This is a genomic window from Nitrosovibrio sp. Nv6, from assembly GCF_900110495.1.
Classification (GTDB): domain Bacteria; phylum Pseudomonadota; class Gammaproteobacteria; order Burkholderiales; family Nitrosomonadaceae; genus Nitrosospira.
Genome location: NZ_FODX01000008.1, coordinates 1 through 56,596 on the forward strand (window position 1 = coordinate 1; position 56,596 = coordinate 56,596).

60 protein-coding genes, 2 tRNA genes and 1 pseudogene (1 of these 63 cut by a window edge) are annotated in these 56,596 nt (G+C 53.9%); 42 read left to right on the forward strand and 21 right to left on the reverse strand.

The window, feature by feature from the left end; translation table 11 throughout:
* Positions 1-201: 201 nt before the first annotated feature.
* A complete protein-coding gene (locus BMX66_RS13635; RefSeq protein ID WP_090883305.1) occupies positions 202-729 on the forward strand; it encodes a hypothetical protein in 528 nt (175 codons plus the stop codon).
* Between the two features lie 83 nt (positions 730-812).
* On the opposite strand, the gene BMX66_RS13640 is transcribed toward BMX66_RS13635, so the two are convergent.
* Positions 813-2,135, reverse strand: coding sequence for an MFS transporter (locus BMX66_RS13640; RefSeq protein WP_369826994.1), 1,323 nt, complete (start codon positions 2,133-2,135; stop codon positions 813-815).
* A gap of 378 nt (positions 2,136-2,513) precedes the next feature.
* Positions 2,514-2,795: a hypothetical protein gene (locus BMX66_RS13645; RefSeq protein WP_090883135.1), complete on the reverse strand. Its 282-nt coding sequence runs from the start codon at positions 2,793-2,795 to the stop codon at positions 2,514-2,516.
* A gap of 569 nt (positions 2,796-3,364) precedes the next feature.
* On the opposite strand from BMX66_RS13645, the pseudogene BMX66_RS13650 reads away from it, so the two are divergent.
* A pseudogene (locus BMX66_RS13650) lies at positions 3,365-4,091 on the forward strand (transposase); the annotation flags it as partial.
* Positions 4,092-4,305: 214 nt separating this feature from the next.
* Here the strand turns inward: BMX66_RS13650 and BMX66_RS13655 are convergent.
* Positions 4,306-4,381: transfer RNA gene (locus BMX66_RS13655), tRNA-Thr, on the reverse strand.
* 348 nt (positions 4,382-4,729) lie between these two features.
* On the opposite strand from BMX66_RS13655, the gene aroQ reads away from it, so the two are divergent.
* The 13 genes from aroQ to BMX66_RS13725 all read left to right on the forward strand — a co-directional run bounded on the left by aroQ (position 4,730) and on the right by BMX66_RS13725 (position 15,078).
* On the forward strand, positions 4,730-5,200 hold the full coding sequence (gene aroQ / locus BMX66_RS13660; protein ID WP_255398965.1) for a type II 3-dehydroquinate dehydratase: 471 nt from the start codon (positions 4,730-4,732) through the stop codon (positions 5,198-5,200).
* 190 nt (positions 5,201-5,390) lie between these two features.
* Positions 5,391-5,855, forward strand: a complete 465-nt coding sequence (gene accB, locus BMX66_RS13670; RefSeq protein WP_090883141.1) for an acetyl-CoA carboxylase biotin carboxyl carrier protein — start codon at positions 5,391-5,393, stop codon at positions 5,853-5,855.
* 113 nt (positions 5,856-5,968) lie between these two features.
* Entirely contained in the window at positions 5,969-7,318 is a 1,350-nt protein-coding gene (accC, locus tag BMX66_RS13675) for an acetyl-CoA carboxylase biotin carboxylase subunit (protein WP_090883143.1), read from the forward strand.
* Between the two features lie 183 nt (positions 7,319-7,501).
* Entirely contained in the window at positions 7,502-8,416 is a 915-nt protein-coding gene (prmA, locus tag BMX66_RS13680; protein WP_090883145.1) for a 50S ribosomal protein L11 methyltransferase, read from the forward strand.
* Positions 8,417-8,444: 28 nt separating this feature from the next.
* A complete protein-coding gene (locus tag BMX66_RS15725; RefSeq protein ID WP_158593428.1) occupies positions 8,445-9,473 on the forward strand; it encodes a zinc-ribbon and DUF3426 domain-containing protein in 1,029 nt (342 codons plus the stop codon).
* A 226-nt stretch (positions 9,474-9,699) separates the two neighbouring features.
* Entirely contained in the window at positions 9,700-10,512 is an 813-nt protein-coding gene (locus BMX66_RS13690; RefSeq protein WP_090883147.1) for an ABC transporter ATP-binding protein, read from the forward strand.
* A complete protein-coding gene (mlaE, locus tag BMX66_RS13695) occupies positions 10,505-11,302 on the forward strand; it encodes a lipid asymmetry maintenance ABC transporter permease subunit MlaE (protein ID WP_090883149.1) in 798 nt (265 codons plus the stop codon). Before BMX66_RS13690 ends, mlaE begins: the two co-directional genes overlap by 8 nt.
* A complete protein-coding gene (mlaD, locus tag BMX66_RS13700; protein WP_090883151.1) occupies positions 11,302-11,787 on the forward strand; it encodes an outer membrane lipid asymmetry maintenance protein MlaD in 486 nt (161 codons plus the stop codon). Before mlaE ends, mlaD begins: the two co-directional genes overlap by 1 nt.
* 158 nt (positions 11,788-11,945) lie before the next feature.
* Positions 11,946-12,581 carry an MlaC/ttg2D family ABC transporter substrate-binding protein gene (locus BMX66_RS13705; protein WP_090883153.1) on the forward strand — a complete coding sequence of 212 codons (636 nt, stop codon included), beginning with the start codon at positions 11,946-11,948 and terminating at the stop codon, positions 12,579-12,581.
* A gap of 25 nt (positions 12,582-12,606) precedes the next feature.
* Positions 12,607-12,912, forward strand: a complete 306-nt coding sequence (locus BMX66_RS13710; RefSeq protein ID WP_090883307.1) for an STAS domain-containing protein — start codon at positions 12,607-12,609, stop codon at positions 12,910-12,912.
* A gap of 178 nt (positions 12,913-13,090) precedes the next feature.
* Positions 13,091-14,020, forward strand: a complete 930-nt coding sequence (locus BMX66_RS13715; RefSeq protein ID WP_090883309.1) for an ABC transporter ATP-binding protein — start codon at positions 13,091-13,093, stop codon at positions 14,018-14,020.
* Entirely contained in the window at positions 14,017-14,772 is a 756-nt protein-coding gene (locus BMX66_RS13720) for an ABC transporter permease (RefSeq protein ID WP_090883155.1), read from the forward strand. The genes BMX66_RS13715 and BMX66_RS13720 overlap by 4 nt, the downstream gene beginning before the upstream one ends.
* Positions 14,773-14,829: 57 nt before the next feature.
* A complete protein-coding gene (locus tag BMX66_RS13725) occupies positions 14,830-15,078 on the forward strand; it encodes a BolA family protein (RefSeq protein ID WP_090883157.1) in 249 nt (82 codons plus the stop codon).
* A gap of 103 nt (positions 15,079-15,181) precedes the next feature.
* Here the strand turns inward: BMX66_RS13725 and rpoH are convergent, their stop codons facing one another.
* From rpoH to ftsY, 4 genes are all read right to left on the reverse strand, one after another.
* Positions 15,182-16,027: an RNA polymerase sigma factor RpoH gene (rpoH, locus tag BMX66_RS13730; RefSeq protein ID WP_090883159.1), complete on the reverse strand. Its 846-nt coding sequence runs from the start codon at positions 16,025-16,027 to the stop codon at positions 15,182-15,184.
* Positions 16,028-16,121: 94 nt separating this feature from the next.
* The gene (ftsX, locus tag BMX66_RS13735) at positions 16,122-17,030 is read right to left on the reverse strand and encodes a permease-like cell division protein FtsX (RefSeq protein ID WP_090883161.1); all 909 of its coding nucleotides are present in this window, start codon (positions 17,028-17,030) and stop codon (positions 16,122-16,124) included.
* Entirely contained in the window at positions 17,027-17,680 is a 654-nt protein-coding gene (gene ftsE / locus BMX66_RS13740; RefSeq protein WP_090883163.1) for a cell division ATP-binding protein FtsE, read from the reverse strand. Before ftsE ends, ftsX begins: the two co-directional genes overlap by 4 nt.
* Positions 17,681-17,733: 53 nt before the next feature.
* The gene (gene ftsY / locus BMX66_RS13745) at positions 17,734-18,729 is read right to left on the reverse strand and encodes a signal recognition particle-docking protein FtsY (RefSeq protein WP_090883166.1); all 996 of its coding nucleotides are present in this window, start codon (positions 18,727-18,729) and stop codon (positions 17,734-17,736) included.
* Positions 18,730-18,958: 229 nt separating this feature from the next.
* On the opposite strand from ftsY, the gene BMX66_RS13750 reads away from it, so the two are divergent.
* The 5 genes from BMX66_RS13750 to BMX66_RS13770 all read left to right on the forward strand — a co-directional run bounded on the left by BMX66_RS13750 (position 18,959) and on the right by BMX66_RS13770 (position 23,041).
* Complete coding sequence (locus tag BMX66_RS13750; protein ID WP_090883168.1) at positions 18,959-20,362, forward strand: M16 family metallopeptidase; 1,404 nt, start codon at positions 18,959-18,961, stop codon at positions 20,360-20,362.
* A 20-nt stretch (positions 20,363-20,382) separates the two neighbouring features.
* On the forward strand, positions 20,383-21,693 hold the full coding sequence (locus tag BMX66_RS13755) for a M16 family metallopeptidase (protein WP_090883311.1): 1,311 nt from the start codon (positions 20,383-20,385) through the stop codon (positions 21,691-21,693).
* Positions 21,694-21,763: 70 nt separating this feature from the next.
* Positions 21,764-22,306: a 16S rRNA (guanine(966)-N(2))-methyltransferase RsmD gene (rsmD, locus tag BMX66_RS13760; RefSeq protein WP_090883170.1), complete on the forward strand. Its 543-nt coding sequence runs from the start codon at positions 21,764-21,766 to the stop codon at positions 22,304-22,306.
* Positions 22,299-22,778, forward strand: a complete 480-nt coding sequence (gene coaD / locus BMX66_RS13765; protein ID WP_090883171.1) for a pantetheine-phosphate adenylyltransferase — start codon at positions 22,299-22,301, stop codon at positions 22,776-22,778. Before rsmD ends, coaD begins: the two co-directional genes overlap by 8 nt.
* A gap of 14 nt (positions 22,779-22,792) precedes the next feature.
* Positions 22,793-23,041 carry a YfhL family 4Fe-4S dicluster ferredoxin gene (locus BMX66_RS13770; protein WP_090883173.1) on the forward strand — a complete coding sequence of 83 codons (249 nt, stop codon included), beginning with the start codon at positions 22,793-22,795 and terminating at the stop codon, positions 23,039-23,041.
* A 23-nt stretch (positions 23,042-23,064) separates the two neighbouring features.
* Here the strand turns inward: BMX66_RS13770 and BMX66_RS13775 are convergent, their stop codons facing one another.
* From BMX66_RS13775 to BMX66_RS13785, 3 genes are all read right to left on the reverse strand, one after another.
* Positions 23,065-23,802 (reverse strand): YggS family pyridoxal phosphate-dependent enzyme, encoded by a 738-nt coding sequence (locus BMX66_RS13775; protein WP_090883175.1) that lies wholly within the window; start codon positions 23,800-23,802, stop codon positions 23,065-23,067.
* Between the two features lie 216 nt (positions 23,803-24,018).
* Positions 24,019-27,522, reverse strand: coding sequence for a DNA polymerase III subunit alpha (gene dnaE, locus BMX66_RS13780; RefSeq protein ID WP_090883177.1), 3,504 nt, complete (start codon positions 27,520-27,522; stop codon positions 24,019-24,021).
* Between the two features lie 245 nt (positions 27,523-27,767).
* Entirely contained in the window at positions 27,768-28,811 is a 1,044-nt protein-coding gene (locus BMX66_RS13785; RefSeq protein ID WP_090883179.1) for a YheT family hydrolase, read from the reverse strand.
* 583 nt (positions 28,812-29,394) lie between these two features.
* Between BMX66_RS13785 and BMX66_RS13790 the strand changes: the two genes are divergently transcribed.
* Both BMX66_RS13790 and BMX66_RS13795 read left to right on the forward strand, forming a co-directional pair.
* Complete coding sequence (locus tag BMX66_RS13790) at positions 29,395-29,727, forward strand: hypothetical protein (RefSeq protein WP_255398966.1); 333 nt, start codon at positions 29,395-29,397, stop codon at positions 29,725-29,727.
* 148 nt (positions 29,728-29,875) lie between these two features.
* Positions 29,876-30,817: a formylglycine-generating enzyme family protein gene (locus BMX66_RS13795; RefSeq protein WP_255398967.1), complete on the forward strand. Its 942-nt coding sequence runs from the start codon at positions 29,876-29,878 to the stop codon at positions 30,815-30,817.
* Positions 30,818-31,005: 188 nt separating this feature from the next.
* On the opposite strand, the gene BMX66_RS13800 is transcribed toward BMX66_RS13795, so the two are convergent.
* Positions 31,006-31,081: transfer RNA gene (locus BMX66_RS13800), tRNA-Lys, on the reverse strand.
* Between the two features lie 148 nt (positions 31,082-31,229).
* Here BMX66_RS13800 and thiO point away from each other — a divergent pair.
* The 16 genes from thiO (at position 31,230) to BMX66_RS13880 (ending at position 43,985) form a co-directional block, all read left to right on the forward strand.
* Positions 31,230-32,357, forward strand: coding sequence for a glycine oxidase ThiO (gene thiO / locus BMX66_RS13805; RefSeq protein ID WP_090883313.1), 1,128 nt, complete (start codon positions 31,230-31,232; stop codon positions 32,355-32,357).
* A gap of 129 nt (positions 32,358-32,486) precedes the next feature.
* The gene (locus BMX66_RS13810) at positions 32,487-33,209 is read left to right on the forward strand and encodes a YebC/PmpR family DNA-binding transcriptional regulator (protein ID WP_090883186.1); all 723 of its coding nucleotides are present in this window, start codon (positions 32,487-32,489) and stop codon (positions 33,207-33,209) included.
* Positions 33,210-33,240: 31 nt separating this feature from the next.
* Entirely contained in the window at positions 33,241-33,759 is a 519-nt protein-coding gene (gene ruvC / locus BMX66_RS13815) for a crossover junction endodeoxyribonuclease RuvC (RefSeq protein WP_090883188.1), read from the forward strand.
* A complete protein-coding gene (gene ruvA / locus BMX66_RS13820) occupies positions 33,756-34,352 on the forward strand; it encodes a Holliday junction branch migration protein RuvA (RefSeq protein ID WP_090883190.1) in 597 nt (198 codons plus the stop codon). The genes ruvC and ruvA overlap by 4 nt, the downstream gene beginning before the upstream one ends.
* A 109-nt stretch (positions 34,353-34,461) precedes the next feature.
* Positions 34,462-35,505, forward strand: a complete 1,044-nt coding sequence (gene ruvB, locus BMX66_RS13825; protein ID WP_090883192.1) for a Holliday junction branch migration DNA helicase RuvB — start codon at positions 34,462-34,464, stop codon at positions 35,503-35,505.
* Between the two features lie 165 nt (positions 35,506-35,670).
* Positions 35,671-36,117 (forward strand): tol-pal system-associated acyl-CoA thioesterase, encoded by a 447-nt coding sequence (gene ybgC / locus BMX66_RS13830; protein WP_090883194.1) that lies wholly within the window; start codon positions 35,671-35,673, stop codon positions 36,115-36,117.
* On the forward strand, positions 36,114-36,800 hold the full coding sequence (gene tolQ, locus BMX66_RS13835; protein ID WP_090883196.1) for a protein TolQ: 687 nt from the start codon (positions 36,114-36,116) through the stop codon (positions 36,798-36,800). The genes ybgC and tolQ overlap by 4 nt, the downstream gene beginning before the upstream one ends.
* A gap of 24 nt (positions 36,801-36,824) precedes the next feature.
* Positions 36,825-37,244, forward strand: a complete 420-nt coding sequence (gene tolR, locus BMX66_RS13840) for a protein TolR (protein ID WP_235001260.1) — start codon at positions 36,825-36,827, stop codon at positions 37,242-37,244.
* Entirely contained in the window at positions 37,244-38,140 is an 897-nt protein-coding gene (locus BMX66_RS13845) for an energy transducer TonB (protein ID WP_369826995.1), read from the forward strand. Before tolR ends, BMX66_RS13845 begins: the two co-directional genes overlap by 1 nt.
* Positions 38,141-38,193: 53 nt before the next feature.
* Positions 38,194-39,489, forward strand: coding sequence for a Tol-Pal system beta propeller repeat protein TolB (gene tolB / locus BMX66_RS13850; RefSeq protein WP_090883319.1), 1,296 nt, complete (start codon positions 38,194-38,196; stop codon positions 39,487-39,489).
* Positions 39,490-39,529: 40 nt separating this feature from the next.
* Positions 39,530-40,045, forward strand: a complete 516-nt coding sequence (pal, locus tag BMX66_RS13855; RefSeq protein ID WP_090883198.1) for a peptidoglycan-associated lipoprotein Pal — start codon at positions 39,530-39,532, stop codon at positions 40,043-40,045.
* Positions 40,000-40,998: a tol-pal system protein YbgF gene (ybgF, locus tag BMX66_RS13860; protein WP_255398968.1), complete on the forward strand. Its 999-nt coding sequence runs from the start codon at positions 40,000-40,002 to the stop codon at positions 40,996-40,998. Before pal ends, ybgF begins: the two co-directional genes overlap by 46 nt.
* 52 nt (positions 40,999-41,050) lie before the next feature.
* Entirely contained in the window at positions 41,051-41,743 is a 693-nt protein-coding gene (queE, locus tag BMX66_RS13865) for a 7-carboxy-7-deazaguanine synthase QueE (RefSeq protein ID WP_177168798.1), read from the forward strand.
* 42 nt (positions 41,744-41,785) lie between these two features.
* Complete coding sequence (gene queC, locus BMX66_RS13870) at positions 41,786-42,460, forward strand: 7-cyano-7-deazaguanine synthase QueC (protein ID WP_090883204.1); 675 nt, start codon at positions 41,786-41,788, stop codon at positions 42,458-42,460.
* A gap of 87 nt (positions 42,461-42,547) precedes the next feature.
* Positions 42,548-43,246, forward strand: coding sequence for a leucyl/phenylalanyl-tRNA--protein transferase (gene aat / locus BMX66_RS13875; RefSeq protein WP_090883206.1), 699 nt, complete (start codon positions 42,548-42,550; stop codon positions 43,244-43,246).
* Positions 43,230-43,985, forward strand: a complete 756-nt coding sequence (locus tag BMX66_RS13880) for an arginyltransferase (protein ID WP_090883208.1) — start codon at positions 43,230-43,232, stop codon at positions 43,983-43,985. Before aat ends, BMX66_RS13880 begins: the two co-directional genes overlap by 17 nt.
* A gap of 47 nt (positions 43,986-44,032) precedes the next feature.
* On the opposite strand, the gene BMX66_RS13885 is transcribed toward BMX66_RS13880, so the two are convergent.
* A complete protein-coding gene (locus tag BMX66_RS13885; RefSeq protein ID WP_090883210.1) occupies positions 44,033-44,980 on the reverse strand; it encodes a tetratricopeptide repeat protein in 948 nt (315 codons plus the stop codon).
* A gap of 247 nt (positions 44,981-45,227) precedes the next feature.
* Here BMX66_RS13885 and BMX66_RS13890 point away from each other — a divergent pair, with 247 nt between their 5' ends.
* Genes BMX66_RS13890 through BMX66_RS13905 form a run of 4 tightly spaced genes read left to right on the forward strand, consistent with a single transcriptional unit; the run spans position 45,228 to position 48,111 of the window.
* Positions 45,228-46,268 (forward strand): quinone-dependent dihydroorotate dehydrogenase, encoded by a 1,041-nt coding sequence (locus tag BMX66_RS13890; RefSeq protein ID WP_090883212.1) that lies wholly within the window; start codon positions 45,228-45,230, stop codon positions 46,266-46,268.
* 1 nt (position 46,269) lies between these two features.
* The gene (rsxB, locus tag BMX66_RS13895; RefSeq protein WP_090883214.1) at positions 46,270-47,007 is read left to right on the forward strand and encodes an electron transport complex subunit RsxB; all 738 of its coding nucleotides are present in this window, start codon (positions 46,270-46,272) and stop codon (positions 47,005-47,007) included.
* On the forward strand, positions 47,004-47,636 hold the full coding sequence (gene nth / locus BMX66_RS13900; RefSeq protein WP_090883216.1) for an endonuclease III: 633 nt from the start codon (positions 47,004-47,006) through the stop codon (positions 47,634-47,636). The genes rsxB and nth overlap by 4 nt, the downstream gene beginning before the upstream one ends.
* Positions 47,637-47,682: 46 nt before the next feature.
* A complete protein-coding gene (locus tag BMX66_RS13905) occupies positions 47,683-48,111 on the forward strand; it encodes a DUF1841 family protein (RefSeq protein WP_090883218.1) in 429 nt (142 codons plus the stop codon).
* A gap of 302 nt (positions 48,112-48,413) precedes the next feature.
* On the opposite strand, the gene BMX66_RS13910 is transcribed toward BMX66_RS13905, so the two are convergent.
* From BMX66_RS13910 to ppc, 9 genes are all read right to left on the reverse strand, one after another.
* Positions 48,414-48,740, reverse strand: coding sequence for a c-type cytochrome (locus tag BMX66_RS13910; protein WP_090883220.1), 327 nt, complete (start codon positions 48,738-48,740; stop codon positions 48,414-48,416).
* 25 nt (positions 48,741-48,765) lie between these two features.
* Positions 48,766-49,059, reverse strand: a complete 294-nt coding sequence (locus tag BMX66_RS13915) for a c-type cytochrome (protein WP_255398969.1) — start codon at positions 49,057-49,059, stop codon at positions 48,766-48,768.
* Positions 49,060-49,193: 134 nt separating this feature from the next.
* Positions 49,194-51,113: an ATP-binding cassette domain-containing protein gene (locus BMX66_RS13920; protein WP_090883225.1), complete on the reverse strand. Its 1,920-nt coding sequence runs from the start codon at positions 51,111-51,113 to the stop codon at positions 49,194-49,196.
* Between the two features lie 130 nt (positions 51,114-51,243).
* Positions 51,244-51,756, reverse strand: a complete 513-nt coding sequence (locus BMX66_RS13925; protein WP_090883227.1) for an inorganic diphosphatase — start codon at positions 51,754-51,756, stop codon at positions 51,244-51,246.
* A gap of 47 nt (positions 51,757-51,803) precedes the next feature.
* The gene (locus BMX66_RS13930; RefSeq protein ID WP_090883228.1) at positions 51,804-52,640 is read right to left on the reverse strand and encodes an HlyC/CorC family transporter; all 837 of its coding nucleotides are present in this window, start codon (positions 52,638-52,640) and stop codon (positions 51,804-51,806) included.
* A 75-nt stretch (positions 52,641-52,715) separates the two neighbouring features.
* Positions 52,716-53,270 (reverse strand): rRNA maturation RNase YbeY, encoded by a 555-nt coding sequence (gene ybeY / locus BMX66_RS13935; RefSeq protein ID WP_090883230.1) that lies wholly within the window; start codon positions 53,268-53,270, stop codon positions 52,716-52,718.
* Complete coding sequence (locus BMX66_RS13940) at positions 53,254-54,231, reverse strand: PhoH family protein (protein WP_090883232.1); 978 nt, start codon at positions 54,229-54,231, stop codon at positions 53,254-53,256. The genes ybeY and BMX66_RS13940 overlap by 17 nt, the downstream gene beginning before the upstream one ends.
* A gap of 654 nt (positions 54,232-54,885) precedes the next feature.
* Positions 54,886-56,232 (reverse strand): tRNA (N6-isopentenyl adenosine(37)-C2)-methylthiotransferase MiaB, encoded by a 1,347-nt coding sequence (miaB, locus tag BMX66_RS13950; RefSeq protein WP_090883236.1) that lies wholly within the window; start codon positions 56,230-56,232, stop codon positions 54,886-54,888.
* Positions 56,233-56,347: 115 nt separating this feature from the next.
* Positions 56,348-56,596, reverse strand: the 3' portion of a protein-coding gene (gene ppc, locus BMX66_RS13955; RefSeq protein WP_090883321.1) for a phosphoenolpyruvate carboxylase. The gene runs 2,565 nt beyond the window's last position; only the last 249 of its 2,814 coding nucleotides appear in the window; its start codon lies off the right edge, out of view — the gene reads right to left on this strand; the stop codon is at positions 56,348-56,350.

Genomic DNA, 56,596 nt, shown 5'->3' on the forward strand with positions numbered 1-56,596 from the left:
CAGGCTGGGCCAATACCGGGATGCTGATGCAGCAGATCGCACAACTCAACCGGGAAGAGGAAATCCTCCCGCCACCTGGCGATCATGTGCATTGAACCCCGATAACAAGGTAGCAAGAAGCAGGAGTGGCAAACCGATATGGGCTGCGGTTCAGTGCTCAATCACAATAAGTTTCAATTAGTTCTTACAGGAGAGATGGAAATGATTAAATCGATGGCCATGGTCTTTGTTAGCGCTTCGCTGGTCGCCTCAATGCCCGCTTCGGCGCATACCGAAGAATATTTCGACTCTCATGCCGCACCGCATGGAGGGCAGATGCGCATGGCCGGACCTTATCATCTGGAGCTTGTTGCAAAAGAAAAGGAACTCGAGCTCTATGTGACGGACCACGGGGATACCAAGATCAACACTGAAGGTGGCGTCGGTAAGGCAACCATACAAGCCGGCAAGGCCAAGCCCAAAACCACGATCAAACTCGAGCCCACTGGCGACAATATGTTCAAAGGGGCTGGAGATTTCACGCTCACCCCCGATACGGTAATCGTCGTATTCATCAAATTGCCCGAACAGGAAGCGCAGTCCACCCGTTTTACTCCGCTCAAGCCCAAGGCAAAGGATGGAAAAAAATCAGGGGAAGACCACAGCGGACACGACCACCACATGCATCAAGATGACAAAAAGCCGGCAGAAGACCACAGTGGGCATGATAGCCATCACATGCATCACTGAAGTAAGCTGAAAGCATAGTAGAAGCAGCCCCGAAATAGAGCGTGCCCACGAAGACAAGGCAAACCCGGGAGCAATACTCGGGTCTAGCCTTTCCCGATTGCGCTAGTTTCTCCGGCACGCAGCGCGGCTTGCCGGCCTCTTGGGACATCTATACCCATCAATATCATCAAGCCGATAATAAAATAACTGCCGGTGATCAGCATGGCAAGCCGGTGGTCGCCTCGTGAAATCCAGCTTACGAGGCCGTACGTCACCGGACCTAATATCGATGATAAATTAACCGCCAGTCCCCATAGCCCGAAGAATTCCGCGCGCCTGGCGTCAGGGCTGAAATAACCTATCAGCGCCCGGCCGGCTGATTGAGAAGCCCCGAGACACAGGCCCGCGAGGTTGGCAGCCAGCCAGAACATCGCCCGGTCTTCGGCCATCCAGGCCAGCAACACCATCACAATCCAGCCCACGAGGGTTAGCGCTATTGTTGGAATATGGCCGATCCTGTCCTGTACGCTTCCGAACCCGAACGCACCCACTGATGCGGTAACATTGACCACCAGAACCAGAAACATGGTGTCCCCGGTGTCAAATCCCATTACCTGTTGCGCGTATATTGCCGCCAACGTAATGACTGTCTGAATACCAGCCTGGTAAAACACGATGCAGGAGAGAAACCGTACCAGGTCACGATAATCGCGTACGTGATTGACCGTATCGCCGATCCGCGCAAACGCCTCGCGCACTACCGTCCGTCCGGAAAGATGCGGCTGCGGCAGCGCCCGCTCCTTCAGAAAAAGAAAGGTAGGGATACTCGATAGCGCAAACATACAAGCGGTTATCAGCATCGTTATGGGTACAAACTCTTCAGCCGGCTTCCCCTGTCCCTGTGCCCATGTCACGTATCCTAGCGATAACCCCAGGCTGATCAGCCCGCCTATATAGCCGAAGCTCCAGCCCCAGCCGGAGACTTTCCCTAGCGCTCTTTCCTGCGCCAGTTCCGGTAAAAACGCGGAAATCAGGTTCCCGCCGCACGTGAAAAAGAAATTGGAAAGAACGATTAGCACGACCGCCAGCCATAAGTCACCCGAACCGACAAAGTAAAGCAATGCGGTAAATAACACGCAGCCCACCGTACTCAGGAATAACAGACGCTTTTTCGCAGCGTACGCATCAGCATAAGCCCCAAGCACGGGCGCTGTCAGAATAATAAGCGCATAGGAAACCGCCAGTGCCGCCGTCCATGCAAATGTCCCCCATGCCTCATTCCTGGTTACCACCGCAACGAAATACGCATTAAAAATCGCAGTGATTACAACTGTGGTATAGCCGGAATTGGCGAAATCGTACATCGCCCAGGACCAAACTTCCCGCCGGCTTACGCCCGAAGCAAGGTATTGAGGCTTATCTTCCATACGCATTGAGATAGAGAGTGAAGCGGAGTACTTATGGGAATACGCGCCCAACATCGTCTTTAAAAGAGTGAGTGCACACTTTAACCGATGACAGCCAAAGGTTGTATTTCAGTCGAATAGAAAGCGATCAGCAGGGCAAAAAGATGCATTGTGCAGTACGCCAGCATTCCTGCCCGCCTTATGGAGATAGGATTATTACCTACCTGCTGCATCCAATACGTCACTCGCAAAAGGAACTTTGATGCGTAGATTACCAGTCAACAGTTTCACACATTTTCATCCTATATATTGGATTTTATGCGCATGGAAATGATGTGATTGCGGCATGAAAGGTATCCGGCAGCGCCGCTATACAAGAAGAACCGGCGAAGAAATAAATCAATGCCTTGTCTGATTCAAGGCGTCACCGCTAACGTTTACCAGCACCCCTATCAGGTTAAGCATGCCTTCCATCAGCAAATTTAAATGCTCCTCGCTTCGCTCGAACGAACGTAATAACGCCAGGGTTTGATCCACAGGTATCTCGCCTTGCTTTATCTGATGGTGTGCGAGGTTCAATGCGAGCAAACGTGCACACTCGGCCAATTGATCTTTTGTTACCTTATTTATCAGAATATCCGTAAGTTCGTACGCCTGATCGAAAGTTAACCGATCCGTCATGATAATCGCCTGTTATGAAATTTTTTAGTTATTGATCTCGCAACCCATTGGATAACCCCAGTCACACGTACTTTCCTGCGCGTAAACCTTGGAGCAGTACCTATTATGATCGAGTTAAGCGACACGCAAAGCCAGCCCAGCAGGTGAAATTATCCTGTTAGCATGTTAATCGCTTTGTGACGTTTTACCATTGGACTTAAGTGCATGTACGTAAAGCTCTACCTCAGTCTCTGAAAGATACTCAACCTTAAATCGGCGTGAACACGCATTGTCATGCGTGAAGATTCCAAATGTTCCTGGCTACCCCACTTCGCGCCGCCGAAAACCGCTTCGCATCACCGAGTAAACTCCCTGCATGGCAAAATTCGTGAATGCATTGCTATGTGGCGTACTGGTGAGACAGACCTTTCCTGCGAAAGGCATAAGGTATGGGTCTGACTGACTCATTCACGTACGCATATTCCCTGTTCGAGGTTCATTCAGGTACTCTTCGCACTTAGCGGCGTACCAGAACCTGGATTAGCCTCCAATTGAACCGGACGGATGCACTGATGATAGGAGATAGGCATATGCCTGATGCTATGCATAGTGCTTCTGGTTTTGATCGTATTGAAGTAGTCACGGGAGTCGAGCGCCGTAGGCGCTGGAGCCTGGATGAGAAATTAAAGGCCGTTGAGGAAACGCGCTCATCCGGCATGAGTGTCTCTATCTCGCGCGAAAGTATGGTATTTCTCCGAGCTTGTTATTTCGTTGGAGAAAGCTCATAACCGAAGGAGGAAAGGAAGCCATACTTAGTGATGATGCAGTAGTGTGTGCGGCAGAGGTGCGGGAATTGAAAAAAGCGGATTCGGGAGCTGGAACGTGTGCTGGGCAAGAAAACCCTGGAGAACGAGATTCTCACGGAAGCGGTGAAGCTTGCCCATGAAAAAAACTGATCTCGCGCATGCCCTTGCTGCCACCGGACGATTCGCTATGAAAGCCATTGCAGACACGATTTGTAGCGCGCTCCCATCTTGTGGAGCGGACGAAGCAAAGAGCACAGTGTAGCCGCACCTACTACAACAAGGTGGATGATGCCTGGCTGTTGCCCCTGATCAGGGAGCTTGTGGATGACCGCATGACTTACGGATACAGAAGGATCTGTGCTCTGCTTAACCGCAGACTGGAAGGGATGAGGAAGCCTTCGATCAACCACAAGCGGGTCTACGTATCATGCGCCAGAATGGTTTGTTGCTGGCCCGCCGTACCGGCATAAAGCCGCAACGGGCTCATGAAGGCAAGGTCGTCACGCTGCGAGAATATGAATCCTCATAGGGTATAGCAAGATGTAAAGTAGACCCCGCTTTTCTTACACTTTTCGCGTGCGCGAAAATATTCTTATCATGGCGATAATTCAGCAATAAACCACTTTTGACAGTACAAAATTAAGGGCAATTTCGATGCTATGTGCCTCCGGCGTGCCCCGGAGCCCAAGGTCGTTGGATACCAAGATGATAAGCTATTGAATTAATGGTGCTGTTGAGAGGAGTCGAACCTCCGACCTACTGATTACGAATCAGTTGCTCTACCAACTGAGCTACAACAGCCCGAAGGAAACCGAACATATCCAATTATAGATGTTTGGGAAACGCCCGGCAAACTGAGTAGGGAATGTATGCTGTCAGAGCCTTGGCGGACTACCTAAAAGCCGAACGGCGGGAAAAGTCTTTACCTCCTCCTTACAGACCCATTCCGCAATTCCCAGGTGAAGATTCCAAAAATCCGCGTCAAGGGTTAATAAACGCCTTTTCGCAGCGAGTCAGCTCGTCTTGGTCTGCCAATTCTTTTAACATTTCCCAACTGCGGTCACTTTCCCCAATTGTCTTCGATATCGCCTTAAATACTAGACTTTTTCCATAGGTTGCGTCACACTTGCCGCCATGAAAAGCACTGTAATGCGAACTGAACGCATTCTAATTTTGCATGGGCCAAACTTGAATCTCTTGGGAACAAGGGAGCCAGAAGTCTATGGAAGCATGACGTTACGGGAAATTGACGACAATTTAGCTGTTTTAGCAGAAAATCATGGAATAGGCTTAGCACATTTTCAAAGTAATACCGAGGGGGCACTAATAGACCGGGTTCAGCAGGCTCGTGGTGACGGAATCAGCTTTATTATCATCAATCCCGCAGCTTATACCCATACCAGCATCGCCTTGCGTGATGCCTTGGCATCTACTGGGATTCCCTTTGTCGAAGTCCATCTTTCCAATATCTTCGCTCGCGAACCTTTCCGGAGGAAATCCTATTTTTCCGACCTGGCCGTGGGTGTAATCAGCGGCCTCGGTCCAAAAGGATACGAGCTGGCCCTGAAATATGCACTGTCAATCCTGTTAGAAGAGGATCCAAAATTAGAAAAACTCTGATGTTCACGTTAAATAAGGCATTTTTACCGAAAATGTCGGGATTGCCGCTATTGAAGTGCTATGCTGGGGAAGGAAAAAATCATTTTGGAAAAACCATGATCGCAGCCGTCTATGGATCGGCAAACGGCAAAGTAATAATGGAAATATTGATGCGTACGTATGAAGGGGAGTCATCTCCAGGGGGTCTATCATGGATCTGAGAAAGCTGAAGAAATTGATTGATCTGGTCGAGGAATCGGGCATTGCGGAATTGGAGATTACCGAGGGTGAGGAAAAAGTGCGTATCAGCAGGTCCGCATCTTCCACCCAGAGTCAGGTAATTCCAACCGGAGCGCCGCCCCCACAGCAAGCTGTGCCGGCTCCTGCGCCCCAGCCTGCGGCAGTTACCGCTGCTACCGCGGCGGCCCAGATATTGCCAGAAGGACACGTGGTGAAATCGCCCATGGTGGGGACGTTTTACCGTAGCTCGGCACCTGCTTCGAACCCATTCGTAGAGGTAGGGCAAACCGTCAAGGAGGGAGAAACCCTTTGCATTATTGAAGCGATGAAGCTGCTCAATGAAATAGAGTCGGACAAGAGCGGGGTTATAAAGGCAATCCTGGTGGAAAATGGACAGCCAGTGGAGTACGGCGAGCCATTATTCGTAATCGAATGATTTTCGTTTCGTAAAGCTGGTGCAGCCAGAGCCAGGCGTATCATAGGTGGAAAAACAAACTGCATAGAAAAGCGGACCTTCTGCCGCCGCTAAAATAGTTATTTCCGGTAAACATGTTTGAAAAAATTTTAATAGCCAACCGTGGCGAGATCGCCTTGCGGATACAGCGCGCGTGCCGTGAGATGGGCATCAAAACCGTCGCCGTGCATTCCCAGGCGGACGCCGAGGCCAAGTATGTAAAACTGGCCGACGAGTCCGTCTGCATCGGCCCCGCGCCCTCGGCCTTAAGCTACCTCAATATACCCGCAATTATTAGCGCAGCGGAAGTAACCGATTCGGAAGCAATTCATCCGGGCTACGGGTTTCTATCGGAAAACGCTGATTTTGCGGAACGCGTGGAAAAAAGCGGATTTGTCTTTATTGGTCCGCGTCCCGACACTATTCGCATGATGGGCGACAAGGTCAGCGCCAAGAACGCCATGAAAAAGGCCGGAGTACCCTGTGTTCCAGGATCTAACGGCGGCTTGCCGGAATCCCCTGAAGAAATCAGGGCCATTGTCCGTGCCATCGGGTACCCCATAATAATCAAGGCGGCTGCCGGCGGCGGTGGCCGCGGAATGCGGGTAGTACATACCGAAGCGGCGCTGTCGAACGCCGTAATAATAACCCGGAACGAAGCTCAGGCGGCTTTCGGCAACCCGACGGTTTATGTGGAAAAGTATCTGGAAAATCCCCGTCATATCGAGTTCCAGGTACTGGCCGACGAACACCGGAATGCAATCTATCTGGGAGAGCGGGATTGTTCCATGCAGCGGCGGCATCAGAAAATTCTCGAGGAAGCGCCCGCCGTTGGTATTTCCCCCAGGCTGCGCGACAAGATGGGTTCCCGTTGCGCCGATGCATGCCGTCGTATCGGTTATCGCAGCGCCGGTACGTTCGAGTTTCTGTTTGAGAAGAATGAATTTTATTTCATCGAAATGAATACGCGTTTGCAGGTGGAACACCCGGTTACCGAAGCTGTTACCGGCATCGATTTGGTGCAGGCGCAAATTCGTGTTGCCGCGGGCGAAAAACTCAATATTCGCCAACGCGACGTAGTCATAAGAGGACATGCCATCGAATGCCGCATTAACGCCGAGGATCCTTATAAACTTACGCCGTCCGCCGGCCGTATCACCCAATATCACGCTCCAGGGGGCCCCGGCATTCGCGTTGATTCCCATGTTTACCACAACTACGTGGTGCCGCCATATTACGATTCCATGATCGGTAAAATTATCACCTACGGTGATAACCGCGAGCAGGCGATTGCCCGAATGCGCATAGCACTGTCCGAAATGGTAATTGAAGGCATCAAGACAAACGCCCCATTACACCTTGACCTGCTATCCGATGCCGCTTTTCTGAATGGTGGCACCAACATTCATTATCTGGAGCAAAAGCTCGCCAATTATCTTAAATGAGCCAAAAAGCCGGTGAGGTAAAAAACGCAGAGAGCAATATTTTTGCGAGTATCCGGAATAGAGTAAAGCGCAAATCTCCCGAACGACTGAGTCGTCACTCCTTGATAGCCCTATCCGTATATGTATCGAGAGCGTGCATATCCCTGAAGCCGTGCCTATGGTTATACAGTCCTTGATACCTTAATGTCCTGGGTCTCGCTCTCCATACAAACCGATAATACGCATGCCGAAGTTTTGAGTGATGCAATGCTTGAACTCGGCGCGTTGTCGACGGACATTCATGATGCGGCTACCGGAACCGACGAAGAGCAGTTTCTGTTCGACGAACCGGGCGAATCGCCAGGCGAAATCTGGTCCACATCGGAACTGACTGCCCTATTCAATACGGATGTTCACATTCCTTCTATCGTCGAGGCAGCGGCGCAAGCGGCCCAGCTTCCCAGTCTGCCCAGCTATAGCGTCACATATGTGGAAGAGCAGGATTGGGTTCGGATAACTCAATCACAATTCAGTCCGATCCAGATATCGGATCGCCTGTGGATCGTGCCGAGCTGGCATCAGGCGCCCGATCCCGGCGGCGTGAACCTGATACTCGATCCCGGGCTGGCCTTTGGTACCGGCAGCCACCCTTCCACTCAACTTTGCCTTGCCTGGCTTGACGAAAACCTGTTTGGCGGCGAAGATGTTCTGGATTATGGCTGTGGTTCAGGCATACTTGCGATCGCCGCATTGAAGCTGGGCGCGCGTCATGTAGTGGGAATCGATATAGATCCCCAGGCGATTGCTGCGAGCCGTCAAAATGCTGCGCTCAATCAGTGCGATGAAACGATGACGGAATTTTTCACGACGCATGTTTCGACCGGGAAAGGCATTCCAAATGAAGCCGCGGACGTAGTCATTGCCAATATTCTTGCCAATCCCTTGATGGTGCTGGCTCCGATATTGATGCGCGCCACCCGCTTGGGCGGACGTATCGTCCTTTCCGGTATACTTATGGAACAGGCGGAAGATGTGGTAAACATCTACCGGCGATGGTTCGACATGCATATTGCGCGAGAGCAGGTGGGTTGGGTCTTGCTCTCAGGGACGAGACGGTGAATTTCAATTTGTCGCAACAACCACGGCTATGGCGCTTGTAACTCGTTGCCCCAACTGCGCGACCACCTTCCGGGTAACCCCTTTCCATTTACAGGCGCACGGTGGGGAGGTGCGCTGTGGACACTGCGCCCGGATATTTAACGGTTTTGCCGCTCTGGCAACAATGCGGGAGCCGGAAGCAGCAGATTCGGGTGGCGCCAAAAGCGACTCAGAAGCTGAGGAAACGCCGCCCCACTTCCCTGAGATTCCCTCCGAAAGTGCTGCGCCCGCGCAAGTCCTGTCTGATCAGAAGGATTCACCTTCAGTTTCTGGACACAAAATAATTCAGGATGAAGCTGCTGCAGATCAGATAGGGGAGGAGGCACAGGTGTCGGAACGGCCCGTTTCGGAAGAATCCATCTCGAAAACAGCAGGTACTGCCAGGAACAGTTCTGCCGCAGCGAGCGCCGGCGAAGACAAATCTGCTCCAGAAATTTCCGAAACGATCGACCCCTGGGCGGAAAATGATGTGTTGTCAAATTACCCACCCGAGTATTATGCTTTCGATGAGGGGCAGCCGCACGGAGCGTCGCTGGCAGCCTCCCTCGCGTGGGGTTTGGCCAGCCTCTTTCTGATAGTCGTTCTGGCGGCGCAGGCTATCTATGCTTACCGCGGCGAACTTGCCGTTATTGCTCCTGACGCCAAGCCGTATCTCGAACGATATTGCGAGCTGTTGGAGTGTACTATTCCGGCGCCGCAGTATGCGAAATTGCTGAATATCGAGTCATCCGAAATGCAAGCGGATACAGAACAGCCCGGTGTCATCACGCTTAATGCGACGGTACGTAATCACGCGCCCTATCCACAGGCATTTCCATCGTTTCAACTTACACTCATCGACACGCAGAACCGGCCTCTTGCAAGCCGTACCTTTCCTCCCGCTGCGTATCTTGAAGAAAAGGAAAACCACGGGAGCGGCGTCGCACCCAATGAGGAATTCAATGTGAAGCTTCACCTCGATAGCGGGGATTTGAACGCAGCCGGGTATCGTCTGCTGTTACTTTATCCACAATCCTAGCAGCCTGCCAGACAGCTTTTCTGGCAGTTGAACAACACTCTGTCGCCACGTACCGAACTTTTGAGATTCTTTCTGGTAGCACTAACTCCACCATGAAATTCGTAACTCCGGGGACACGCCGCATAACAACATTGCCTGAAGAGCCAAAACAAATATGGGGCTGTGCTGAAAGCGCATTTGGATTAAAATCGACGTCCCGTCAAATCAAGCATCCTATTCCGTCAGAATGACATCTGAAAATTTGGTCGAGATCAAAGGCCTGAATTTCTCCTATGGGGAGCGCTCGATCCTGAAGGGGATCGATATGACGATGGCGCATGGCAAAGTCATCGCCATCATGGGCGGCAGCGGCAGCGGCAAGACCACGCTATTGCGTCTTATCGGCGGCGCGGTACGTCCGTCCTCGGGCTATGTCAAGGTAGCAGGCAAGGTAGTGCATGAGCTGAAAAGGGATGAGCTTTTTCTGATGCGTCGAAAAATGAGCATGCTGTTTCAGTTCGGCGCGCTGTTTACCGACCTTTCGGTATTCGACAACGTGGCGTTCCAGATGCGGGAACATACCGATCTGCCGGAATCCATGATCCGCGATCTGGTGCTGATGAAGTTGCATGCCGTCGGGCTGCGTGGCGCGCACGATCTGATGCCTGCGCAACTTTCGGGAGGTATGGCGCGGCGGGTGGCGTTGGCTCGTTCGATTGCGCTTGACCCGCTGCTCATCATGTATGATGAGCCTTTTACCGGTCTTGACCCCATTTCACTCACGGTGATCGGAAATTTGATACGTCGCCTGACCGACGCGCTGGGCATGACCTCCATTGTCGTCACGCACGATGTGCAGGAGTCCCTGAAAATTGTTGACCAGGTATATTTCATTTCAGATGGGGTGATCGCAGCCCATGGCACCCCGGACGAAGTGCGTGGATCAGTTGCGCCTTTCGTACATCAGTTCGTGCATGGCGAAGAAGACGGCCCCGTCTCGTTTCACTACCCCGCCAATGCCTATGCGCGCGACCTGAAACTGGAGGAAAGTTTTGCCTAGGCGTATCGTTACCGGAATTCAGGGCATCGGCCATCGCGTAATAGACAGTATTTGGCGGCTGGGCTACGCCAGCCGTTTTTTCCTGTTGACCCTGCTGAAATCAGGTACCAGCCTGAAGCGTTTCGGCCTGATCATCCGTGAGCTTTATTTCACTGGCGTACTGTCGCTGATCATTATTATTGTGTCGGGACTATTTGTCGGCATGGTGCTCGGCTTGCAGGGTTACGAAACCTTGCAGCGGTATGGCGCGGAATCGGCCGTCGGCACGATGGTGGCATTATCGCTGCTGCGCGAACTGGGGCCGGTCGTGGCCGCCCTGTTGTTCGCCAGTCGTGCCGGTTCCGCCATTACAGCTGAAATCGGCCTGATGAAGGCAACCGAGCAATTGGCAGCGATGGAAATGATGGCGGTGGATCCCATTGCGCGGGTGGTAGCGCCGCGATTCTGGGCTGGCGTGATTTCCATGCCGCTTCTGGCGGCGTTATTCTCCGCAATTGGTATTTTTGGCGGTTACCTGGTGGCGGTGGTGCTCATCGGGGTGGACGAGGGTTCATTCTGGTCGCAAATGCAAGGCGCGGTTGACTTTCGGTACGACATCGTCAATGGCGTTATAAAAACCTTTGTTTTTGGTATAGCGATAACGGCAATAGCGGTATTCGAAGGTTATGATGCCTCCCCCACGGCGGAGGGAGTGTCGGGGGCCACTACCCGGACCGTCGTAACGTCGTCGCTGGCGATTCTGGGACTCGATTTCATTTTAACCTCATTCATGTTCAGAGGAATGGGCTGATGCAGCGAACAACAATGGATTTATGGGTAGGGCTGTTTGTCATGGCAGGAATAGGCGCCTTGCTGGTATTGGCATTGAAAGTCGGAAATCTCGGCACCTACAGTGCGGCTGACAGCTACACGCTAACGGGGAATTTCGAAAATATCGGGGGATTGAAAGTCAGGGCGCCCGTAAAAAGCGCTGGCGTCGTAGTGGGGCGCGTGACAGATATTCAGTTCAGCACCGAAACCTACGACGCACAGGTGATCATGAACATAGACAGCCGCTACCAGTTCCCCAAGGATACTTTTGCCAGTATTCTTACGTCAGGACTTATCGGCGAGCAATACATCGGCTTGGCGGCAGGCGGGGATGAGGTCATGCTGAAGAGTGGTGATAAAATGATGAAAACCAATTCCGCGCTCGTCCTCGAAGAGATGATCGGGCGATTCCTGTTCGATAAGGCCTCAGAGGGAGACGGGAACGAAAATGCCCAGAAGAACTAGGCAGCTCCGGAACAGTCCAATGAGCGGATAATGGCTACGTCGATAACGTCTTTGAACGTCCTGCCTTGCAATGGCGAGGACGCACGAATGTACTGGTTTCCGTGCTCGCAAGCGCACTGGTTTGTTAAGCAGTTTTAATAAATTTTAATGAGGAAATCATGAAAAAATATCTTGGTATCTCGGTATTGCTGGCAGCGTGGTGGCTTGCGCTTCCCGCTTGGGCAATGGCAACCAGTCCCGATACGCTGGTGGATAATACGGCGCAGGAAGTGCTCGCCATTGTCCGGCAGGATAAGGAGTTGCAGTCGGGTAACACCGCCAAAATTCTCGATCTGGTGGAGGCCAAGGTATTGCCTCATTTCAACTTCGCCCGGATGACGCGGCTGGCCATGGGCAAGAACTGGTCCAAGGCCACGCCCGAGCAACAGCAGGAGCTGGTGAAAGAGTTCCGCACCTTGCTGGTCCGCACCTATTCGAACGCGCTCAGCACCTATAGCGACTACACCATCAAGGTGGAACCGCTGAAAAGCAACGCTGCCGACACAGATACCACCGTTAAAACAAAGGTAATGGACAGCGGACAACAACCGGTCCCCATCGACTACAGCATGGAAAAAACGAACGATGGCTGGAAGGTATACGATGTGACAGTGGCCGGGGTAAGCCTGGTGACCAATTACCGCAGCACTTTCAATAGTCAGGTACGCGAGGGCGGTGTGGAAAAGCTGATCAAAACGCTGGCTGACAAAAACCGCTCGCTGATTGCAGCCGATAAAAAAGCGTCAGCCCAGTAACCCGTGATTTTCCGGGATGGCCGGCATGGCTGAGATAGTCTTGCAGGAGGGCGGTGGACTGAGGGGCGGCGGATTGAGCGTCAAGGGACCCATAACCATCGACAACGCCGTTGCCGTGGTTGCGCGAGGCGCCACCTGGTTCGATCATGATGACCTGATAATCGACCTGACGCAGGTGACTGAAGTGGACTCTTCGGCCGTCAGTGTGTTGCTGGAGTGGCAGCGCGAGGCAAACCGCCGCAACTGCCGGATGTCTTTCGTCAACATGCCACCAAAACTGCAAAGCCTCGTGCAGTTGTATGGCGTTTCGGAGCTGATGCGTCTGCCATAGGCATAGAAGAAGGCGGTTCGTATTGCCTGAAGTGTCCTGGCTTGGTTACGTGCACGTTCGTATCAAAAACAGCGCTCACTCGCCGCCCATTTGAGTGCCTGCCGGCTGCTTGCAGCCTGCGCCGTTGGTCCAATCCCGCTACCCGTGTACCGGTCGCCTCATCCTATTCTATTTCTCAATGACCCCGGCAATCGAAGTCAAACAGATGCACAAGCGCTTTGGCAGATTGCAGGCTCTGGCTGGCGTGGATCTTGAAATACGAACCGGTGAATTTTTTGCTTTGCTCGGCCCCAACGGGGCGGGCAAGACCACGCTGATCAACATAATTGCCGGGCTTACCCGTGCAACCAGTGGCAGCGTCAGAGTAATGGGATACGATGTCGTTGCGGATTATCGTGACGCCAGGCGCATGCTGGGGGTAGTACCTCAGGAGCTTGTGTATGACCCGTTCTTCACCGTTCGCGAAACACTTGTAATTCAGTCTGGATATTACGGCCTGAAGAATAACGAGGCCTGGATAGACGAAATAATCCACCACCTGGACCTTGCAGACAAGGCCGGCGTTAACATGCGCGCGCTGTCGGGCGGTATGAAGCGGCGCGTGCTCGTGGCTCAGGCATTGGTGCATAAACCACCGGTAATCGTGCTGGATGAGCCCACTGCGGGAGTGGATGTGGAGCTGCGCCAGGGCCTATGGCGTTTCGTCAGGCAATTGAATCGCGATGGTCACACAGTTGTGCTTACGACTCATTACCTGGACGAAGCAGAAGCCTTGTGCAACCGCGTGGCAATGCTGAAACAAGGCAATATCGTCGCGCTCGACACCATCAGAAACCTTGTCAACAGCGTGCCCGGATGCGCCGTGCGGCTGCGATTGTCGCCTGATACGCTGCCGTCTGGGCTACGGCCGCTGATGAGCATCCGCGAAGAGGGATATTACATCCTGACCCTCGATGAATACTCCCAGCTTGAGCATGTCATGGCCGCCTTGCGCGGGGCGGGGTCGCAAGTGCTGGAGATGCAGGTATTGCAGCCTGATCTGGAAGAGGTGTTCGTGAAAATAATGGGCGGCGCCGAATACCGGGAATCCGCAGCCGTTCCTACATGACCGGCTTTCTTACTCTGCTCCACAAGGAATTGCTGCGATTCTGGAAAGTTGGATTCCAGACTGTTTTCGCGCCCATGGTATCCACCCTGCTTTATCTCATGATTTTTTCCCATGTGCTGGAAGAACATGTGGAGGCATATCCGGGGGTTACCTACACCGTTTTTCTGATCCCGGGTCTGATAATGATGTCGATGCTCCAAAATGCGTTTGCCAACTCGTCATCCAGCCTGATTCAGTCGAAAATTACAGGTAATCTCGTGTTCGTCCTGTTATCGCCATTGTCTTACCAGGAAATATTCATCGCCTATGTCCTCGCATCAGTAGTGCGTGGACTGGCAGTCGGCCTGGGTGTTTATCTGGTAACGCTTGGGTTTTTCGATTTGTCCGTGGCCTCGCTTCCGTGGGTGTTCCTGTTTGCCTTGATAGGCAGCGCGTTGCTGGGTGCGCTGGGTATTATCGCGGGCATATGGGCGGAAAAATTTGACCAGCTTGCCGCATTTCAGAATTTCGTCATCCTGCCGCTGACGTTTTTGTCTGGGGTATTCTACACAATCCATTCGTTGCCGCCCTTCTGGCAGGGTCTGTCCCACTTGAATCCGTTTTTCTACGTAATTGACGGGTTTCGCTATGGCTTCTTCAATGCCTCCGATATTTCACCCTACGTCAGCCTCGGGATTGTGGCAATGTGCTTCTTGGCGGTATCATGGCTGACGCTGCAAATGCTGAAGGCGGGTTACAAGATCCGCCATTAAGGATATTTGTAGAAATTTAGCTTGTGACAAAGCATCATTCACATAAGGACAGGATGAATGGTTACATCAGACAGCATTAAAACCCATATCGAAGCTTCCATGCCATGCGAACTGGTGCATGTGGAAGGCGATGACGGTTATCATTTCAGCGCCATTATTGTCAGCCCCGAATTTCGTGGGAAGAACATGGTGCAGCAGCATCAACTGGTTTATCGAGCGCTCGGCGACAGGATGAAGCAGGAGATTCATGCCTTATCCATGAAAACGCTTACGCCGGAACAATGGGCGGAATCCAACCAGGCTTGACGCCAATTCCTGACGTGATGTAGAGATCACGGACGATATCTGGCAGGAATTGGCGGTTTTGTGAAGGTGTTAAATAAATTTTCGTATAGATTTCACCGCACCATCATGTGGCTGGCGACATGGCGGTACGCATCTTCTGCATTGCTTTCGCTTCAATCTGACGGACACGCTCGGCGGATACGCCAAGCTCGTCAGCAAGATCATGCAGCGTTGCCGTGTCTTTCTCCCGCAACCAGCGGGCCTCGATAATATGGCGGCTGCGAGCGTCGAGGCTGGACAGGGCTTCCTCCAGACCTTCACCGCGCAGGCGGCTGGTTTGTTCCGCCTCCAGCACCTGCGAAGGTTCGCTCCCGTCGGTGAGGTATGCGATGGGGCTGAACGTTTCATCGTCATCGTCTTCAGACAGGGGTTCAAGAGAGACATCTCGTCCGCTGAAGCGGGTCTCCATTTCCACCACTTCTTCGGCTTTGACCCCCAACTGCCTGGCCATGGCATTCACTTCTTCCGGGTTCATGGTGTCCAGAACCGGCTTCATGCTGCGCAGGTTGAAGAACAGCTTGCGTTGCGCTTTGGTCGTGGCGATTTTAACCAGCCGCCAGTTACGCAGTATGAATTCATGGATCTCCGCCTTGATCCAGTGCACTGCAAACGATACCAGCCTCACCCCGCGTTCGGGATCATAGCGCTTTACTGCTTTCATCAGCCCAATGTTGCCTTCCTGGATGAGGTCGGCCTGGGGCAGGCCGTAGCCTTTGTAGCCACGAGCAATCGCGACCACGACGCGCAGGTGTGAAAGCACCAGTTGGCGGGCGGCATCGATGTTGCCTTCATTCTTTAGGGATCGCGCGAGGCGGATCTCTTCTTCCTGGGAAAGAATGCGAAAGCGGTTGACCGATTGGATGTAACCCTCGATGCTACCGGATACCGGTACGGGTAAAGCGAAATTCATTTGTCCTCCTTGGGTTTCCTGCCAAAGTTAACCTTTTCCGATGAGAGCGTCAACAATTCTGAAAAGTTCCCTGTAAACGTCTTAAGCTCATGAATTATCGTGGTTCTATTCGCCAGAGATGATTGGTTACCGATAGCCATGCGCCAGCCCAGCCGAGCCACGCCGAGAACAATAACAGGGTCAGGCTGTCTTCGAGGGAAAGATGATAGAGGCGAAAATTCGCGTCGTATAGCGCCATCAGACCCCTCAGTTGCTCATCAGTCAGGTGAATTCCCAAAGAAATGATGAGCCAGGCCGCAGCCCCTCCAACCATGCCCTGCATCGCGCCAAAATACAGAAAAGGACGGCGGATAAAACCTTTGGTCGCGCCGATCAGTTTCGCTACCTCTATTTCGTCCCGCATGGTCAGAATTTGCAGACGTATCGTATTGAACGCCACCGCTACCAGCGAGAAGCTAAGCAGGCCGCCGAGCATGAGCACCGCCAATCTACCCAGCCTGAGGAAGGAGTCCAGCCGCTTCGCCCAGGCTGAGTCAAGCTGTGCATGTTCGACCGGGGGCAACTCCCCTAGCTCCGCACGTAACGCTTCCAGCGTCTCGGGTGATACGTCGCTGGCTGTGATGACAAAGGCGTCCGGCAGCGGGTTCCCTTCAAGCCCATCTATTACGTCCGCGAGTCCACTGCCTTCCTTGAACTGCTCCAGCGCGCTGTCCCTGGAAATGAACCTGAACGCTGCCACGTGCGGATGCTGCTCCAAGTGCGATTCAATTTCAGCCACTGCACTTTCCCGCGCGTCCAGCTTCAGGAACAGGCTCAACTCAGGCTCTCCGGAAAATTGGCCGGAGAGAGATTGGAGGTTTTCCAGCAGCACATAAATTCCGGCAGGCAGGCTGAAAGCGATGCCAATCACGGCAATGCTGAGCAGGCTGCCGAGCGGAGTGATTGCCAGTCGTTTGAACGCCAGCACAAAAGCATGCAGATGATGCGAAAACCAGACGCTCATGCTATCAGTTCCCCGTGACTAAGCGTAAACATGCGTTGATGCATACCGCCGAGCAGTTCAACGTCATGAGTCGCTATCAGTACCGTAACGCCGACCTGATTAAACGACTTGAACATATCCATGATGTCTCGCGCGTAATCCGCGTCAAGGTTACTGGTTGGCTCATCCGCGATGAGTATGGAAGGCCTGTTTACGATAGCGCGTGCGATACACAGGCGCTGCTGCTCGCCGCCCGAGAGTGTAATGGGCCGCGCGCTCTCCCTGTCAAGCAATCCTACCTTGTCGAGCGCGGCGCGAACTCGCCCGGCGGCCGCCCTGGAACTGAAGCCGCTTATTTGCAGGGGCAGCAGTACATTCTGAAAAACAGTACGGTCGAACAGGATCTTCTGATCCTGGAACACAAGGCCGAGATTGCGCCGCAGGAAAGGAATTGCCCCATCCTTGAGCGTGCTGACATTCTGCCCGTTGACGATAATGCTGCCGGCGGTAGGGCGTTCGATGGCGGCAATGAGCCTCAGCAGCGTAGTTTTCCCCGCCCCCGAATGCCCGTTGATCAGGGCCATTTCGCCTGCCTCAAGGGTAAAGCTGACATTCTTGAGCGCTTCGTAGCCGTTAGGATAACGCTTGTAGACCTGACTGAAGCTAATCATTGAACGCTATGATTGCGATACCGATCCAATTTTTCACGCTTGCTCTACTCGTCTCAATCAAACAACGCCTCGACAAATTCCCTCGCGACGAACGGCCGCAAGTCATCCATGCCTTCGCCCACGCCGATGAAGCGTATTGGCAACGGCGGCTTTTGCTGGCGTTGCCTGGCGATTGCAGCGATTACGCCCCCTTTCGCTGTGCCGTCCAGCTTGGTAACGATGAGGCCCGTGAGCCCGAGCGCGTCATCGAAAGCCTGTACCTGATTGAGGGCGTTCTGGCCCGTGTTGGCGTCCAGCACCAGTAGCGTTTCATGCGGCGCACCGGGTTCGGCCTTGGCGATAACACGCTTGACCTTCTTTATTTCCTCCATCAGGTGCAGCTGCGTGGCAAGCCGCCCTGCCGTGTCCGCAAGCACGATGTCTATGCCACGTGCTTTCGCCGCGTTGATTGCGTCGAATATGACTGCTGCCGGGTCCCCTTTCTGCTGCCCGTTACCCTCATGGGCGATGACCGAGACATTGTTACGCTCGCCCCAGGCCAAGAGTTGTTCGCGAGCGGCTGCACGAAAAGTATCGCCGGCGGCGAGCAGCACGGTTTTTCCCTGTAACTGAAAATGATGCGCGAGCTTACCGATAGAAGTGGTTTTTCCCGCCCCGTTCACCCCGGTCAGCATAATGATGAGGGGTTTGTTTTTTTCTGTCTCGAGGGGTTGCGCCAGCGGCTCGAGCAGTGCAACCAGAGCCTCCTGCAAGGCGTCCTTGAGTTGCGCCGCTTCCGTCAGACCATGGCGTTTGACGTGCCTGCGCAGTTCATCAAGCAGCCACGCGGTTGCATTTACGCCTGTGTCGGCCGTGAGCAGTATGGTTTCCAGTTCTTCGTAGAGGTCTTCATCTATCTTGCCTCCGCCGAATAAACCGGACAGGCGTTTACCGAAGTTATCCCTGGTGCGGGAGAGTCCCTGTCTAACTCTTGCCGCCCAATTCGCGCTTGCGGCAGACGAAGGGCCGGCGGCGTCAGAGCTATTTTTGGATTTGAAGAAACCTGGCATTCTGGTAGGCTGTTACATTAATCGAAATTCAGACCGGAAATCGAGCAGAAATTATTCCCGATTTTATGCTGTTTACCAAGGTTTGGGGTATTAAGAATGACCCCAATCCGGCAGCGGTAGCCGGCCAACAATAACAGGTGAAGATCAGGTGATGCAAAGGGTCTTTGTGGGGGGAGTTGTGGGGCATAGTGTCGAATTGAAAAATGGAGAACCAACTGGCGGATCCCCGATGACGTCTTGTCGTCGTGCCATCGCTCTTTCATCTGTCGTGCGAGCGGCCGCGATGATACTGGTTTCGCTGGCTTTCTCAGCGGGCGCATTTGCCAATACGCATGAGTATACGCTCGGCAATGGCCTGAAACTGATCGTCAAGGAAGATCATCGCTCCCCTGTAGTGATCTCGCAAATCTGGTACAAGGCGGGAAGTATTGATGAGGTAAACGGCGTGACAGGCGTAGCCCACGTACTGGAGCATATGATGTTCAAGGGCACGGAGAAAGTTCCAGGCGCCGAGTTTTCCAGACGCATCGCGGCAGCGGGGGGACGTGAAAATGCTTTTACCAGTCGTGACTATACCGCCTATTACCAGCAATTGCATAAGTCCAGGCTGCCGCTGGCAATGGAGCTGGAGTCCGACCGGATGCGCAACCTGGTGCTGACGGAAGAAGATTTCGCCCAGGAAATCAAAGTCGTCATGGAAGAACGGCGACTGCGTACCGATGATCAAGCGCGGGCGCTGGTACATGAGAAAATGATGGCCACCGCCTATCAGTCGCACCCGTACAGGCATCCCGTAGTAGGCTGGATGAACGACCTGGAAAACATGACTGTCCACGATGCGCAGGCATGGTATGACCGATGGTATGTGCCCAATAATGCCGTGCTGGTCGTGGTGGGCGACGTAAACCCGCAGCAGGTCTTTGTTCTCGCGCGAAAGTATTATGGCCATATCAAGTCGGGGAAAGTGCTGCCGCTGGATAAACGCAAGCCGCAGGCTGAACCAAACCAGCTCGGCACCAAACGGATAACAGTAAAAGCACCGGCGCGATTACCCTACCTCGCCATGGCTTATCACGCACCGGCATTGCGCAACCCCGATACTGATTGGGAGCCTTACGCATTGGAAATGCTGGCCGGGGTACTGGATGGCAACGAGTCGGCGCGGCTCAACAAGGAGCTGGTGCGCGAGCAGCGCATTGCAAGTTCGGCTGGCGCAAGCTACGATTCCACGGCGCGCGGCCCCGGTATGTTTTATCTCGACGGAACACCCAGTGAAGGTAAAACGGCTTCTGAACTGGAAGCCGCGTTGCGCGCCGAGATTGAAAAACTCGTGCGCGACGGCGTAACCGCCGAGGAACTCGCGCGTGTCAAGGCCCAGGTCGTGGCTAGCCACGTCTTTCAGCTCGACTCGATGTCTTTTCAGGCAATGCAGATCGGGCAGCTTGAAAGTATCGGGTTGTCATATCGTGACGAGGCTACGATACTGAAAAAACTGCAAGCTGTTACCGCCGAACAGATCCGCGACGTGGCAAAAAAATATTTGAGGGATGAAAGTCTGACCGTTGCAGTACTCGACCCGCAACCGCTGGAGCAGAAAGCCCCAGCCGCCGCACCTGCCGGGTTGCGGCATTGAGCGATATCAGAGAGGTTCCGATGCATGTGATGCGCTGCCTGTTTTTCCTGCTCGTGGGCGTTTACTCCCAATGGGCGTTTGCTACTCTGCCAATCCAGCATTGGCAGGCCTCATCAGGCGCGCGAGTCTATTTCGTCGAAAGCCGCGAGCTGCCGATACTCGATGTCAGCGTGGATTTCAGCGCCGGCAGCAGCACCGACACACGGGAGAAATCCGGCCGGGCCGGCATGACGCTATATCTGTCGAGTCTCGGTGCGGGCGGTCTCACCGAGGACCAGATCTCCAAGGCATTAGCCGATGTCGGGGCTCAGCTCGGCGCTCACTTCGATGAGGATCGCGCGGGGCTTACGTTACGCACTTTGAGCAGCGCGCGCGAGCGTAGTCAGGCGCTGGATATACTTGGTAGAGTCGTACAGCATCCGGCGTTCGATATAAATGTGCTGGAGCGGGAGAAGGCGCGGGTAGTCGCCGGGTTGAGGGAAGCCGATACCAAACCGGCCAATATTGCCGACCGCACGCTGATGAAAATGCTCTATGGCAACCATCCATATGGATTACGCGGCTCGGGAGAGATTGACAGCGTAAGCGCGCTGCAACGCCAGGATCTGGTGGATTTACACCGGTCCCGCTATTCCGCCGCGGATGCGGTGGTATCTATCATGGGAGATGTGAGCCGGGTAGAAGCAGCCGCTATCGCTGAATCGCTGACGAAGGACTTAGTGCAGGAAAAGCCTGTGTATAACTTACCGGAGGTGACGCCGCCGGTCGCAGATACCAACAGAATCTCCCATCCCGCTACGCAAAGCCATATCCAGCTCGCCTATCCGGGACTCCGCCGCGACGACCCCGACTATTTTCCGCTGCTGGTCGGCAATCACATACTTGGCGGAGGTGGATTCACCTCGCGCCTGATGGAAGAAATCCGCCGGAAACGTGGATTGGCTTACAGCGTTCACAGCCATTTTTCGCCTCTCAGGGAGCAGGGACCGTTCGAAATCGGCCTGCAAACCCAAAAAGAGCAGTCCGAAGAAGCGCTCGCGCTGACTCGCAAAATTCTGGCCGATTTCGTTGCCGGCGGACCAACGGAAGAGGAGCTGGGGGCAGCCAAGCAAAACATCATCGGTAGTTTCCCGTTGCGCATAGACAGCAACAGGAAAATCATCGGTTATCTGGCGATGATCGGTTTTTACAATCTGCCCCTTACCTACCTGGACGATTACGTGAAGGCAGTGGCAAAAGTAACTGTTTCCCAGATCTCGGAAGCTTTTCGGCGGCGTATAGACCCGGCGGGGATGGTGGCGGTTGTGGTAGGCGCCGAGAACAAAAAATAGAATAGCCAGGCTCCAGGACGACGGTTGCGTACCGGCCTACCCGTTCTTTCATTTTTCCATCACGCGCACGATGAATAGAGTCCGCATCATAGGCGGCGAATGGCGCAGTCGCGTGCTGACTTTTCCAGCTGACGCAGACCTTCGGCCGACGCCCGATCGGGTCCGGGAGACGGTATTCAACTGGCTGGGACAGGATTTGAGCGGCAAGCGCTGTCTTGATCTGTTTGCCGGCAGCGGGGCGATGGGCATAGAGGCTGCATCACGCGGAGCGGAGCGTGTGGTAATGGTCGAATCCAGCCCGCACGTGTTAAAGGCGCTAAAAGCCAACCTGCGTAAACTCGGGGCAGAGCAAGTCGATCTCGTGGCAATGGATGCGTTGAAATTTATTGATTCCGATCAAAACCGGTTCGATGTGATTTTCCTTGACCCGCCCTATCGGCTGGGTCTATTGCCGAAACTACTATCGAGGCTGCATCTGCATCTTGCGCAAGGAGGAGTGGTCTATCTGGAGAATGACACTTTTTATGCGCCCGAAGCCGAGTGGCTGGCATGGCGAAAGGGACAGGCAGGCAACGTGCATTATCAATTATTAAGATCCAAGAAAGATGGATAAAGCGATCTATCCCGGTACGTTCGACCCCATCACACGTGGTCATGAGGATCTGGTTCGGCGTGCGTCGGGACTATTCGATCAGGTAGTGGTAGCGGTGGCTGTGAGCAGTGGAAAAAAACCCTTCTTTACTCAGGACGAGCGGGTCAAAATGGGGCGCGAGGTGCTGGCCGATTGCCGCAACGTCGAGGTAACGGCGTTCTCGGGTTTATTGATGGAATTCGCGCAACGGCAAAACGCGCGAGTCATCCTGCGCGGACTTCGGGCCGTGTCCGATTTCGAATACGAATTTCAGATGGCGGGGATGAACCGCAGCCTGTATCCCGGTGTCGAAACCATGTTCCTGACGCCCTCGGAGCAATACATGTTTGTTTCGGCTACCATTGTGCGGGAAATCGCGCTGCTGGGGGGAAGCGTGGATAAATTCGTGCATCCCCTGATTGCCGAGCAGCTTCGGATCAGAATCAGAACGTAATTGTTGAGGTTGATATGGCTTTAATCATCACTGATGAATGTATCAATTGCGACGTGTGTCAGCCGGAATGCCCAAACGATGCCATCTCGCAGGGGGAAGAGTTCTATGTAATAGATCCTCGCCTGTGCACTGAATGCGTAGGACATCACGAAGAGTCGCAATGCGTGGAAGTATGTCCCGTGGATTGCATCATCCTCGATCCGGACATTGTCGAGACAAAAGAGGAGTTGTACGAAAAGTATCTTTCCCTCGGGAACCCCTGAACCCTGGGAGAGGTATCAGGGATTCAAAGATTCCCTTGACGGGCCGCAAGCTCCTCAGGGATAGGGTACAGTCTAGGTCCAAAAATTGCCGTGCCCACACGGACCATGGTAGCACCCTCTTCGATGGCAATATCCAAATCCTCGGACATACCCATGGAGATCGTGTCAAGGTCATGGCCGGCCTGCCTTAACCGGTCGTAGGCTTCTCTCAACATCTGGAACTGGCTGCGCTGCAGCGCAGTGGCTTTCGTAAGCTCGGGAATGGCCATTACGCCTCTCAGCTTCAACCTCGGCAATTGGACGACATGTGCCGCCAGATCGGCAACCTCCTCGGGTGCCACCCCGCTCTTGCTATCCTCCCCGCTTACGTTTACCTGCAAGCATACCTGGAGGGGAGGCAATGATTCCGGCCTGTCCTTCGACAAACGGTCGGCTATTTTTTTTCGGTCTACACCGTGCACCCAGGCAAAATTCTCGGCTATGCGTTTGGTTTTGTTGCTCTGTATGGGGCCGATAAAATGCCATTCAATCGGCAAATCAGCGAGCGCAGCGATTTTCACCAACGCTTCCTGAAGATAATTCTCACCGAAAATAGTTTGCCCGGCGACAAAGGCTTCCCGCAGCCGCTCGGCGGGGTTGGTCTTGCTCGCGGCCAACAGTGTGATGGCTTCGGGCTGTCGACCTGCTTTTTCAGCAACCTCCCTGATGCGGGTTTTTACCTTCTGCAAGCCAGAGGCAATGGTTGTCGTATTGGGTTCCATTTTCTTTGCCTTATCTTTTATTTACCGGTTACTCCGGGCAGTTACCCATGAGGATGAAAAAGTGAGGGGAGAGCGAGAACATAGTAGGGCTACTCATCTTTACGGTCAAGAAACGCACTTCCAAAGTTCAAATTCCGCCAAAAGCCCTTTCACGCACTTTTCGACGGTTTTGTCCACGGGGCTTTCTGGTAAATCAGCTTTAACTAATAAAACGAATCAGTAAACGATTCTGACATTTTCCTCGTTAAAGTGTGCCGACAAGGATAGAAGCAGATTCTCTTCGAGACTGACCCGCCACGCGTCACCCAGTTCGAGTTTGCAAGCAGCATCCTGGTTGTGATAAACCACCAGCACCGGGCAGGACCAGTTGTTGCCGCCCCTGGCGTTACCGGCATTCCCCGCATGAGTATTACCACGATGAGGCGCAAGCAACTCTTTCAATCGTGCGGCATTGGATAATCCATTGCAGTGGAGTTCCATGCGTTTTGCGTAGCGAGAACGCGCACTGTCGAGATTATATAGCTGATCGGCGATTATACGCAGGCCCCCGCCATACTCGTCGTCACCGCCCTTGTTCACTCTGGCTTCCACGATAAGCAACTGGTCCTCTTTCAGCCAGTTGCGGACAGACTCGAATAACTCACTGTACACTACCAGTTCTACCCGTGTGCTGCCGTCATCGAGCACAACCACCCCCATTCTGCCGCGCCGCGTCATCTGCATGCGGACTGCATAGACGATGCCGGCGAGGAGCTGGGGTTCCCGCTGGGGATTCAACCGGTCCAGGCGGGTGTGTACAAATTGTTTCAGTTCTTCTGCATAAGCATTGAACGGATGGCCGCTCAAATAGAACCCCAGCGCCATCTTTTCATTTTTAAGCTTTTCCTTTTCCGACCATGGCGGGACGCTTATCAGGCCCAGGGGTTCGATGGCGCTTTCACATTCACCAAAAAGACTCACCTGTTTGATGTTACGTCCGGCCTGCTCGGCGGATTCCAATGCAATGCCTACCGATGCCAGCAGGCCCGCACGATGGCTGTTCACAGAATCAAAGGCTCCCGCCCGGATGAGCGATTCCACCACACGGCGGTTGACGATGCGTTTGTCCACTCGGTGACAGAAATCGAACAAGTCGGTATAGGGGCCGTCCTTCTCCCGTGCCTTGATAATCGCCGCTATCGCAGATTCCCCTGTTCCTTTTATCGCACCCAAGCCATATCGTATGGTTTTTCCGTCTACTGGAAAAAAGCGATAACCTGACAGGTTGATGTCCGGCGGCGGCATGCTAAGGCCATGGGAGATACTGTCCTCGAAAAATATGTGTACCTTGTCGGTATCATCCATATCCGCAGACAGGGTGGCAGCCATGAATTCAGCCGGGTAATGCGTTTTCAGGTAGGCGGTCTGGAACGCGATCAAGGCATAAGCCGCCGCGTGCGACTTGTTGAATCCATAACCCGCGAATCTCTCCATCAGGTCGAAGAGTTCGGCGGCGTCAGGTTCCGTCAAGCCGTTCTTGACTGCCCCCGTAACAAAAATATCGCGATGCAAAGCCATTTCCTCAGGCTTTTTCTTACCCATTGCCCGCCGAAGCAGATCGGCGCTCCCGAGACTATACCCACCTATCACCTGCGCGATCTGCATCACCTGTTCCTGATAAACCATCACACCATAAGTGGGCTCGAGGATGGGTTGCAATCGCGGATCAAGGTATTCCACGCGTTTGCCGTGCTTGCGTTCGGTAAACTCGGGAATCAGGGACATCGGTCCCGGACGGTACAATGCGACCAATGCGATGATGTCTTCAAAACGGTCGGGCTTCGCTTTCTGCAGCAGATCCTTCATGCCGCGCGATTCGAACTGGAACACGCCCACGGCGTTACCCTGCCGCAATAGCGCATAGGTCGCCGGGTCATCCAGAGGAAGGTTTTCCAGTGAAAAGGAGTCCGAGTGTCCCAGGCCGGATTCGCCGTTTTGTCCACGCTGCCTGATGTATCTCACGGCCCAGTCGAGTATGGTCAAAGTCCGCAATCCCAGGAAGTCGAACTTCACCAGGCCGATTTTCTCCACATCATCCTTATCCAGCTGGCTTACAACCGAATCGCCCGAGTCGGTGCAATAGACGGGGCAAAAATCGGTGATCTTTCCTGACGCAATCAACACGCCGCCCGCGTGCATGCCAACGTTGCGGGTAAGCCCTTCAAGCCGTTCCGCCAGTTCGAGCAGATTGCGCACCTCTTCTTCCGCTTGGGCGCGCTCGTTCAGTTGCGGCTCCTCCTCACGCGCCTTTTTCAACGTCATGCCCAGCTCAAAGGGCACCAGCTTCGCCAACTGGTCGACAAAGTTATAAGGTAAATCCAGCACCCGGCCCACGTCGCGGACCACGGCTTTCGCCGCCATGGTGCCGAAAGTCGCAATTTGCGAAACACTCTCGGCGCCATACTTCTGCTTCACGTATTCGATAACATGCTCGCGTCCGTCCTGACAGAAATCGATATCGAAGTCAGGCATGGAAACGCGCTCCGGATTGAGAAAGCGCTCGAAGAGCAGATCGTAACGAAGCGGATCGAGATCGGTAATACCCAGCGAATAAGCAACGAGAGAACCGGCGCCCGAGCCCCGGCCCGGTCCCACGGGCACACCGTTGTGTTTGGCCCAATTGATAAAATCGGCGACGATCAGAAAATACCCGGCAAACCCCATTTGCACGATGATATCCGCCTCGAAATCCAGCCGGGCGCGATACTTTGGTATTTCGGCGTTTCTCTGGAGGGGATCGGGAAAGAGCACATTCATCCGCGTTTCCAGACCCGCCTCCGCCTGATCGCGTAGATAGCGCTCCAGACTCTCATTATTGGGAGTGGGAAATAATGGCAGACGATTGACGCCTAATTCCAGCGCAAGATTGCAGCGCTTGGAGAGTTCCATGGTATTTGCAAGCGCCGAGGGTATGTCGGCGAATAATGCCTCCATTTCGGCCTGGGTTTTGAAATATTGCTCCTCAGTGCAGTTCTTCGGGCGGCGGCGATCGCCAAGTACATAACCTTCCGCGATGCATACCCGCGCCTCGTGTGCGCGGTAGTCTTCTGGATTGAGAAACTGCACGGGTTGTGTGGCAACCACGGGTAACCGCAGGGTCGAAGCCAGCATCAACGCCCGCTGAACGAGAGTCTCAGTATTGGCGTGTCCTGCCCGCTGCACTTCAATATAAAAACGCCCAGGGAACAGGTGCCCCCACTCTTGCGCGAGCATATTCGCCTGAGTCAGGTCGTTTTGCATCAGCGCCAGGCCGATATCGCCGAGATTCGCGCCAGACAGGGCAATCAGGCCTTCTGTTCCAACTTCCCGTTCTTTTAACCACGCCTTTCTGATCTCCGCTCGTCCACGGTACTGATTTTCGCGGTAGGCGCGGGATAGCAGCCGGCACAACAACAGATAGCCCGGATACGACTGACATAGCAGCAGGATGCGCGCGGGCTTGTCTCGATCAGTCTCGTTACTGATCCAGACATCGCAGCCGATAATCGGCTTTATGCCCTTCTCTCTCGCCTCCTGATAAAACTTGACCAGCCCGAACAGATTGGAAAGATCAGTCAGCGCCAGCGCCGGCATCCCATCTGCCACCGCTTTTGCCACCGCCTCGTCGACACGCACGATGCCGTCTACGATGGAATACTCGCTATGCAGGCGAAGATGAACAAAAGTTGGCGACGTGGGCATGTTTGTTGCAAGATTGACGCGAGGTGGGGGGAATTCAATATTTCGTTGGAATCAGACCAATTCCAATTCGTGAGCCTATCGGCTCAAACTCCATTCGGCTTTAACGACTGTCCGATTTTACCACCAATTGGAAGCGGCGAAGCCTCCTCGGCCCATCCCGCGCCTACCCGGATTGCACTCACAAAAAAGCGTTATGTTATGTATAGCAACATCGTAAGGCGGCTCCGAGAAGCGGCTGCTCTATCTCAGGAGGCTTGGAGGGTATGCAGTGCGTCTGTGGATTCCGGCGCAGCTCGACCCCCTAGCTCGCCGAAAAAACCGACAATTCTTTCCGGTAGCCATGTCAGTCTGCCGGGAAACGGTGAATTCAGAAATCCCACATGCCCTCCTTGTTCCGGAAATTCCAGAATGACCGCGGAAGAAACATCCGCCGGTCCAGGCAGTGCCAGGGCTGGCATGAAAGGGTCATTGAGAGCATTGATGACGAGAGTGGGCACTTCGATATGCTTGAGCCACGGTTTGCTGCTGGATTGCTTCCAGTAATCTTCCGTATCGCGAAAGCCGTGTAGCGGCGCGGTTACCAGATTATCGAACTCATATAGCGTTGTGCATGCGGCTACCGCTGCACAATCGAACAATCCTGGGAAAAGATCAAGTTTTCCCAGCGCCTTGCGCTTCAGCGTATCGAGAAAATGACGTGTGTAAAGCAGATTGAAGCCAGAACCCAATGCCTTTCCCGCTGCCGCCAAATCCAGGGGCACGGAAACCGTTACAGCGCCATCGAGCAGTTGACAGGCCTGCCTGCCTCGCTCACCGAGACATTTCAGCAATGCGTTACCCCCCAGTGATACCCCAACTGCGTAAAGCGGCACGTTGAAACCCCGCCGTTTATTTTCTCGGCCCAGTCGCTGAAGCACCCAATCGATCTCTGCGGAATCCCCGGCGTGATACGCGCGCGGCAGCCGGTTAGGCGTTCCGGAACAGCCGCGAAAATGCACTACCGCTCCCCGCCAGCCCAATTCCCTCAGCAGGGACATCATGCTTACTACATAGTGACTGCATGAGCCTCCCTCGAGTCCGTGAAACAGCACCACCAGCGGTGCATCCGGGGCATTATCCAGCCAATCGATATCGATGAAATCTCCATCGTCAAGTTCCCATCGTTCACGGCGATACGGGATCGCAGGGCGGGCAAGCAGATAAGGATAAATCGTTTGTGCATGTCCGCCCCGCAACCAGGTTGGGGCGACATAGGGTTTGGCGGATAGAAAGGAATGAGAGATTTTCACATCAAGTCTGGTAGGCCATATCAGGTTTGAGCTGAAACAGGCGGTTGTGGATTCAAAAATGTCTTCTTAACTCAGTCATTCTAAATATAGCAATAAAAAAACAACCTGGTCCACATCAAATAACGATCTCCCGGCTGTAACTGATTTATTTCCCTTGTATCCGGTGCCTGTTCCGCCCTCTCAGGGTGGAATACAACCAAACTCGTCTGAACCATAGCGATGCTTGTAGCTGGCAGCACAGGCGTACGACCTTCTGCTACCCTTGGCAAAAGTCGTTACTTCCAATGAGCGCAAGCCAGCATTGCTGATGCCGCCGATACTTACGATACTAATGCGTTCCTATTCTTGTCCTTACAACACGCCCGACGCAAGATTACCCGCTGAATTGCGTACTATAATGAAGCATGTTTCCGGCCGACATTACGGCACGCGACATCCAGAGACGTCCCCGAGCAAGGGAAACGCTTTGTCCGACAACTCAGTTGAGCCGGAAATAACATACTTCTGGCTGTTGTACTGATTCCGATCCCGATTCCGATAGTGCATTGGCTGCAACGGAACTCAACATTATTCAGGTGCGATCATGAGAATGAAGTGGTTTTTACTTATGTTTTTCATTGCCTTTTCAAGCCCCGGTGTTGCAGCTGAAGAGGATTATAAGCTATGCAATATAGGCGGTTATTTTTCCGGAACCAACGATAAATTTCTAAGCGGATTAGCCGCCCATATCGCGCAAAAGAAAAATATTTTCGGCGATCCCATATGTAATGCCGCATGGGATAACGCTTATAGAATAGGGGAGGAGTTGGCAAAAACCGGAAAGATTAAAGTACAAGCAGAACGGGAAATCATTCATCAGGCGGCAGCATTCAGTACAAAGGTATACGAGGCAATCAGCTCCCGTATCAATTTCTAGCGTTCGCGTGGGAGCATTGCAGCCCTTGTTTCAATCCACTTTCCAAGTCTAAAAGTGGCAAAACGGAAGGAACCGCAAATTTAACATGCAAGCACGGGCGCCACTTTTATTTTTAGCCTTGTTGATGATCTCATCTGGATGCTCGGCCGTGCCAGCAAGAAAATCTCCAAAAGTGATCGAGAACTCAATTGGGATGAAACTTGCCCTGGTTCCGGCAGGCGATTTCGAAATGGGAAGTGAAGAGCCGGCTGAAACCCTTGCCATTGCGTACCCGCAATACGAGCTATCGCGTTTTCTGGCGCTTCGGGACGAAGCGCCAGTACATAACGTCCGTATTACCCGGCCATTTTATCTGCAGCAGTACGAGGTGACAGTCGATCAATTCATGCAATTCCTGAAGGCTTCGGGCTATACACCGGAGTCGGTGGCTGACGGCACAGGCGGCTATGGCTACAACGCGCGTTACGTAGCGGAGAAATCGGAGCTAGGGGACGCCTTCGAGGGGCGAGATCCAAAATACTCCTGGCGCAACCCGGGCTTTAAACAGGAGGGACACCATCCAGTAGTAAATGTTACCTGGAATGATGCAGTGGCAATGAGCAGATGGCTCAGCGATAAGGAAGGTAGAAGATATCGCCTGCCCACCGAGGCGGAGTGGGAATACGCTGCACGCGCTGGGACGCAAACCCGATACCACAGCAGCAATGATCCTCGGTCATTGCTAAAGATAGCAAACACGTTCGATGCTGATGCGCGGGTAAATTGGCCCCAATGGACTGCCTATTCAATCGCAGGCCATGACGGTTTTGCGTTCACGGCGCCAGTGGGCAGCTATACGCCAAACAGGCTGGGCCTCTATGACATGCACGGCAATGTCTGGGAGTGGTGTTCAGATTGGTATGACGAGAATTACTACGCGAAGTCGCCACGTGATGATCCCCCTGGCCCCACGTCAGGAATCGTGCGCGTTCGTCGGGGCGGTTCCTGGCACACATGGTCACTCTACGCGCGGTCGTCATATCGCAACTGGAACACTCAGGAAACCCGCTATCCGCTTGTCGGCTTCAGGCTTTTATTAGAAATTGATTAGCGTGAAGTGGGCAGCAACAGAAATTTAGTGCCTGAATACCCGTGCCGACTATGCTTTCGGTCGCCCTGACCAGTCCATTATTGCTCGCCATGTTTTCCAGAAAACGCGCCGATATAACGGGACTTTCGCAAGCGAGGGATAGAGACCATAGTCGAAAGACAAGCTTTCGCTCTTGACTTGTTGAATACTGGTAGGCCGTGCGAGATTCGAACTCGCGACCAACGGATTAAAAGTCCGCTGCTCTACCGGCTGAGCTAACGACCCAATGATATCCAAGGGACGTGCATTATACCGGCTCGCCCCTCCGATATAAAGTTTTTTGGACGACGCTTGCCTGTTGTCGCAATTACTCTGCCGATCCAGTTTCGCCGCAATATTTGCTTTAAACTGCCTCCATGCGGGAGACTGATTGTTGAGCAGCGACGTTATCATCATTGGAGGCGGAATTGCCGGGCTTGCCACGGCGCACCAATTGTTGCGGCTCGGTGCGACTGTTACCCTGCTGGAGCGCAATTACTGCGGCCAGGAAGCCTCCTGGGCGGGCGCGGGCATACTGTCACCGCTGTTGCCATGGGACTATTCCGAGCCGGTAACGCAACTGACCCAGTTGAGCAACAGGCTTTTTCCGCAATTTATCGAAACGCTGCGGGATGAAACCGGCATCGATCCGGAGTATCAGGCCAGCGGCATGCTGGTACTGTCGCATTCTTCTGCCAGGCAGCACGCGGAACCGTGGGAAAAGGTCGAAGATGGACTCGACCGCGTAGCGGAAGCGTGGTGCGCGCGCCACGCGTTCCCTTTGAAAAGGGTTCGCTCACACGAAATTGCGCCTGCACTTGCACGGGACGAAGCGGCGCTATGGTTGCCGGACATTTGCCAGGTGCGCAATCCCCGCTTGCTACGGTCGCTCGCGAAGGCTGTGGAGCATTCCGGGGGTGCAATAGTTGAAAATGCCGAAGTCGCAAGCTGGAAGATTGCGCGCGGGCAGGTCCAATCTATTAGTACGAGCCGGGGTGAGGAATACACCGCAGCCAGTTACATCGTTACCGCCGGTGCATGGAGCCGCCAGGTTCTTGGCGAACATGCGCTAAAGCTCGATATCCGGCCAGTCCAGGGGCAGATTCTCCTGTTCAAGGCACAGCTTGGTCTACTCCAGGCGATGGTGCTACAGGAACAGGATAATTTTTATCTGATACCTCGTCGAGACGGACATATCCTTGCCGGCAGCACCCTGGAAGAAACCGGTTTCGAAAATCGTACGACTGCTCAAGCGCGGAAAGCGTTGTTATCCAGGGCCCATTCGCTGGTGCCTGCATTGAGTGAAGAAATTCTCGCCCGCCAATGGGGCGGGTTGCGTCCAGGTTCGCCTGAGAATATTCCCGTTATCGATCGCCACCCCGAAATCCCCAATCTTTATCTCAACAGCGGCCATTATCGTTACGGCGTCACCATGGCGCCGGCCAGCGCGCAACTTATATCCAATATGATCCTGAACAAGCCTCAGCCACTGGACATCACGCCTTATCGATGGCCGGTATGACGCCTGCGCTTCACTTCCCCCGCGCCGGCCGTGCCGTTTCCGTCGAGTCCATGCCTGCCTCGCTTTATCCCCAGGATGCGGGATGATAACATTGCACCACTTCAACACAGGGAAATAGGGCATACGCATATGGCTGGTCACAGCAAGTGGGCTAATATCAAACACAAGAAAGCCGCCCAGGACGCCCGGCGTGGAAAGATTTTCACCCGGCTCATCAAGGAAATTACCGTCGCCGCAAGGCTTGGCGGGGGTGATCCCAACAGCAATCCACGGTTGCGTCTGGCTGTCGACAAGGCGTACGAGCAGAACATGCCCAAGGACAACATCGAGCGAGCGATCAAGCGTGGCAGCGGCGATCTTGAGGGCGTGAATTATGAAGAAATACGTTACGAAGGCTATGGCATCGCCGGCGCGGCCGTATTGGTCGATTGCATGACCGACAACCGCGTGCGTACCGTCGCGGATGTGCGCCATGCTTTTACCAAGTACGGCGGCAATCTCGGCACTGACGGCTCGGTCGCGTTCCTGTTCAAGCATTGCGGACAACTGCTTTTTGCTCCCGGCACCGATGAAGACAAGCTGATGGAGACGGCGCTGGAAGCCGGTGCGGAGGATATTGTGAGCAATGATGACGGCAGTCTGGAAGTCATTACCGCTCCGTATGAATTTGTCGCGGTCAGGGATGCGCTGGACAAAGCCGGATTCAAGGCAGAGCTAGCCGAAGTCACGATGAAGCCGGTCAATGAAACCGAGCTGGCCGGCGATGATTCGGCAAGAATGCAGAAACTGCTGGATGCGCTGGAAAATATAGACGACGTACAAGAAGTCTACACGACCGCAGTGATCGACTAAATCGTTTTTTATCCTCAGGAAAGGTAAAAAAATCCGTATCCTTGGCATAGACCCCGGCTTGCGTATTACCGGTTTCGGGGTCATCAATAAGACTGGCGGCAGGCTGGTGTACGTTGGCAGCGGTTGTATCAAAACACTGGATGGCGAACTGCCGTCGCGCCTGAAGTCCATCATGGATCATCTCAACGAAGTCATTGCGGAACATCGGCCCGATCAGGTCGCGGTGGAGCAGGTGTTCGTCAATATCAATCCAAAGTCCACACTGATGCTTGGACAGGCGCGCGGCGCGGCGATTTGCACGGCGGTACTGAACAATCTCGTGGTTGCCGAATATACGGCGCTACAGATCAAGCAGGCGGTGGTCGGCAAAGGTCACGCGAAAAAAGAGCAGGTTCAGGAAATGGTGAAGCGGTTGTTGCAGCTTGACGGAAGCCCCGGCGCGGACGCGGCGGACGCTCTCGCGTGCGCCATTTGCCATGCGCATGGCGGGCTGGGACTGGGCGGAGTTTCGACAGCGGGATACCGCATGAAACGGGGACGTCTCGTATGATCGGCCGAATAACCGGACTGCTGCTGGAAAAATTGCCACCGCTGGTGCTGGTCGATGTACAGGGCGTCGGCTATGAGATCGATGTGCCGATGAGCACGTTCTACAACCTGCCCGGCGTCGGTTCGCAAATCACGCTCCATACTCACCTTGTCGTGCGCGAAGACGTGCACCTGCTTTTCGGTTTTGGCACCGAACCGGAGCGGCAAGCCTTCCGCCAGCTCGTGAAAATTTCCGGCGTCGGCGCGCGAACCGCTCTGGCCTTGCTGTCTGGCTTGAGCGTATCCGATTTGCATCACGCGATCGCGACACAGGACAGCGGGCGGCTAATCAAGATCCCCGGTATCGGCAAAAAAACTGCCGAACGTTTACTGCTGGAATTGCGCGATAAGCTGGATTTGGGCATGACCGGGGCAATAGACACTACTACGGGAATCGGGCGTACGTCGGCAAGCGGGGGTGACGTGCTTAATGCCCTATTGTCTCTAGGGTATAATGACCGGGAAGCCAATTGGGCAATCCGCCAGTTATCCGCAGATTTTCCCGTTTCCGACGGCATACGGCAGGCATTGAAACTCTTGTCAAAAGAAAAGTAGCGTTCGCTTCTAAGCAGGCGGAGCCAGTTCCCGCCCCGGTTTCACCATTTACCAACGCTACGCAATTCCGCAGGTGCACCGTAACCCGGATGTGCTTTGAAGACTGAGAATGATTGAAACCGATCGATTAATTACCTCTGCCCCAGTATCCCTCAAGGAAGAGGACCTGGAGCGGGCGCTGCGCCCGAAGCATCTGGGCGAGTACGTCGGCCAGGAAAAAATCCGGGGACAGTTGCAGATATTCATCGAGGCGGCAAGAAGGCGCGGGGAAGCGCTCGACCATGTGCTGCTGTTCGGTCCGCCCGGATTGGGCAAAACTACCCTTGCACATATTATTGCGCGGGAGATGGGCGTGAATCTGCGCCAGACTTCCGGTCCCGTGCTTGAGCGTCCGGGCGATCTGGCCGCACTGTTGACCAATCTCGAACCCAACGACGTGCTGTTCATAGACGAAATCCACCGTCTTTCACCGATAGTGGAGGAAATACTTTACCCCGCGCTGGAGGATTACCAGCTTGACATCATGATCGGCGAAGGCCCCGCAGCCCGCTCGGTCAAGCTCGATTTGCCGCCCTTCACTCTCGTGGGCGCCACCACCCGAGCGGGTATGCTGACCAATCCTCTCCGCGATCGTTTCGGCATCATTTCCCGTCTCGAATTCTATTCGGTGGAAGAGCTGACCAAAATCGTGACGCGCTCTGCGGCCTTGCTGAATGCGGAAATCTCTACTGATGGAGCGACAGAAATTGCCCGCCGCTCTCGCGGTACGCCGCGCATCGTCAATCGCCTGCTGCGGCGGGTGCGCGATTTCGCGGAAGTCAAGGCCGACGGCTGCATTACCCGGCCGGTGGCGGATGCAGCGTTGATCATGCTGGACGTGGATATTATCGGCCTCGATGTGATGGACAGAAAATTGCTCCTTGCCGTCATGGAAAAATTCGGTGGCGGCCCGGTAGGTGTCGACAATCTCGCCGCCGCGATCAGCGAAGAGCGAGGCACCATCGAAGATGTGCTGGAGCCCTACCTGATCCAGCAAGGCTACATGAAGCGCACGCCGCGCGGCCGCATGGCCACCTCCATTGCCTATCAGCATTTTGGCCTCGCGCTGCCAAAGAACGGATTGAGCGGCGGATTGTGGGGGGATGACTTGTAGCCATACCGATGCGGGTCAGGGCAACCCATGTCGGTAATTCGTTCTACCGCTCGACCAACAGTGCTCATACTGTCGCCTTGCCGTTGAAAAACCTCATACGATAGAAACCTGTGCTATTTAACAAGGCGGGGTTATTCATTGCTTGGCCTGGCGCAAATTAAATATATGAAAACAACAGAAGCCGATAAATTTCCCGTTAATTCAGTCAATGCTCCTTTTTTATTGCCCGTTCGGGTCTACTACCAGGATACCGATGCGGGTGGTGTGGTTTATCATTCCACTTATCTCGATTACATGGAGCGCGCCCGCTACGAATGGTTGCGGGAGATGGGCTTCGATATTCATTCATTGATTCAGGTACACAAGGTGATTTTCATGGTTCGCTCGCTCAGTATCGAATACTTCAAACCAGCGTTGCTGGATGATTTTCTGCATGTCACTGCGCAGGCTGCGGAGTTGGGTAGAAGCCGCATGGCAATTTCGCAGCATGTGCTGCGTGGCGCGGCTACGCTTGTCAGCGCCACAGTCCAGGTGGTCTGCGTTGGGGCGGATAGCCTCAAGCCGGTGAGTGTACCGACGCCGTTGCGCCACAAACTGGGAAAGCTGTCATGAGCCCGGCCGTTACCCAGGATATGTCTCTTTTCCATCTCATCGGTAGCGCCAGTTTGCCGGTGCAATTGGTGATGGCCTTGCTGCTGCTGACCTCATTTCTATCCTGGTGGTACATTTTTCGCAAGCTGTTCGTCATCCGGGAGGCGATAAGGCAGAGCGATGAGTTCGAGAATGTTTTCTGGAAAGGGCCCGATCTCAATGCGCTTTTCCAAAGCGCCTCCGCCTCACGGCATACGGCGGGCAGTATGGAACGAATCTTCGAGGCAGGTTTTCGCGAGTTCGTCAAACACAAGCGCCAACCGGGAATGGACATCGCTGCCGTAATGGATGGTACCCGCCGGGCAATGCGCGCCACGTATCAGCGTGAAATGGACAACCTGGAATCGCATCTTGCGTTTCTGGCTACCGTGGGATCGGTGAGTCCATATGTTGGCCTGTTCGGTACTGTGTGGGGAATCATGAATTCCTTTCGGGGTCTATCCAACGTCACCCAGGCCACCATTGCGCATGTGGCGCCTGGCATTGCAGAGGCGTTAATAGCTACGGCGATGGGATTATTCGCCGCAATTCCCGCGGTCATCGCTTATAACCGATATGCAAATAACATGGACAGGCTATCGACCCGCTTTGAGAGCTTCATGGAAGAATTATCCAATGTCCTTCAACGGCAGGTGAACGGGTGAAGATAATTTCGGGGAATAGCCGCTGTGTCTGAGCGCCGGGCCAGACGCCGCCTGATGAACGAGATAAACGTCGTGCCGTATATCGACGTAATGCTCGTGCTGCTGGTGATTTTCATGATCACGGCGCCGCTCATTACGCCCGGCGAGATCGAATTGCCGCAGATCGGCAAATCCCTGACGCCCCCGGTCGCACCGCTGGAAGTGATTATCAAGGCCGACGGCAGCCTGAGTTTGCATGATCGTTCCGGGGCGGGAGGCGAACAGAAAATCAGCCGCGAAGAACTTGTAGAGGCGATCAAACAGAAACAGGCGCTGAACACTGAGCAGCCAGTGGTGATTGCCGGGGATAAAAGCGTGCGCTATGAAGAAGTGATAAAGGTGATGGATATTCTGCAACAGCAACAGGTGAAGAAAGTGGGGCTCCTGGCAAGACCGAACATTTGATGAGCGATATGGCAATGCGAGATTCTGCGCATCTTGAGCCGGGCCGGGTACGGGCAGGCGTGTTTGCTGTATTGGTCCATATCATTTTTATTGCTTTCATGATTTTTGGGCTCAATTGGAAAACCGCGCCGCCTGAAGCCATGATGGTGGATGTATGGAGCAGTCTGCCCCCACCTCCCCTGCCAACTCAGCCGGTCGCTAAAGCACCGCCGCCGCCACCACCAATCCCCGAGCCGATTGAGCAACCCAGGGAAGCAAAGCCGCTGCCGCCCGAGGTGGAAGCGCCGCCGCCTCCGCCCCCACCCCCGGCGGAGCCGGATATTGCTCTCAAGGAAAAAATAGAGAAACCTAAACCGGTCGAAAAAAAACAATTGGAGAAAGAAAAGAAAGAGAAGGAGAAAAAAGAGAAGGAGAAAAAAGAAAAGGAACAGAAGGAAAAGGCGCAAAAGGAAAAAGAGCAGAAAGAGAAAGAACAGAAGGAAAAAGAGCGGAGGGAGAAGGAGCAGAAAGCCAGGATTGCGGCGGAAGTGGAACAGCTCGAACGAGAGCAGCAGAAAGCGAATGAAAGGCTTCAGGCGCAGGCAGCGCAAGCCGCGGCGCAATCCCGCGTGGCAAACGAGATAGCCGAATACAAGGCAAAGATTCTTGCCAAAATCAGGCGGAATATTGTGATGCCACCCGATCTGCCCGGCAACCCGGTGGTGGAATTCGATGTCACGCTGCTTCCCGGCGGGGATATCCTCGATGTGAGGCTGCGCGCAAGCAGCGGAATCCCGGCTTTCGATAGTGCGGTGGAGCGCGGCATTTTCCTGGCCAAACCGCTCCCGCTGCCGCCGGACCCCGCCCTTTTTTCGAAATTCCGCAATTTGAGCGTCAAGGTGCATTACCGCGAATGACTGGTATAATTCATGACTTTGCGAATTCATTGAGGGTCATCCTTATGCTGCCCATGCAGATTCGCTTGCGCAGATTTTACGGCTTTGCTGTCGTCCTGCTCCTGTGGCTGGCCAGCGTGCCGCTGCACGCAGCGCTGAATATCGAAATTTTTGGCGGTGGCGCGACGCAGATTCCCATCGCGATAGTCCCCTTCGCCGCCGAAGAAAGGCTAACCCAAAGTCTCACACCGGTGGTGTCCGCCGATCTGCAGCGTAGCGGATTGTTCAGGTTGGTTGACCCGGCTGGTCTCAGGCCGCATGAGCCCATCGAAGTGGTTTATCCGGATTGGATTAACCGGGGAGCCGGCGCGCTGGTTATCGGCAGCACTACGGCACTGCCGGGAGGACAAGTCGCAGTGCGGGTCCGGCTGCTGGATGTAGCGAAACAGGCGGAGCTGGCGGTTTATACGGAGACCGTTCCCGCAGAACAATTGCGCGCCGCCGCCCACCGGATAGCTGATTTGGTTTATGAAAAATTGACCGGCGATCGGGGCGTCTTCAGCACACGCATCGCCTACGTCGTCAAACAGGGAAAAAAATACTCCCTTCAAGTCGCGGATGCAGACGGATTCAATGCCCAGCCCGTGATTGAATACACGGAGCCGATTATATCGCCCACCTGGTCACCCGACGGCAAGCAACTGGCATATGTTTCCTTCGAGAACAAAAAGCCGGTAGTGTACGTACAGACGCTTGCAACGCGCGCGCGCAAGGCGGTGGCCAATTTCAGGGGAAGCAATAGCGCGCCGGCCTGGTCTCCGGATGGGAAAAAGCTCGCAGTCGTGCTGTCTCTGATGGGGGGTTCACAGATCTTTCTGATCAATGCGGATGGCAGTGGATTGCAACGGCTCAGCAAAAGTTCTGGCATCGATACAGAACCCAGTTTTTCACCCGATGGCCAGTCGATCATTTTTACTTCCGATCGTGGCGGCAGCCCTCAAATCTACCGCATGCCGACAACGGCCCGCGCCTCGGGAACGGCAGAGCGCCTCACGTTCGAGGGCAGTTATAACGTCAGTCCGGATTACAGTTCAGACGGCAGAAGCTTCATCTTCATTCATCGCAATGGCGATCGCTTTAATGTAGCGATACAGAATCTGGCGACCCGTCAGGTGCAATTACTTACCGATTCGCAATTTGATGAATCCCCCAGCTTTGCTCCGAACGGCAAGATCATCCTTTATGCAACTGAAGTAAGGGGTCGTGGTATATTATCGGCCGTATCGAGCGATGGCAAAACAAGACAACAGCTTTCAACGCAAGCTGGTGATGTAAGAGAGCCGGCATGGGGTCCTTTGCCAAGGCAATAATAGTAGTTTGTATTTTTAGTAAACCATAAAGGAAATGAAGATGAAAAAAGTTATCGGAGTGTTATTGATAAGTTTGTTGTCGGCGTGCGCAAGCCAGACTCCGCAGCCCTCCGCCGACGTGGAAGACAGGTCCAGGGGCGTCGCGCCGCAGACAATGGAAGGCGCCAGAGACATGGAAGCCTCTCCGACACTCAACCCGCTTACGGACCCAAATAACATTCTTTCCAGACGCAGCGTTTATTTTGATTTCGACAGTTATGTGGTAAAGGATGAATACAGATCCCTCGTAGTGGCTCATGGTCAGTATCTGCGCGACAATAGCAGCGCCAGAGCCCTTGTGCAGGGCAACACGGATGAGCGCGGCAGCCGGGAATATAACCTTGCGCTGGGCCAACGTCGCGCGGACGCGGTCAAGTACGTGATGACATTATCGGGCGCCAAGGAATCGCAGGTCGAGTCCGTCAGTCTGGGTGAAGAGAAGCCGCGGGCGACAGGTCATGATGAAGCTTCGTGGGCCGAGAACCGCCGCGCGGATATCCGCTATCAGGGCGAGTAATCGTGCAATTGCGCGCTTTTTGGCTGTTGTTCCTCATCTGCTGTAATCCAGGTTACGCGGGTGTGTTCGACGACGAGGAGGCGCGCAGAAAGATTGCGGAGCAGCAGGCGGTGATCAGGGACGTGCGAGATCAGGGCCAAATCCTGGAAGGGCGCGTTGTAAAGCTCGAAGAAGTGCTTAACAATCAACCTCTGCTGGAGCTCCATAGCCAGATCGAAGCCCTGAGACTCGACCTGAACAAGCTGCAGGGTCAGATTGAAGTACTGGTCAATGAGAATGAGTTGACGCAGAAGCGGCAGAAGGATTTTTACATTGATCTGGATAACCGGCTGAGGCGGATAGAGCAACCTGATGAACCCGTCACCTCCGGGGCTGCCGCATCTGGTCCGATCGCCTCTGAATCAGCAACGCCTGAATCTGCGGCATCCCAGGCATCCGGTTCTGACGACCGGCCTGAACCGGATGTGGAGGTTGCATCTGCAGCGGCCGTTGTGGTTCCACCCGCGCCAGGTATGTCTGCCCCGAGTATGCCTGCCGCCGGCAGGCCTGCTCCGAACACCGGCGCGATGTCAGGCGATGGTGCCGAGGGCCGCGCCTATGAGGCAGCGTATGATCTGTTCAAGGGGGCAAGGTATAAAGATGCTATTTCCCGGTTTGAAAAGTTTATCAAGAATTATCCTGCGTCAAATCTTGCACCCAGTGCCCAGTACTGGATCGGTAACTCTCATTACGCGTTGCGTGATTTCAAGAGTGCAGTCAACGCACAGGAAAAACTGATCAAAACGTTTCCGGACAGCGCCAAGGCTCCTGATGCGATGCTCAACATTGCGAGCAGCCAGCAGGAAATGAGTAGAAAGACTGATGCCAGGAAAACCTTGCAAACCCTTGTTGCCAAATACCCTGGCAGCGAGGCGGCTGAAAAAGCGAAACAGCGGTTGGTCAACCTGAAGTAGCCTGGTTTATAGCGGCCGCTCATTCTCCGCAGTTGGCTTACTCATGCAGGATATGGTTCAAACCTTATCTCCATCCCAATCCAGGGCTATGCAGTCTTCCGAAGCCGGGAATTTGCGCGTCAACGAAATTTTCTTATCCCTGCAGGGAGAAACCAGCCGCGTAGGATTACCGACGGTATTTGTGCGCCTCACCGGTTGCCCTTTACGCTGCGGCTATTGTGACACAGAGTATGCTTTCTATGGCGGCAAGCGTCTCCCGATTTCCGACATTCTCGTGGAGGTCGCCAGCTATGCTGCTCGCTATGTCACCGTAACCGGAGGCGAGCCTCTGGCGCAGAAAGAGTGCCTCACATTGCTCAGGCTATTATGCGACGCAGGCTACTCGGTATCGCTCGAAACCAGCGGTGCGCTGGATGTATCAATGGTAGATGAAAGGGTTTCAAAGATTCTGGATATCAAGACGCCCGGCTCGGGCGAAGCGGAAAAAAACCGCTGGTCCAATCTCCCCTATCTCACACCCCATGATGAAGTGAAGTTTGTGCTATGCGATGAAATCGACTATCAATGGGCGGTTGAAGCGATGCGTAAGCATCAGTTGGATCTCGTCTGTCCGGTTTTATTTTCACCCGTATATGATCGGCTTGATCCTGCAGCGCTGGCTGCCTGGGTATTGCGGGATCGTTTACCGGTGAGAGTGCAGGTTCAGCTACACAAATTATTATGGGGTGAAGGGCCAGGACGATGAAAGCATGCAGGAAGGCGCCATGAATTTTTTTCCACAGGTTTTATGGCAAAGGCAGTAGTGCTGTTATCCGGCGGTTTGGATTCCGCCACGACGCTTGCCATTGCCCGCAGCAGAGAATACGAGTGTTATGCCTTGAGCATCGATTACGGCCAGCGTCATGGATCGGAACTCGCAGCTGCGGAAAAATTGGCCCATTCACTTGGAGCTTGGGATCACAAGGTCATTAAAGTTGACCTGTCCCTCTTCGGCGGATCGGCTCTGACCGATAAATCCAGCGCCCTACCTACCGAAGGAACTGAAGCAGGCATTCCTGTGACCTACGTCCCGGCGCGGAATACAATCATGCTGTCCTTAGCGCTGGCCTGGGCCGAAGTTCTTGAGAGTCGCGATATTTTTATTGGAGCAAATGTGGTGGACTACTCCGGTTATCCCGATTGTCGACCGAAGTACCTTGCGGCATTTGAGCAGATGGCGAATCTTGCCACCAAAGCTGCGATTGAAGGCGCCAGGGTAAGTATCCACGCGCCGCTCATGAAGCTGTCCAAAGCCCAGATCATACAGCAGGGAGTGTCCCTGGGCCTTGATTACAGTTTGACCGTATCCTGTTACCAGGCCGATGAAGAAGGACTGGCCTGCGGCGTGTGTGATTCGTGCCGATTACGTCGAGCGGGGTTCGAGTCAGCCAATGTCGCCGATGTAACGCGTTATCAATCGTAGCTGCCCAATTGTTGTTGCCCCTTGCCGTTGCCTTGGTCCGTCCGCTATCCGTTGTCATATTGGAGCATGTAGCTCATTGCCTCTCGCATGATCTCCTGGCTTACTCCTGAGTCTCATTTCCCGCCGCTGCACACCGCACTTGCTCAGCCTAATGGCCTGCTTGCCATCGGTGGCGATCTCTCGCCGCAACGGCTGATCCAAGCCTACCGCTGCGGCATTTTTCCCTGGTTCAATGAGGGTGAGCCTATTCTATGGTGGAGTCCCGATCCACGCATGGTGCTGTTTCCCGGCGAGCTTAAAATATCCCGATCACTAAGAAAAGCGCTTAAGAAAGGCAATTACGAAATTCGCACCGACAGCGCTTTCAACCAGGTCATGCACGAGTGCGCCGCGCCGCGTAGTGGACGCGCCGGAACCTGGATTCATGAAGAGATGGTTTCAGCCTATGCTGCTCTGCATGAAATGGGCATGGCACATTCCGTCGAAACGTGGATAGACGGGGAATTAATGGGCGGGCTATATGGTGTGGCTCAGGGAAAAATGTTTTTTGGGGAGTCGATGTTTTCCCGCGTTTCCGGCGCGTCCAAAATCGCATTGGTGCACCTGGTAAGACAACTGGAGCGCCGGGGATTCAGGATGATTGACTGTCAAATGAAAACCGCTCATCTCGCTTCCTTCGGCGCGCGGGAAATTCCTCGCAAGGAATTTAGTCAAAGATTGAAAGAATTGGTAAACTACCCTGAACGAGTCGAAAAATGGTGCTTCGATCATGAGCCAATTGAATGACCTCCCTTCGTCCGCGCTGCAGTTCTACACTACTGCGTCTTATCCGTGCAGCTACTTGCCGGAGCAGTTGGCGCGGTCCCAGGTGGCGACGCCCAGCCACCTGATCGATACCGATATTTATGGCGAGCTGGTGCAGGCCGGTTTTCGGCGCAGCGGCGCATTCACTTACCGTCCTTACTGCGACAACTGCCGTGCCTGCATGCCGGTACGGATCGTGGTCGATGAATTGATTCTCAGACGTGCTCAACGCCGCTCCTGGAAGCGTCATCAGAACCTGGTTGCGACACAACATGATTTGTATTATCACCCGGATCACTATGCGCTGTATCTGCGCTATCAGGCGCAACGCCATAGCGGCGGCGGCATGGATCGGGACAGCCGGGAGCAATACCGCCATTTCCTGCTGCCAAGCAATGTCAATTCCAGTCTTGTCGAGTTCCACGATAATGGCCAGTTGCGCATGATCAGCATTATTGATGAACTGCCTGACGGAATATCGTCTGTATATACTTTTTTCGATCCGGATGTGCCAGGGGCCAGCTTCGGCACCTACAATATCTTGTGGCAAGTGCAACTATGCCGCGCGCTGAAACTACCCTACCTTTATTTGGGTTACTGGATCAAGGAAAGCCAGAAAATGGCATATAAAGCCGGATTCAGGCCATTGCAGTGTCTGGTTGATGGGCGCTGGGAGCCGTTGAGCAACGTAGAGATTTCCGGTATCAAGGACCCTGCGTAGCCGTAGTTTTGTCTACTGATCAATCATTCCTCGGGACGGCCGCGGATTCAACTTCCAGACTGTTGCTGCGCCATCCGTATTGCGGAGGCACGTTTTTCCAAAGGTTCCGCTTTTTCCGCATGGCCGATATCCCGGTAAAGCTGTGCCAGATTTTCGAGACTGGTTGCCACGTTCGGGTGATTGCGACCCAGCGCTTTTTCTGAAATCGCCAGCGCACGCCGGAAGAGCGGCTCGGCATGCGGGTACTTGCCCTGGTCTTTATATAACCCCGCCAGATTATTCAAGCTCAAGGCCACGTTCGGATGATCCGGGCCCAGCGCCTTTTTCGAAATTGCGAATACCCGCTTATAAAGCGGCTCAGCTTGCGCGTACTGTTTTTGCGCATTGTAAAGCAGTGCAAGATTGTTCAGGCTCATGGCCACATTCGGATGGTCGGGACCGAGCGTTTTTTCCAGTATGGCCAACGCGCGCTTAAAAAGCGGTTCTGCCTGCGCATACTGCTCCTGCACTTGATATAGCTGCCCCAGATTATTCAGGCTAACGGCAACATTGGGATGATCCGGCCCCAGCGCTTTCTCATCAATTGCCAGGGCCTTCTCATAGAGAGGCTGCGCCCGCGCATAATCCCCTTGTTTTCCGTGCAGCATTGCGAGGTTGTTCAGCGTGGCAGCCACTTCGGGCTGTTCCGCGCCAAGCGATTTCTCAAAAATGGCCAACGCACGTTCGAGAAGCGGTTCGGCGTGCGCATATTTACCCTGAGCGTTATACAGCAGTGCAAGGCTATTCAGGCTGGTAGCAATATCGGGATGGTCCGCATCCAGCGATTGTTCCGCTGTCTGCAATGCTTGCTTTGCTACCGTCGTCGCGCCTTTATAGTCACCCAGGCGATAAAGTGACTCCAATTCATCGTTGAGTCTGTCCCACTCGGTCGTGGCATGAGTCAAACCACAAAATGTCATGAGAACCAAAACCAGAAAATGGCTGGACAGCTTCATGAATACTCCCGCTAACGGTCAAATAAAGATGACAACAAATCGTTGGTAATTATCAATATAAACACCATTATGTCAAAAATAAAGTCCGGTCTATTGATAATTGGGCGCCTTTGGCATCTTCGGGCGTCGACTGTTCTTGTATAGCTGGCTCATCTGCCTGCCAATTACTCAGCCCAGCCTTTGCCTCATTTATCCGTATCGGATCTCTATTAGAGAACATTATATTTGCGAATGTTAAAATGAGTGCATGCTCTATTCCTTACTTCGGCCGTTGTTATTCGGTCTAGACCCCGAAACAGCTCATCGCATTACATTCGATGGACTCGAGAAAGCTCACCGGCTTGGCATACTTGGCAGCGGTCCGATACGTTGCCAGTCCCGCAATGTCATGGGTCTGGATTTTCCCAATCCTGTCGGGATGGCTGCCGGGCTGGATAAGGATGGGGAGCACATCTCGGCTCTTGCCGCGCTCGGCTTCGGCTTTATCGAAATTGGCACGGTCACACCTCGTCCCCAGCCGGGGAACCCGAAACCGCGGCTGTTCCGTATTCCTCAGGTAAATGCCATCGTCAACCGCATGGGCTTCAATAACCTTGGCATAGATAATCTCCTCGCGAACGTCAAGCATGCGAATTACAGCGGTATACTCGGTATCAATATTGGCAAAAACTTCGACACGCCGGTCGAAAAAGCGATTGATGACTACCTGATTTGCCTGCACAAGGCCTATCGCTACGCCAGCTATGTCGCTGTCAACATTTCTTCGCCCAATACCCCTAACCTTCGTCAATTGCAAAACGCGGAGGAACTGGATTATCTGCTGCGCATGCTGAAACTGAACCAGCAAAAACTGGCTGATGAACACGGGAAATATACGCCCCTGGTGGTGAAAATCGCTCCTGATCTGGAACCGCCACAAATTGACTCCATCGCATCGCTATTGATGAAACATCGAGTTGACGGGGTTATCGCCACGAATACAACGCTCTCACGGGCCGGAATAGAAACAATGCCGCATGCGAGCGAAGCCGGCGGATTAAGTGGAGCGCCGCTCACAGAACGTGCCACCGCCGTCATCCGCCGCTTACATGATATGCTGCAAGGAGCGCTGCCCATCATCGGCGTCGGCGGCATAATGCGCGCGGCGGATGCGAAGGAAAAAATCGAGGCGGGAGCAAGTCTGGTACAAGTATACAGCGGTCTGATTTATCGCGGCCCCGATCTGGTGCGCGAGATTGCGCAAGCTTTATGCGTAGCGGATACGCCGCATTCCGACGCGCGGATTTAATATGAAAGAAAATTTACTGGTAGCGGAAATCGACGCCATTCTGCCGCAAACGCAATGCCGCCGATGCGGATTCCCTGGCTGCAGGCCATACGCGACGGCCATAGTGGAGGGGCGCGCGGAGATCAACCAATGCCCCCCTGGCGGAGAGAAGGGTGTCCGAAAATTAGCGGAATTGCTCGGGGTGAGCCCAATGCCCCTGAATGCCGCTCATGGCATCTCTAAACCTGAAGAAGTGGCGTTGATCAATGAACAATTATGCATAGGCTGCACCCTGTGCATTCAGGCTTGTCCGGTGGACGCTATCGTAGGCGCTGCAAAGCAGATGCATACCGTGATTGCTGCGGAGTGCACCGGCTGCGAACTATGCGTGGCGCCATGCCCTGTCGACTGTATCGGCATGGTTCAAGCCAACCTGCAGCCTCCTGCCATCGGGGATAAATCCCTTGGTGGACTGAATACTGCCCTGGCATGCGAACGCGAAAAAGCAGCCGCTGATCGCGCACGTTCGCGTTACCAGTTCAGGTTGGAAAGGCTTGAGCGTGAAAAACAGGAGTGCCAGGAAAGACTCGCCCAAAAAGCCGAAGTAATGGCACCTGGGAACGGTTCATCAGCGGCAGCCAATCTCAAAAAAGCAACTGTTCAAGCCGCCTTGGAGCGTGCCAGGACTGCTCAAGCTCAGGCTTCGAAGAAAAACAACGATGCAGAACCATCGGCAGGCATTTCTGTTCCCAATTCATGAATTCGAGCATACGCCGAGAGATTTTTACGCGCTTCAGGTCGGTTAATCCTCACCCTACCACCGAGCTGGAGTACAGTTCACCGTTTGAATTGCTGGTGGCGGTGGTGCTTTCAGCCCAGGCCACCGACAAGGGCGTGAATCTCGCGACCCGCAAGCTGTTCGCCAAGGCTAACACGCCGGAGAAAATTCTTGCGCTGGGGGAGGCTGGATTGCGGGAAATCATCAAGAGCATCGGGTTATACAAAACCAAGGCAAAGAATATATTGGCGACATGCAGCATGCTCATCGAGCACCATGGCGGCAAGGTACCAGGGACTCGTGAAGAGCTGGAAAGACTTCCCGGCGTGGGACGCAAGACTGCCAATGTGGTATTGAATACCGCGTTCGGCCAGCCCACCATGGCAGTGGACACGCACATTTTTCGTGTAGCAAATCGTACCGGAATTGCCCGTGGAAAAACGGTGCTGGAGGTAGAGCTGAAACTTCTGAAGTGCATACCCAGGGAATTTCGCCATGATGCTCATCATTGGCTTATTTTGCATGGGCGCTATGTATGCGTAGCGAGAAAACCGAAATGCGCCATATGTATCATCAATGACTTGTGCGAGTATGAGGAAAAGAATCTTTGACAAAAAAAACTGAAAGAAAACAATACCGCTGCAGTATTACAACCTGATGTTCAATCCCTCCAGAGAACAGGCGCGCCAGTTCTTCTTTGATACCTGGCGAAAATACCGGCAGCATGAAATGCTTTCGCCTATGGAAGACATGGCGCTCGAAGTCATTTTGCTTCATCCGGAATACCATGCGCTGCTTGACGACCCGGAGCGCTATCAGGACAAGGATTATTTACCGGAAATGGGCAATACCAATCCTTTTCTGCACATGAGTATGCACATTGCCATCAAGGAGCAGCTTTCGATAGACCAGCCCTTCGGTATTCGCAAGCGATTCGAGCGTCTACTTAAGTTAACCCATGATGAGCATGCTGCCATGCATGAGGTAATGGAATGCCTCGCAGAAATGATCTGGCAGGCCCAACGCAACCAGTCGGCGTTTGATGCTTCGGTCTATTTTGAATGTCTGGACCAGCGGGGAAATTAATTGTACTTGACGAGGCGCGACACCTCCCGCAACGGGACATCCCGAGGGCCTGTTTTATCGCTTCAGGAACCTCCGAACAAGTTTTCTACATGCTGGGCGCGGATTTGCAGCGTGCTGAAACCGGGCACCCGTTGTGCCCATGCCCGGTGATATCGTGGGGCCAACCATAGCCTGCGTCATATGCCTTGTGATCAGCCCGGTTTCTCTCAGCTCATTTGGCACAATTGGTCGGTCCAGGGAAAAGTTGTTCAGAGGTTTTTAAACAAGCAGACGGGAAGGAATTTTCCCATGCGCTCGTCTGATCAATATTTGGTTTTCAGACCAGACTGACTGGCGTAATATGCCGACACGTTCTCGATTTCTTCCTTGCTCAAGGCGGCAGCCATACCCGCCATGATTGGGTCTTTTCGAACGCCCGATTTATATTCGTTGAGGGATTTCATCAGATAACTTGCATGCTGCCCGCCCAGTTTCGGGAAAGCGGGAGCGGGACTATTGCCATCCGGGCCGTGACACGCCGCACAAACCTCAGCTGCTTTTTTCTTGCCAGCGTCTATATCGGCTGCCATCCCTGGGCCGGAAATGAGCAGCAATGCGCCGCTCGCTGCGGCAATAACGAAATTTTTCATGAGCCTTTCCTTGGGTAATGAGTGATTATTTTCCGCTGGCGCCTGAATAATAGGCGGCAAGGTCTTCCATATCCTGTTGGGTCAGCGTATCGGCTATCGCTTTCATGGTGGGATGATTCCGGTTGCCGTCTTTATACGCCTGCAGTGCTTTGACCAGGTATTCGGCATGCTGGCCGCCTAGTCTTGGGACGTTATATACCGTTGGATAGGATGTGCGATATCCTTCTATTCCGTGACAACCGATGCACGCTGTATTTTTCTTCTTCCCTGCAGCCGGGTCTCCGGCTGCATGAGCGGTACCGCCTAATGCCATAAGCATACCGCACGCAAATAAAAAACTCCCTATTGCTGGTGGTTTCATTATTAGTGCCCTCTTTTTTCAAAAAGAGCGACTCTAAACGATGTGCCATTCTTGGTCAATGAATAAAACACAAAGTTATAAGGAACTTATCTCTAGATTTTTTGTCTCGATGTCGACCTTTTGGCTTCCAGTTCCTCCCATCGCGCAAGATAATCCATGAGTTCACTTTCGATGAAAGCAGCACGTTCTTGCAACACTCTGGTTTTTTCCGGATCATCACGATAAATATCCGGCAAGCATAGCTGGCGAGTAATCGCAGCCTGTTCCCCTTCCAGAATCTCTATTTTTCCCGGCAACTCGTCAAGTTCCCGGGTTTCCTTGTAACTCAGTTTAGCGCGACCGGCTGATTCATGTATCTTGGACACGGGCTGTTGCGGTTTTTGCGCCGGCTGCTTCGCCGGTATTTTTGCATGATCCTTCGCCCGCACCCAATCTTCATATCCCCCAACATATTCCCTCAATAGGCCGCCGCCTTCAAAAGCAATAACCTGAGTTACCACATTGTCGAGAAATTCACGGTCATGGCTCACCAGAAACAACGTACCGGAATAGTTTTGCAGCAATGCCTCCAGCAGTTCCAGGGTTTCGATATCCAGATCATTTGTTGGCTCATCAAGGACGAGCACGTTGGCAGGCCGGGTAAACAGGCGTGCCAGCAACAGCCGGTTTCGCTCACCGCCTGAAAGTGACTTTACCGGTGAACGGGCTCGCTGTGGCGAAAACAGGAAATCTTCCAGGTAGCTTATGACATGCTTCCTTGTCCCGCCAATGTCGATAAAATCGGCGCCCTGGCTAATCGTATCGATCAGCGTTGCTTCCTCATCGAGTTGTTCGCGCATCTGGTCGAAATATGCCGCCGCGAGTTTGGTTCCAAGCCGGATATTGCCGGCATCGGGTTGCAGCTCGCCCAGTATCAGCTTCAGCAGGGTGGATTTCCCCGCGCCATTTGGTCCCAGTAATCCCACGCGATCGCCGCGCATGATCCGGCAGGAGAAATCATCGATGATGACCTTGTCGCCATAACTCTTGCTGACATGCTCCAGTTCAGCCACCATCCGTCCGGATTTTGCACCTTCGTCCACGTTGAGATTAACCGCCCCCGAGCGCTCCCGCCGGGCTGCTCGCTCCAGCCGTAGCGCTTCCAGTCGCCGGACACGCCCTTCATTGCGAGTGCGGCGCGCCTGAATTCCTTTGCGTATCCATATCTCCTCCTGCGCCAGCACCTTGTCGAACTTCTGATTGTGGACAGCCTCAATTTCCAGCATCTCCGTTTTCTTTCGCTGGTACGCGGCAAAATCACCGGGAAAGCTCGTCAAATTGCCTCGATCAAGTTCGAGAATCCGCGTCGCGACATTGCTCAGAAAGCGGCGGTCATGTGTGACAAACAGTACGCTTCCGGCAAAATTCCTGAGTAGCCCTTCCAGCCATTCAATAGAGAGAAAGTCCAGATGATTGGTCGGCTCATCCAGTAGCAGTACATCAGGTGATAACACCAGGGCGCGAGCCAGTGCAACCCGTTTTTTTTGTCCGCCCGAAAGTTGTCCTACCATTGCATCTGCCGAAAGGTCCAGCTTGTCGATAGCGGTTTCCACCGTAGCCTGGATTCGCCAGCCGTCCTGAGCTTCCAGCTGGGCTTGCAAATCCTCCAGGCGCGAAAGGAGGGCATCCGTATCACCAACGCCGTCGCTCAAAAGGTGAGAGGTTTCGTGATAATGGAGCAGCACCTGGCTTATCGCGCCCAGTCCCTTCGATACTTCCTCAAATACGGTGAGGGCGGGGTCCAGGTCCGGCTCCTGCGGCACATACGCCAGCCTCAGCGCCGGGGCGCGCCAGATCCTGCCGTCATCCGGCCTGGTTTCGCCCGCAAGAATGCGCAGTAAGCTTGACTTTCCGCCGCCATTCCTGCCGATCAGCCCGATACGTTCACCCGGATCAAGCTGCAAGTCCACTTGATCGAGCAGCGTGTGATGGCCAAAGGCGAGAGAGGCTTTTTCCAGAGTGAGAAGAGGCATGGACCGGGAAAGCTATTTCAGCAAAAATTGACAAGGGGCGCAATTCTGACATGCCTGCCGCGGCTTGGCAAAAGAATACGGCGCGAGTTTCAACAGCAATTCCTGCCTGATTGCGCAAGAACCGCGCCTGTCAGAGGTCGAGCGGCTCGCGCTGCAACTTTCGATAAAGCGGCCGAGCGCGAGCCAGCGCCCGGCTGGCATCGCACCAGCCTTCGCATGCGTTTCGTCCCGGCTGGCCTCGCCACATATTCAGCAATCCCTTGCACTTGGCATAGAACTGGAAAAATTGCAGTACCTTCCGGCGTTGCAATGCATCAGGACAATAATCGGCACATATAAGCTTGTCGTCTATCAGGCCGCCGTCTGTCATCGTCACCGCGCCCCATGTCCTGATTTGTATCCTCGCACCCAGCGGTAATCGCGGACCGAGTACCAGCGCGTCCAGGAGATCGCCGTCAAGGCCTAGGTAATCCGGCACAGAGCCGTAGTTGAATGGACACGGCAGGGGTGAGATAAAGTCGACTGTGCCGGAGGATCCACGCTTGAGAAAACTTCCCCTGGGAACTTCCACCACTACCTCCACCACCGGCGCGTCAGGCAAATCCTGGCAGGCTGTGTTTAGGCTTTCATTGACATCGTTCACAACCTCATCCCGACGTTATCCCGCTTTTTCCCAACTTTGCCCCCGTTTCACTGCCCGATCCCGCCGCTATTTCTTTCAACCAGCAGTGTATACAATCTGCGGCTATCAGCGCGCAGCACGGTAAACCTGAAAGCGCCAACGACTACCGATTCGCCCCGTTTGGGCAGCCGTCCGAATTCGTGCAGTACCAGGCCTCCGATCGTGTCGTAATCCACATCACTTAATTCGGCGCCGAGCCTTTCGTTAAAATCCGAAATTTCGGTGATAGCCTTGACGCGATAATGGCCGTTCGCGTCCTGCACAACGTTATCCTCGGCCTCGTCGAAATCGTGCTCATCCTCAATCTCGCCGACGATCTGCTCCAGTACGTCTTCGATTGTAACCAACCCGGCGACGCCGCCGTACTCATCCACCACGATGGCTATGTGGTTGCGGTTGGTGCGAAAATCCTTGAGTAATACATTGAGCCGCTTGGATTCCGGGATAAATACCACTGGCCGCAGCATGTCACGTACATCAAACTCTTCCTCTCCCGCATAAAAACGCAGTAAATCCTTTGCGAGTAATATACCGATCACGTTATTTCTATCATTTTCGATGACAGGAAAGCGCGAGTGTGCAGTTTCGATAACCAATGGGATGAATTTATCCGGCGTTTCGCTGATATCGATCACGCTCATTTGCGAACGAGGAACCATGATGTCGCGAGCCTGCATTTCGGATACCTGTATCACGCCTTCGATCATGCTCAGAGCGTCCGAATCGAACAAATTGTGCTCAAAGGCGGAATGCAATAATGCTGTCAGTTGTTCGCGATCACCCGGCTCGCGCAGGAGAAGCGCCTTGACGCGTTCGAGCCAGCCAGGTTTGGGAGGGTCATCCATAAGTGGTTGACATCAGTGTAATTAAATTTAACTTCGTTGAAGGCGGAAAGAACGGATAACGGCGCAATTTCATGATCAGTGTTCTTCGGTAGTCCATTGATGTTCCCGGTAAGGATTTTTGTATCCCAGCCTTCCGAGAATTTCAATCTCCAGTTGCTCCATTACCGCTGCGTCCGCGTCGTTCTCATGGTCGTAGCCCTGTAGATGCAGGACGCCATGTATCGTGAGGTGAGCATAATGCGCGGCCAGGCTTTTGTGCTGCTGCCCCGCCTCATTTTCTATCACGGGCGCGCACAGCACAATGTCGCCAGACAATCGCTCGCCATTAGATCGTGGACCAGATCGAGCATCGGGTGCGACAGCGTCGTAAACAAACGTCAGCACGTTCGTAGCGTAATCTCGATCGCGAAAATCCCGGTTGAGGCTGCGGCCCTCGGCTTCATCAACGATGCGCAACACAATTTCCGCATCCTGCGTCAATGCTGCCTTGATCCATGTGCGAAATGCCGAGCGAGGGGGTACGTCCGATGCGCCGGTAGCGTATTGCGCTGTTAATTTCAATTTCGTAGACTTTACTTCCTGGCACGCAACCCCTCCTGGCGAATCGGAAGCGCTACTCTTTTTTTTCATACTTTTCGTAGGCATTGACAATTCTTTGCACCAGCGGATGCCGCACCACATCTTCTGCATCAAAATTTGCAAAAGCGATGCCACGCACCTTTTCCAGAACTTTTTTTGCTTCTACCAGACCGCTTTTCTGATGTTTCGCCAGATCAATCTGCGTAATATCGCCGGTCACCACAGCCTTGGAGCCAAAGCCGATGCGAGTCAGGAACATTTTCATCTGTTCGGGAGTGGTGTTTTGCGCTTCATCAAGGATGATAAAAGATTGGTTCAACGTACGTCCGCGCATGAAAGCCAATGGCGCAACTTCAATTGCGCTCCGCTCAAACTGCTTGCTGGTTTTATCAAATCCCATCAGATCGTAAAGTGCATCGTAGAGGGGGCGCAAATAAGGGTCCACCTTCTGCACCATGTCGCCAGGCAGAAAGCCCAGACGCTCTCCGGCTTCTACCGCCGGACGCACCAGCACAATGCGCGCGACGAGATCACGCTCCAGCGCATCCACCGCGCTTGCCACCGCAAGATAAGTTTTTCCCGTGCCCGCAGGGCCGATGGAAAAGGTAATGTCATGCGTCTGGATTTGTTGCAGATATTCAACCTGGCGTGGTGTCCGGCCCCGCAAATCGCTTCGTCGGGTAAGCAGCGCCGGCTCCACTATTTCTTTCGCTCCGCCAGCAGCAGCATGCTTTTTCGAATGATGAGGATTCATCGCTTCGATCAGCCCCAGCTGAATTTGCTCAATGCTCAGATGATGCTGTGCCTGATCGTAAAAATTTTGCAATGCTTCTGCCGCAAGCAAAGTCTGGGCTGATTTACCGCGCAAACTGAAATGCTCCCCCCGGCGTGCGATGGCGACATCCAGTACGGTTTCAATCTGCCTGAGATTTTCGTCCAGCGCGCCGCACAGGTTCGCAAGACGCTGGTTATCGGCTGGGGAAAAAGAAATTTCGACGGGTTTGGATTTCAAAGGCGCGGTGAAGCGACGCAGTAAGTCGATAGTGAAGTCTCAATTCTGGCAGTGATAGACGTACTTTGCAAGGGCGCCCAAAGCGTCGGCCGAGGGGCCCCGCGAAGCGGGGATCGGGCAGCGCCGGGCGCCGCGACCGCGGTTTTGGCGGTCGCTTTGCTGCAGTTGCACGAATGTTCCAGCGTCGGCCGAGGGGCCCCGCGAAGCGGGGATCGGGCAGCGCCGGGCGCCGCGACCGCGGTTTTGGCGGTCGCTTTGCTGCAGTTGCACGAATGTTCCAGCGTCGGCCGAGGGGCCCCGCGAAGCGGGGATCGGGCAGCGCCGGGCGCCGCGACCGCGGTTTTGGCGGTCGCTTTGCTGCAGTTGCACGAATGTTCCAGCGTCGGCCGAGGGGCCCCGCGAAGCGGGGATCGGGCAGCGCCGGGCGCCGCGACCGCGGTTTTGGCGGTCGCTTTGCTGCAGTTGCACGAATGTTCCAGCGTCGGCCGAGGGGCTCCGCGAAGCGGGGATCGGGCAGCGCCGGGCGCCGCGACCGTACTTGCGTGCGCCTGCATCCCGCCGTGCGCCCCGCTTCCTTCGGAACACACTGCTCCGTCCTGCACGGTCGCCGTAAAACGTCGCCCCGGCAAGGATTTGTTCAGAGACTTCCTGATATCAGCCCTTTACAATTTCCCCGCGCAATGAATGTGATAGGGCCGCAGTAATTTTTACATTTATGAAATGGCCGATCTTTTCCGGGTAGCCGGCGAAATTTACCATGCGATTATTATCAGTACGTCCACAAAGCTCGTTGGCATCTTTTTTAGACTGACCTTCCACCAGAATACGTTGAGTCGTCCCGATCATGCTTCGACTGATCGCTTGCGCCTGCTGCTCGACCTTTTCCTGCAAGCGTTGCAACCGCTCAAGCTTGATTTGATGAGGTGTCGTGTCCGCCAGTTCCGCCGCAGGCGTGCCCGGACGCGGACTGTAAATGAAGCTGAAGGACCCGTCGAAGTTTACCCTCTCAACAAGCTTCAAGGTAGCTTCGAAATCGGCCTCCGTTTCGCCCGGAAACCCGATGATGAAATCGGAAGTAAGTGAAATATCGGGTCGCGCTGCGCGAAGCCGGCGGATGATGGATTTATATTCCAGCGTTGTATAACCGCGCTTCATCGCTGCCAATATACGGTCGGATCCTGATTGAACCGGCAAGTGCACATGACTTACCAGTTTAGGTAATGTTTCGTAAGCTTCGATCAGCCGTGGGGTAAACTCCCTTGGATGAGACGTCGTATAGCGGATGCGCTCGATACCCGGAATCTCGTGAATAAACTCAAGCAGCAGCGCCAGGTCGCCAATCTCCCTCTCTTCCCCTTCTCCCCCATATTCGATTACACCCCGATACGCGTTGACATTCTGCCCGAGCAACGTGACTTCCTTGACGCCCTGGCTTGCCAATCCGGCAATTTCAGTCAGTACATCATCCAGCGGGCGCGAGATTTCTTCGCCGCGCGTATAAGGCACGACACAAAAGCTGCAATACTTGCTGCACCCTTCCATAATGGAAACAAAAGCGGTGACGCCTTCGGTACGTGCTGGCGGCAGGTGGTCGAATTTTTCGATTTCGGGGAACGAAATATCCACCTGGGGGCGGCCTGTCGCTTGACGCTGGGAAATCAGTTGAGGCAACCGGTGCAGGGTTTGCGGACCGAATACCAGATCCACGTACGGCGCGCGTTTCACAATCTCCGCGCCCTCCTGGCTGGCAACGCAACCGCCCACGCCGATCAGCAGATCGGGGTTGGAAGTTTTAAGATGTCTGACGCGCCCCAGATCATGGAATACCTTCTCCTGAGCCTTCTCCCGCACCGAGCAGGTGTTGAAAAGAATTACATCGGCATCAGCGGGATTTTCGGTTTTTTCCATGCCCTGCGCATCATGAAGCACGTCTGCCATTTTGTCCGAGTCATACTCGTTCATCTGGCAGCCAAATGTTTTGATGTAAAGTTTTTTAGCCACGCCTATACCAAAGTATTACCAAAATGTGCACTGAACTATCCTGAGAAAGTACTATCGGTCCGACTCAACCCGGTCTGCCCGTCCGAGGGCGATCATGGCTGATGTTCATAAAGCCTTACCCGCTGTTTCTCAATCCTGCGGCCACCCCGTTAATGGTGAGTTGTATCGCGCGCTTCACCGCGTCAGTGGAATCGCCGGAACGATAGCGGCGCAACAGCTCTACCTGAAGGTGATTGAGTGGGTCGATGTAGGGCGTGCGATTGCGGATGCTGCGAGCGAGGGTAGGATTGTCCTGCAGCAGTTCGGTGCGGCCGGTCACGGCGAAAAGCCATTTTACGCACAAACCCCATTCTCTCTGTATGCG

Excerpts from the sequence above, each read along its gene's own strand:
- nth (WP_090883216.1), top strand. The coding sequence starts at position 47,004 with ATGAATTCGAGCATACGCCGAGAGATTTTTACGCGCTTCAGGTCGGTT.
- BMX66_RS13790 (WP_255398966.1), top strand. The coding sequence starts at position 29,395 with ATGAGAATGAAGTGGTTTTTACTTATGTTTTTCATTGCCTTTTCAAGC.
- BMX66_RS13775 (WP_090883175.1), bottom strand. The coding sequence starts at position 23,802 with ATGGAACCCAATACGACAACCATTGCCTCTGGCTTGCAGAAGGTAAAA.
- BMX66_RS13690 (WP_090883147.1), top strand. The coding sequence starts at position 9,700 with ATGACATCTGAAAATTTGGTCGAGATCAAAGGCCTGAATTTCTCCTAT.
- BMX66_RS13645 (WP_090883135.1), bottom strand. The coding sequence starts at position 2,795 with ATGACGGATCGGTTAACTTTCGATCAGGCGTACGAACTTACGGATATT.
- BMX66_RS13705 (WP_090883153.1), top strand. The coding sequence starts at position 11,946 with ATGAAAAAATATCTTGGTATCTCGGTATTGCTGGCAGCGTGGTGGCTT.
- BMX66_RS13770 (WP_090883173.1), top strand. The coding sequence starts at position 22,793 with ATGGCTTTAATCATCACTGATGAATGTATCAATTGCGACGTGTGTCAG.
- accB (WP_090883141.1), top strand. The coding sequence starts at position 5,391 with ATGGATCTGAGAAAGCTGAAGAAATTGATTGATCTGGTCGAGGAATCG.
- BMX66_RS13915 (WP_255398969.1), bottom strand. The coding sequence starts at position 49,059 with ATGCTTATGGCATTAGGCGGTACCGCTCATGCAGCCGGAGACCCGGCT.
- ruvA (WP_090883190.1), top strand. The coding sequence starts at position 33,756 with ATGATCGGCCGAATAACCGGACTGCTGCTGGAAAAATTGCCACCGCTG.
- BMX66_RS13885 (WP_090883210.1), bottom strand. The coding sequence starts at position 44,980 with ATGAAGCTGTCCAGCCATTTTCTGGTTTTGGTTCTCATGACATTTTGT.
- BMX66_RS13710 (WP_090883307.1), top strand. The coding sequence starts at position 12,607 with ATGGCTGAGATAGTCTTGCAGGAGGGCGGTGGACTGAGGGGCGGCGGA.
- BMX66_RS13725 (WP_090883157.1), top strand. The coding sequence starts at position 14,830 with ATGGTTACATCAGACAGCATTAAAACCCATATCGAAGCTTCCATGCCA.
- mlaD (WP_090883151.1), top strand. The coding sequence starts at position 11,302 with ATGCAGCGAACAACAATGGATTTATGGGTAGGGCTGTTTGTCATGGCA.
- BMX66_RS13890 (WP_090883212.1), top strand. The coding sequence starts at position 45,228 with ATGCTCTATTCCTTACTTCGGCCGTTGTTATTCGGTCTAGACCCCGAA.
- queC (WP_090883204.1), top strand. The coding sequence starts at position 41,786 with ATGGCAAAGGCAGTAGTGCTGTTATCCGGCGGTTTGGATTCCGCCACG.
- tolB (WP_090883319.1), top strand. The coding sequence starts at position 38,194 with ATGCAGATTCGCTTGCGCAGATTTTACGGCTTTGCTGTCGTCCTGCTC.
- BMX66_RS15725 (WP_158593428.1), top strand. The coding sequence starts at position 8,445 with ATGGCGCTTGTAACTCGTTGCCCCAACTGCGCGACCACCTTCCGGGTA.
- BMX66_RS13920 (WP_090883225.1), bottom strand. The coding sequence starts at position 51,113 with ATGCCTCTTCTCACTCTGGAAAAAGCCTCTCTCGCCTTTGGCCATCAC.
- rsmD (WP_090883170.1), top strand. The coding sequence starts at position 21,764 with ATGAATAGAGTCCGCATCATAGGCGGCGAATGGCGCAGTCGCGTGCTG.
- BMX66_RS13880 (WP_090883208.1), top strand. The coding sequence starts at position 43,230 with ATGAGCCAATTGAATGACCTCCCTTCGTCCGCGCTGCAGTTCTACACT.
- queE (WP_177168798.1), top strand. The coding sequence starts at position 41,051 with ATGGTTCAAACCTTATCTCCATCCCAATCCAGGGCTATGCAGTCTTCC.
- prmA (WP_090883145.1), top strand. The coding sequence starts at position 7,502 with ATGTCCTGGGTCTCGCTCTCCATACAAACCGATAATACGCATGCCGAA.
- BMX66_RS13905 (WP_090883218.1), top strand. The coding sequence starts at position 47,683 with ATGTTCAATCCCTCCAGAGAACAGGCGCGCCAGTTCTTCTTTGATACC.
- BMX66_RS13750 (WP_090883168.1), top strand. The coding sequence starts at position 18,959 with ATGACGTCTTGTCGTCGTGCCATCGCTCTTTCATCTGTCGTGCGAGCG.
- BMX66_RS13640 (WP_369826994.1), bottom strand. The coding sequence starts at position 2,135 with ATGGAAGATAAGCCTCAATACCTTGCTTCGGGCGTAAGCCGGCGGGAA.
- dnaE (WP_090883177.1), bottom strand. The coding sequence starts at position 27,522 with ATGCCCACGTCGCCAACTTTTGTTCATCTTCGCCTGCATAGCGAGTAT.
- BMX66_RS13720 (WP_090883155.1), top strand. The coding sequence starts at position 14,017 with ATGACCGGCTTTCTTACTCTGCTCCACAAGGAATTGCTGCGATTCTGG.
- BMX66_RS13755 (WP_090883311.1), top strand. The coding sequence starts at position 20,383 with ATGCATGTGATGCGCTGCCTGTTTTTCCTGCTCGTGGGCGTTTACTCC.
- BMX66_RS13715 (WP_090883309.1), top strand. The coding sequence starts at position 13,091 with ATGACCCCGGCAATCGAAGTCAAACAGATGCACAAGCGCTTTGGCAGA.
- BMX66_RS13845 (WP_369826995.1), top strand. The coding sequence starts at position 37,244 with ATGAGCGATATGGCAATGCGAGATTCTGCGCATCTTGAGCCGGGCCGG.
- ftsY (WP_090883166.1), bottom strand. The coding sequence starts at position 18,729 with ATGCCAGGTTTCTTCAAATCCAAAAATAGCTCTGACGCCGCCGGCCCT.
- rsxB (WP_090883214.1), top strand. The coding sequence starts at position 46,270 with ATGAAAGAAAATTTACTGGTAGCGGAAATCGACGCCATTCTGCCGCAA.
- BMX66_RS13910 (WP_090883220.1), bottom strand. The coding sequence starts at position 48,740 with ATGAAAAATTTCGTTATTGCCGCAGCGAGCGGCGCATTGCTGCTCATT.
- ybeY (WP_090883230.1), bottom strand. The coding sequence starts at position 53,270 with ATGAAAAAAAAGAGTAGCGCTTCCGATTCGCCAGGAGGGGTTGCGTGC.
- BMX66_RS13810 (WP_090883186.1), top strand. The coding sequence starts at position 32,487 with ATGGCTGGTCACAGCAAGTGGGCTAATATCAAACACAAGAAAGCCGCC.
- tolQ (WP_090883196.1), top strand. The coding sequence starts at position 36,114 with ATGAGCCCGGCCGTTACCCAGGATATGTCTCTTTTCCATCTCATCGGT.
- accC (WP_090883143.1), top strand. The coding sequence starts at position 5,969 with ATGTTTGAAAAAATTTTAATAGCCAACCGTGGCGAGATCGCCTTGCGG.
- rpoH (WP_090883159.1), bottom strand. The coding sequence starts at position 16,027 with ATGAATTTCGCTTTACCCGTACCGGTATCCGGTAGCATCGAGGGTTAC.
- ruvB (WP_090883192.1), top strand. The coding sequence starts at position 34,462 with ATGATTGAAACCGATCGATTAATTACCTCTGCCCCAGTATCCCTCAAG.
- ftsX (WP_090883161.1), bottom strand. The coding sequence starts at position 17,030 with ATGAGCGTCTGGTTTTCGCATCATCTGCATGCTTTTGTGCTGGCGTTC.
- ybgC (WP_090883194.1), top strand. The coding sequence starts at position 35,671 with ATGAAAACAACAGAAGCCGATAAATTTCCCGTTAATTCAGTCAATGCT.
- coaD (WP_090883171.1), top strand. The coding sequence starts at position 22,299 with ATGGATAAAGCGATCTATCCCGGTACGTTCGACCCCATCACACGTGGT.
- aat (WP_090883206.1), top strand. The coding sequence starts at position 42,548 with ATGATCTCCTGGCTTACTCCTGAGTCTCATTTCCCGCCGCTGCACACC.
- ftsE (WP_090883163.1), bottom strand. The coding sequence starts at position 17,680 with ATGATTAGCTTCAGTCAGGTCTACAAGCGTTATCCTAACGGCTACGAA.
- aroQ (WP_255398965.1), top strand. The coding sequence starts at position 4,730 with ATGCGAACTGAACGCATTCTAATTTTGCATGGGCCAAACTTGAATCTC.
- pal (WP_090883198.1), top strand. The coding sequence starts at position 39,530 with ATGAAAAAAGTTATCGGAGTGTTATTGATAAGTTTGTTGTCGGCGTGC.
- BMX66_RS13930 (WP_090883228.1), bottom strand. The coding sequence starts at position 52,640 with ATGGATGACCCTCCCAAACCTGGCTGGCTCGAACGCGTCAAGGCGCTT.
- BMX66_RS13635 (WP_090883305.1), top strand. The coding sequence starts at position 202 with ATGATTAAATCGATGGCCATGGTCTTTGTTAGCGCTTCGCTGGTCGCC.